The sequence below is a fragment of the Streptomyces sp. cf386 genome (genome assembly GCF_900103585.1).
GTDB lineage: Bacteria > Actinomycetota > Actinomycetes > Streptomycetales > Streptomycetaceae > Streptomyces.
The window spans coordinates 1-57,671 of the sequence record NZ_FNHV01000012.1 but is presented as its reverse complement, the minus strand read 5'-3'; the positions used below and the strand labels follow the sequence as shown (position 1 = coordinate 57,671).

Genomic DNA, 57,671 nt, shown 5'->3' with positions numbered 1-57,671 from the left:
TCGTACGCGTCCAGCTCTTCGTCGTCGAAGTCGTCGGGTTCGACGCCCTCCGGAGCGGGCTCGACGACTGACTGAAGGCGCTTGGGCGCGGTACGACCAGGGCGCTTAAGACTCTGCATGGATAACTCCCCCTCGGGCTGGGGCCGTGAAGGCACTGCGGCCTCGACCACAGCAAGCACTTCCCGCCGGATCTCGGCGTTAATCACGGGCACATCACGGAGCCTGTTCGGGGCCTGTGGCGTTCGTCACATGCCGCCCGCAGGTGCCCGAGGCGGCCGGTTTGTCCCTCAGGCGGCCCACAGTCGTCCCTCGGTCACATCACAAACAGGGCATGACCTGGGCTGCTCAGGTATCCGAGGAGATCAGCCGCACTGTAGGTTCTTGCGCCATGGAGGAGCTGGACCGACAGATCGTGCAGCTGCTCGTCAAGGACGGGCGGATGAGCTACACCGACCTGGGCAAGGCCACGGGCCTGTCCACGTCTGCCGTGCACCAGAGAGTGCGGCGACTGGAGCAGCGCGGCGTCATCCGTGGCTACGCCGCGGTGGTGGATTCCGAGGCCGTGGGGCTGCCGATGACCGCGTTCATCTCGGTGAAGCCGTTCGATCCCAGCGCCCCCGACGACATCGCGGAACGGCTGGCCGGGGTTCCCGAGATCGAGGCCTGTCACAGCGTCGCGGGCGACGAGAACTACATCCTCAAGGTTCGGGTGGCCACGCCGCACGAGCTGGAGGAGCTGCTGAGCCGGCTGCGGGCGCTGGCGGGCGTGTCGACTCGGACGACCGTGGTGTTGTCGACGCCGTATGAGGCGCGGCCGCCGCGCATTTGATCGTCGTGGGTCTGCGCCGTTGAGCCTGCCCCCTGTCCAGAGGTGACGGGGGCAGGCGCGAGACTGTTCTCCATGAGTGAGCGCAGTTCCGAGCCGAAGACCGTCCTCCTCCGCCGTGGAGAAGTCCACAGCCCCGCCGATCCCTTCGCCACCGCGATGGTCGTGGAGCGCGGACAGATTGCCTGGGTGGGGTCCGAGGGGGCCGCCGACGCCTTCGCGGACGGCGTGGACGAGGTCGTCGATCTGGACGGTGCCCTGGTCACGCCCGCGTTCACCGACGCCCACGTGCACACGACCGCCACGGGCCTCGCGCTGACCGGCCTCGACCTGTCCGGCGCGCCCTCCCTCGACGCGGCCCTCGCCCTCGTACGGGACTTCGCCGCCGCCCGCCCGCAGGACAAGGTGCTCCTCGGTCATGGCTGGGACGCCTCCCGCTGGCCCGGTGGCCGTCCCCCGACGCGCGCCGAGCTCGACGAGGCCACCGGTGGCCGACCGCTCTACCTGTCCCGCATCGACGTCCACTCGGCGGTCGTCACGACGGCCCTGCTGGACATGACACCCGGCGAGCAGGGCGCGGGCGACGCCCCGCTCGTCGCCGGTGCCCACCACGCCGTACGCGCCACCGCGCTGGAGGCGATCACGCCGGCCCAGCGCGTCGAGGCACAGCGCGCGGCCCTCGACCACGCCGCCTCCCTCGGCATCGGCACCGTCCATGAGTGCGGCGGGCCGGACATCTCCTCCGAGGACGACTTCACCGGGCTGCTGCGCTCGGCAGCCGGGGAACCCGGACCGCGGGTCGTCGGCTACTGGGCGGAGCAGGACGTCCAGAAAGCGCGCGAGCTGGGCGCGATCGGCGCGGCCGGCGACCTCTTCGTCGACGGCGCCCTCGGCTCGCACACGGCCTGCCTGCACCAGCCGTACGCCGACGCGGCCCACACCGGCACCGCCTACCTCGACGCCGCCGCCGTCGCCGCCCATGTCGCCGCCTGCACCGAGGCAGGCCTCCAGGCGGGCTTCCACGCGATCGGCGACGCCGCCGTGACCGCCGTCGTGGAGGGCGTGCGCACAGCCGCCGAGAAGCTCGGTCTCGCCCGTATCCGCGCCGCCCGCCATCGCGTCGAGCACGCCGAGATGCTCATGCCGGAGACCGTCGCGGCTTTCGCCGAGCTCGGCCTGACCGCTTCGGTCCAGCCCGCGTTCGACGCGCTGTGGGGCGGCGAGGAGGGCATGTACGCGCAACGCCTGGGCGCCGAACGGGCCCGCACCCTGAACCCCTTCGCGGCCCTGCTGCGCGCCGGCGTCCCGCTCGCCTTCGGCTCCGACAGCCCGGTCACGCCCCTCGACCCCTGGGGGACGGTCCGCGCCGCCGCGTTCCACCACACGCCCGAGCACCGCGTCTCCGTGCGTGCCGCGTTCACGGCGCATACGCGGGGCGGCTGGCGGGCGGTCGGGCGCGACGACGCGGGCGTCCTGGTGCCGGGTGCGCCCGCCGACTACGCGGTGTGGCGCACCGGCGAACTGGTGGTCCAGGCCCCTGACGACCGGGTCGCTCGCTGGTCCACCGACCCCCGCTCCGGCACCCCTGGCCTGCCCGATCTGTCGCCGGGCCGCGAGCTGCCGATCTGCCTGCGCACGGTCGTGGGCGGACGAACGGTCTTCGTACGGCCGGGCGAGTGATCTCCCGGGGTGGCGCGCATGCGATCGCTGCGCACCACCCCGGCGCGCGACCTGCGCATCCTCCGCGCTGACCAGCGATGTGGGCGAAGACCCGCAGGTCAAACGGCTGTTGACAGGCGGAGGCCCGGGGCCGGTAGGTTCGGCCGAGTCCACCACCGGACGCCCGATCGGGGCCCGCGGATCTTCCGGGAACCGCCGCGACGCCGCTGGGTCAGGGACGGTGTGCCGCACCGGGGCACCGCCACTGGGAGCCAGGCTCAGCGTCCGCGCGGCGACGACGGAACGTCGCGGCCGATCGGGGAGGTGTGACCCGGGTGGGGCCCGGGCGCTCAGTAGACAACGGCTTTCGGTCGACCCGCAGCCAGCGGGCCCCAGGTCGGCCCGAAGGGCGCCGGGCCCCCATCCGCAGAAGGCGCGAACACCAGCAGAGAGTGCGAAACCGACGTATCCGGTCCCCGAAAAGTCAGCCTTACCCCGCTCTTGTGGAATCGACACCACCATACGAACGTGCTGTCGCGTCGGCCCAGGCCGCGACCACTATGGTGGATGTCTGCGTACGGATGTGAAGGGGCAGCAGTGAACGACGGCGACGGGGACCTCGCGGCACCGGACCGAGGGAAGCGGTTCGGGCCGCTCGGCACGGCGTTGGTGATCATTCCGACCTACAACGAGGCGGAGAACATCAAGGGCATCGTCGGCCGGGTCCGCAAGGCGGTCCCCGCGGCGCATGTGCTCGTGGCCGACGACAACAGCCCCGACGGCACCGGCAAGCTCGCCGACGAACTGGCCGCCGAGGACGACCACGTCCAGGTCCTGCACCGCAAGGGCAAGGAGGGCCTCGGCGCCGCCTACCTCGCGGGCTTCCGCTGGGGCATGGAGAACGGCTACGGCGTCCTGATCGAGATGGACGCCGACGGCTCCCACCAGCCCGAGGAACTTCCCCGCCTGCTGACCGCCCTCAAGGGTGCCGACCTCGTCCTCGGCTCCCGCTGGGTGCCCGGCGGCCGGGTCGTGAACTGGCCGAAGTCCCGCGAGTTCATCTCCCGCGGCGGCAGCCTCTACTCCCGGCTCGCCCTGGACCTCCCGCTGCGCGACATCACCGGCGGCTACCGTGCCTTCCGCCGCGAGACCCTCGAAGGACTGGGCCTTGACGACGTCGCCTCCCAGGGCTACTGCTTCCAGGTCGACCTCGCCCGCCGCGCGGTCAAGGCCGGGTTCCATGTCGTCGAGGTGCCCATCACCTTCGTCGAGCGCGAACTCGGTGACTCGAAGATGAGCCGCGACATCCTGGTCGAGGCGCTGTGGCGGGTCACGTCGTGGGGAGCGCAGGAGCGGGTGGGCAAGCTGATGGGCCGCCGTGCCAAGCCTTCGTCGTCGCCCTCGTCGCCCTCGTCGCCCTCGTCGCCGTCACAGTCGTAGTCGACCCACGTTCAGCCGTCACAGGCGCCGCCCATGACCGCACAGGCGTCGTCGGCCGTCCCCTTATCCCGCTCTGAGCCGGACCCAGGCACACTGGACGCATGACGACTGGCGCACCGACCCCCACCTACCCCGCCTCGCCCCGACGCTCCCGGCTGCGTACGTTCCTGCCGCTGGGCATCGCCGCGTGGCTGGTGCTGGAGATCTGGCTGCTGACCGTGGTCGCGGACGCGGTGGGCGGGCTCGCGGTGTTCCTGCTGCTGCTCGCCGGCCTGGTGCTCGGCTCGGTGGTGATCAAGCGGGCGGGCCGTCGCGCCTTCCAGTCCCTGAACGAAGCGCTGCAACGCGGCGGCACCCCGACGAGCGGCGGCGGCAACGGCCTGATGATGCTGGGCGGCCTGCTGATCATGCTGCCGGGCCTGATCTCGGACGCAGTGGGTCTCGTTCTGCTGATCCCGCCGGTCCAGAAGGCACTCAGCCGTCATGCGGAGCGGACGTTCGAGCGCAAGCTGCGCGAGGCGACCCCGGGTTCACTCGGTGACGCCTTCCAGCAGGCTCGTATGCACCGCCCCGATGGCAAGGTCGTACAGGGGGAGGTCATCAGGGACGAGCCGGGGGACGCGCCGCAGGACCCGCGCCCGCCCCTGACGCGCTGACATCGCAAGTCGGCATCGCAAGTCGGCATCGCGCATCGCAAAAGGAGACCTGGCGCCGTTGAGCGCCGGGTCTCCTTTTTGCATGCCCAGCACATTTCAGACACAGCAATTTCTGGGCACAGCAAACCGCGGGCGCCGTACGTCACCTTCACGTACGGCGCCCGCGGTTACATGCTTTGCCTGGTCAAACTCGCCCAAGCCGTGTTGGGATCACGCCGACTTGCGGCTGTCCCGGGGGTGAACCGCGATGTTCATCGCCCCCGAGCGGAGAACGGCAAGTCGCTCCTCGAGGACCTCTTCGAGTTCCTCTCGGGTACGCCGCTCCATCAACATGTCCCAATGCGTACGCGCGGGCTTGGCCTTCTTCTCCTCAGGGCCGTCGCCGTCCACGAGGAGTGCCTGGGCCCCGCAGACCTTGCACTCCCACTCCGGCGGGATCTCCGCCTCGACCGAGAAGGGCATCTCGAACCGGTGCCCCTTCTCGCATGCGTACTCCACGGCCTGGCGCGGGGCCAGGTCGATGCCGCGGTCCGTCTCGTAGCTGGTCACCACGAGGCGCGTGCCGCGAAGAGCTCGCTCACTCATGAATCGTGCCTCCCGGGCTTGTCGCCCACAGGACAGGTGTCGCTGTCGTCGTCATCCGGTCAACGTCCGGTCGGCGGTAAAGATTCCCGTCCCGTGTCCCGTTCTGGGTGATGCGTCGCCGTCGTAGCCGCAGCCTTGCTGACCAATGTCGTACCCACCGGCGCCCGGTTTGTCACATCTGCTAGCAGATGTCACACAGCGTTTCGGCATCTTTGACGCGCAGTAACGGTACGCCTGGCAGGCCAAACGCGTACACTACCGCCCTTTCACCGGGAACGCTAAATCCTTGTCGGGACCGGATTGCCCGCGTCGCTGATCGCCCGCCGCACCGGAACCCTCGCGAGCAGGGCGAACCCGATGACGAAGAAGGCCACCAGGGAGATGATCGCGTCCCGATAGCTGCCGGTCAGTTGGTAGGTGAGCCCGAACAGAAGAGGGCCCAGCCAGCTCATACCGCGGTCGCTCATCTCATACGCCGAGAAATATTCGGCCTCCTTCCCCGGCGGGACGAGATGGGAGAACAGGGAGCGGGACAGCGCCTGGCTGCCGCCCAGGACCAGTCCGATGCCGGCCGCCAGCACGAAGAACCACACCGGCGCCCCGGCCGGCAGGAAGTACCCGGCCGCCAGCGTGACCGTCCACGCGATCAGAGAGCCGAGGATCGTCCGCTTCGCTCCGTAGGTCCGGGCCAGCCGTCCCATCGTCAGCGCGCCCACCACCGCGAGGACCTGGACCAGCAGTACCGCGCCGATGAGTGTGGACTGGCCGAGGCCCAGTTCCTCGGAGCCGTAGATCGACGCCTGGGAGATCACCGTCTGGATGCCGTCGTTGTAGACGAGGTAGGCGAGGAGGAACGCCAGCGTCAGCGGGTGGCGGCGCATGTCGCGGACCGTCGCCGCGAGCTGCCGGAAGCCCATCGCGCTCGGCTTCTTGGCCGCACGGTCGTCGGTCGTGGTCCGACGGTCGCGCAGTCGTCGTAGCGGGATGAGAGCGAAGCCACCCCACCACAGGCCGGCCGATGCCAGGCAGATACGGACGGCCATGCTCTCGGAGACCCCGAAGGAGTCGTGCGCCAGATACAGGACCAGGTTCAGGATCAGCATCAGCGAGCCCGAGGCATAGCCGAAGGCCCAGCCGCGGGAGGAGACCGCGTCGCGCTCCTCGGGTGGGGCGATCTGCGGGAGGTAGGAGTTGTAGAGCATCATCGCGACCGACTGGGCCGCGTTCGCCACGATCAGCAGGAGGCCGCCGAGCAGATAGCGGTCGCCGTCCAGGAAGAACATGGCCAGGGTGGCCGTGGCCCCCAGATAGGCGGCAGCGGCGAGGAGGGGCTTCTTGCGGCCCGTGCGGTCGGCGGCCGCGCCCACCAGGGGCATCACCACGACGGCGACGATCACCGACAGGGACACCGAGTACGCGAAGAAGGAGCCGGCGCGCACCGGGATGCCCAGGGGATGGACGAACCCCTCCGCGTCCGCCGCCTTCTCGGCGACCGACGTCAGATAGGGGCCGAGGAACACGGTGAGCACGCTCGTCGAGTAGACGGAGCACGCCCAGTCGTAGAAGTACCAGCCGCGCTGCTCGCGGCGGCGGTCCGCGGCCTCGTCGGCCGCATCCGTCCGCACGGTATCGGTGCCCACCCCGCGCCCTCGCTTCCCCGTGGTGATCCCCGCGCGAGGGGCGGAGTCCGGACGGGGGTCAGACCCAGACGCCCCGGTCCTCCATGACCTTGCGCAACGTGTCGATGTGATCGGTCATGATGCCATCCACTCCCAGGTCCAGGAGCCGGTGCATCGCATCGGGATCATTGATGGTCCACACGTGCACCTGCAGCCCGCGCGCGTGGGCGGCCCGTACGAAGCGGTGGTCCACCACCTGGATCCCGGACTGCGTCTCGGGTACCTGGGCGGCGACCGCCGAGCGGCGCAGCGCGGCCGGTACTCCCCAGGAGCGCAGCCGCAGGTTGAGGACGCCCCGGGTGCCGTACGACGTCGCCAGGCGGGGTCCGGCCAGGCGCTGGGCTCGGATGACGCGGGCCTCGGAGAAGGAGCCGACGCAGACGCGGTCCCAGGCGTCGGTGCGCTCGATCAGCTCCAGGAAGGGGTGGAGGGCAGGCTCCGCCTTGAGGTCGACGTTCCAGCGGACGTCGGGGAAGGTCTCCAGGAGCTCTTCGAAGAGGGGTACGGGCTCTTTGCCCGCCACGCGCGCGTGCCGTATGTCACCCCAGGGCAGATCCGCGATCCGGCCCGCTCCGTCCGTCACCCGGTCCAGGGTCGCGTCGTGGAAGGCGACGAGTTTGCCGTCGCGCGTGGTGTGGACGTCGGTCTCGATGTACCGGTAGCCCAGGTCGACCGCGCGCCGGAACTGGAACACGGTGTTCTCCAGGCCGTCTGCCGCCCCGCCCCGATGGGCGAAGGGGATCGGGCCGGGGTGGTCGAGGTACGGGTGGCGTATCCGCGTGGTGCTCACGGACGCAGTATCGCTCGCCGGGGTTGCCCGGTGGCAACGACCGTGCTGCCGTCCGATGCCGGGGGGACGGCGAACACCCGCAGGAAGAGCTGGGCGAGCGGGCCGATGGACAGTGCGTAGAGCAGGGTGCCGATGCCGACGGTGCCGCCCAGGGCGAAGCCGGTCACGACGACCGCGATCTCGACGGCCGTGCGCATCAGACGGATCGAGCGGCCGGTACGCCGGTGCAGTCCGGTCATCAGGCCGTCCCGGGGGCCCGGTCCGAAGCGGGCGGCGATGTAGAGGCCGGTGGCCACGCCGTTGAGCAGGATGCCGGCCAGGAGGAGCGGGATCCGTACGGCCAGGGAGTGCGCCTCGGGGAGCAGGGCGAGGGAGCCGTCCATGGCGATGCCGACCACGAAGACGTTGGAGACGGTGCCGAGGCCGGGGCGCTGGCGCAGCGGGATCCACAGGAGCAGTACCGCGGCTCCGACGATGATCGAGACGACGCCGATCGTCAGGCCGGTGCGTTCGGCGAGGCCCTGGTGCAGTACGTTCCAGGGCTCCAGGCCGAGGCCCGCTTCGACGAGCAACGCCGAGCTCGCGCCGTACAGCGCGAGCCCGATGTAGAGCTGTGCCAGCCGCCGTATGAGATGCCCCTCCTTGAGCCGCTGTAGGAGATGCCCCTGCGTGGACAAGACGTGCCCCCTGTGGTGGTAGTGGCCTGATGCATGACACCCTGTGGCTTGGGAAGCAAAGCCATCCATGGCCAATTCGGGGAAGGTGGACTGGAAATCATGGCGCAGTGGACTTCTGCGGTGGGTGCCACGCAGCTCGCTCGGCTCCTCACCTCACAGCAGGACCGCCCCGCCGGCCCCGGCACCAGGCGCCCGCCCGCGTACCGGGCCATGGCCGACGGTATCCGGCTGCTCGTGCTGGAGGGCCGCGTCCCGGTCGCCGCGCGGCTGCCCGCCGAGCGTGAGCTGGCCCTCGCGCTGTCCGTGAGTCGTACGACCGTGGCGGCGGCGTACGAGGCGCTGCGCGCCGAGGGGTTCCTGGAGTCCCGGCGCGGGGCCGGGAGCTGGACCGCCGTACCGGCCGGGAACCCGCTGCCCGCGCGCGGCCTCGAGCCGCTGCCGCCCGAGGCGCTCGGCTCGATGATCGACCTGGGCACCGCGGCGCTGCCCGCGCCCGAGCCGTGGCTGACCCGTGCGGTCCAGGGGGCCCTGGAGGAGCTGCCCCCCTACGCCCACACGCACGGTGACTATCCGGCCGGGCTGCCCGCGCTGCGCTCGATGATCGCCGAGCGGTACACGGCGCACGGGATTCCGACGATGCCCGAGCAGATCATGGTGACGACCGGGGCGATGGGCGCGATCGACGCGATCTGCCATCTGTTCGCGGGCCGCGGTGAGCGGATTGCCGTCGAGTCGCCGTCGTACGCCAACATCCTCCAGCTGATGCGGGAGGCGGGCGCCCGGCTCGTGCCCGTCGCCATGGCGGACGGGCTGGCCGGCTGGGACATGGACCGGTGGCGGCAGGTGCTGCGGGAGGCCGCGCCGCGGCTCGCCTATGTCGTCGCCGACTTCCACAACCCGACCGGGGCGCTGGCCGACGAGGACCAGCGGCGGCGGCTGGTGGACGCGGCGCGGTCGGCGGGGACGGTGCTCGTGGCCGACGAGACGATGAGCGAGCTGTGGCTCGACCCGGATGTCGAGATGCCGCGCCAGGTGTGCGCCTTCGACCCCGCGGGGTCGACCGTCATCACCGTCGGGTCGGCCAGCAAGGCCTTCTGGGCGGGGATGCGGATCGGCTGGGTGCGGGCGGCTCCGGATGTGATCCGCAGTCTGGTGTCCGCGCGCGCGTACGCCGATCTGGGGACGCCGGTTCTGGAGCAGCTGGCCGTGAACTGGCTGTTCGGTACCGGCGGTTGGGAGCAGGCGGTGGAGGTGCGGCGCACACAGGCCCGGGAGAACAGGGACGCGCTGGTCGCCGCCGTGCGGCGGGAACTGCCCGGGTGGGAGTTCGAGGTGCCGCGCGGCGGGCTCACGCTGTGGGTGCGGACGGGGGGCCTGTCGGGTTCGAGGATCGCGGAAGTGGGGGAGCGGGTCGGGGTCCGGGTGCCGTCCGGGCCTCGGTTCGGGGTGGACGGGGCCTTCGAGGGGTATGTGCGGTTGCCGTTCACTGTGGGGGGTGCGGTGGCCGAGGAGGCCGCGGTGAGGCTGGGGGCGGCGGCGCGGTTGGTGGAGAGCGGGGCGACCGGGGGCAGTGAAGGGCACCGTACGTTCGTCGCCTGACCGGCGCCGGCCGCCCGCGGGGTGCGCGGGTTACGAGGTCTCGACCACCACGGCCTCCGCGGGTACCGGCTCCGGCTCCTGTTCCGGCTTCGTCGTGTTCGTCGGCTTCGCCGGCGGTTCCACCTCCACCGGAGTCGTCCGCTCCGGCAGCAGATCCAGTACCGCCTGCCGGTGCGTGTCGCTCGTCGCGTCGTCGTACGGGTCCGGGGTCGCCGGGACCTGGAGGCGGTGGACGGGGCCCGTGCCGAGGCGGGCGTAGCCGCGGCCGGGTGGGACGTCGGTGACCGGGGTGGTGTGCGGGGGAGCGCCCAGGACCGTCTCCAGCTGCTCCGCCGTCGCGGGGCCGAGCACGACACGCGCGCGCGTGTGCTGTCGTACGGCGTCGCTGAGTGTGTCCATGGCGTCCCACTGGTCGGCCACGACCACCGTGACATTGGCCGCGCGGCCGTGCCGCAGGGGCACCTGGAGCAGGGACTGGGGATCCTTGCGGTTGTCCGCCGCCGCGAGGTGGGAGAACGCGGTCGGGCGGTCCAGGAGGATCCAGAGCGGGCGCTTGGTGTCGTCCGGCGGCGGATGGCCCGCCTGACGGGTCCGGTTGATGGCGATCAGGCGCCGCTCCGTTTCCGTCGCCGCCCACTCCAGGCTCGCCAGCGCCCCGGCCAGCCCGCACTCGACGGCCAGGACGCCGTCCCGCCCGATCAGGCAGGCGTACTCGCCGGTGCTGCCGCCCTCGACGATGACGATGTCGCCGTACTGGAGGGCCTGCAGGGCGATGGAGCGCAGCAGGGTGGAGGTGCCGGTGCCCGGCTGGCCCATGACCAGCAGGTGGGGCTCGGTGGAGCGGATGCCGGTGCGCCAGACGACCGGCGGTACGTCGCGCTGTTCCGCGCCGTGGGTGAGCGGGAGCGTGCGCTGGACCCGGGTGAGATCGGTGAAGCCCAGAACCGTTTCGCCGGGGGCCGTGACGAAGCGCTGGGCGGCGATGTCGGTGGGCAGGGGCGTGAGGGCGGTGACGGTGAGCTCGTTGCCCTCCTCGTCCCAGGTGAAGTGGTACTCACGGCCGCGGCCGGACTTCGCGGTCAGCAGGTGCTCGATCCGCGCGCGGGCCTGGGCCTCGCCGTCGGTGAAGTAGGCGGGGTAGCGGATCAGGAGACCGCTGACGCGTCCCGTGGCGTCGAACTCGTACTCGGGGAAGGCCTTCTCCCACTCGCCGCCGTGGGTGTAGAGCGGTGCCGGGTCCTCGGCGGCGGAGAAGTAGGGGACCAGTGCGTCGTACAGCGACCGCAGGCGCTCCGTCTGCGACTCGTCGGGGCCGTCGGGTGCCGAGGGCTCGCGGTCGCGGCCCTGCCAGGCCGCCGCCGCCATCAGCGTGATGACGGCGAGCAGCGGGCCGTACGGAACGAGTGCCACGACCAGGATCACCGAGGCCACAAGGAACAGCAGCATGCCGCGCTTGTCCTTGGGCGTGTCGGCCCACTTGCGCCGCCCGGCCGAGGCCAGCCGGCGCAGCCCGCGGGTGATCGTGATCAGCGGGTGGAGGACGTCAGAGGCGCTGTCGGTCGCTGTCCGGGCCAGCTCCCGGCTGCGGGCGAACTGCGCCCGGGCCAGCTCCCGGCTCCGGGTGATCTGCGCGCTGCCTGTGCTCAGAATGCGGGGGAGGGGGCGGCGGGCCACTGCTGTCTCCTACAGGTGCGTACGGGTGGATGGGGCGGCGTCAGAAATGGATGCCGCCCAGGAGGCTCGCCAGGCTCTCGCCGCCGGCCTTGATGCTCGGTGCGATGGCCGTGCTCGCCAGATAGAAGCCGAACAGGCACGAGATCAGGGCGTGCGACGGCTTCAGCCCGTCCTTGCGGAAGAAGATGAAGACGACGATGCCGAGCAGGACGACGCCTGAGATGGAGAGGATCATGAGAGTGCTCCTGGATTGGTGGGGACAGTCACCATGAGTACTTCCAGGATCACAGGATGTATCCATATGATAAAAGGTGCAACTGGGTGAAATTCGCCGTATTTCCCTCGGGTGGCGGAGTGTCCTGGGCCGGATGAGCTCGTGTGGTGCGCCCGACCGTGTCTGCGATGATCTTTGCCGCGGGCGCGTCGGGTCATGTGCCGCGCGAGCCAGTACCCTGGCGAATCACTCGTACGGCCGAGCATCGCTCGCCGGCCGTGCCCGTGCTCCGCGTAGTTCCGGCAGTTCCCGTAGTCCCAGAAGTTCCAGCAGTTCCCCGCAGTCCCCGTGTTCGCAGTGAGAGGCGGTCCGGCCGATGAGTGAAGCCCCCGACCCCGAGGTCGTGGAGCTGGCGACCAAGATCTTCGATCTGGCCCGGCAGGGGCAGACCGAGCCGCTCGTGGCCTACGTCGACGCGGGCGTTCCGGCCAACCTCACCAATGACCGCGGTGACTCGCTCGTGATGCTCGCCGCGTATCACGGCCACGCCGAGGCCGTGCGCGCGCTGCTCGCCCGGGGCGCCGCGGCGGAGCATGTCAACGACCGAGGGCAGACACCACTCGCAGGTGCCGTCTTCAAGGGTGAGACGGAAGTGATCAAGGCTCTGCTGGAGGGCGGCGCCGACCCGGCCGCGGGCACTCCGTCCGCGGTCGACACGGCCCGCATGTTCGGCAAGACGGAACTGCTCGAGTTGTTCGGCGCACACTGATCCGAATGTTCTGACCAGCGAAAACACAGATAACGGGGGAGGCGGTACAGGGCCGCCGAAATTTCGGTCGCGGCAGATGGAAGTGCCGAGTCATCATGACGTCGTGATTCACGGACGCGATGGCTGGGCAGGTGTTGCCGCACCGCGCGGGCCGTGATGCGGCCCGCATGGGCCACTGACGAGAGGCAGAGGAAAATGGTCTACAGCAAGCAGGAAACGGCGGGCGCCCCGACGTGTTGTCACGCGGCCAGGTGAAGCAAGAACCCCGGTTGCGTCGACGCTTGATGTGAGGCTGTTTCCCATGTTCGAACCGGTCATAGCGCCCAGCGGTACGCTGCTCGGCCTGCTCCAGCGGGGGCGGGGCGACGGCACACTGCACGCGCTCACCGCCCCGCGTGCCGAAGCGCTCGCGGCTCTGAACCACTGCGTGCTGCGAGACCCCCGCCACGACTGGCAGGTGGAGAACCGCTCGCTCTACTACGCCCGTCTCTACCTCGACCTGAACGGCGAGCTGGACGAGATCGAGGCCCACCTCTTCGACGTCGAGGACGCCCTCGACACCGAGGAGTCACGCACCGGGCTGGCCCTCGCCGTCCTCGGTCACCTCGCCTCCTACGGCAGGCAGGACGCCCTCGAACTGCTGCGCAGGTACGCCGCGTCAGGCTCCAACTGGGCCTGGGCGCTGGACGAACTGGCGCTCAGGGACGACGACGGCGGGCTGCGCGCCCTCGCCGCGCCCGTGCTGGCGCGTTTCCCGGCCGATCCCGAGGGCGAGGCCGAGCTGGCTGTCGCCGTACGCGATGCTTTTGAGCCACGGCCGTGGCGGCTGTGGGCCGAGGATCCGCGCGAATCGATCGCCACGCGTGTGCGTGCCGCTCAGGAGGCCGGCTGTTTCGACCGCTGGCAGCGGCAGATGCGACCTACCGGGCCCCGTCCGGGGTGGAGCGTGCAGGCCGTCTTCGAGTGGGCCCAGCAGGGCATCGAGCGCGGTGCCGCGCTGCATGTGCCCGCCGCTCGGTGCCTCAGTGCCGTCGCGGGCCCCGAGGACCGGCCGGAGATCGTGGCCGCCGCCGAGGACGGCACCGACGGTGCCCGTTGCACGGCCCTGCGCTACCTCGCCGACAGCAATGATCCGGACGCCCTCGACCTGATCGAGGCGGCCGTGGTCACCGGCTCGTCGGTCGTCGTGGAAGCCGCACTCGACGCTTTCGAACGTATGCGCAGTATTGCCGCCGTCGACCGCGCGCGAGGCTGGGCCCGACGGCCCGATCCGCTGGGCGCCGCCGCCGGGCGCATGCTGGCCTGCCGGGGCGGGGTCGGGGACAAGGACCTGGTCCTCGCGGCGCTACGGGAGGCCGTACGCGGCGAAGGCCCTGACGCGCCGACCCTGTGGACCCTTGTCGACGGCACCGGACGGCTCGGCATCGCCTGCGCGGCCCCCGTGCTGCGCCATATCTACCGCGAGACCGCCTCCTCCCATCTGCGCGGCCGCACCGCACGCGCCCTGGCCGCCACCGATCCCTCCTTCCCGTCCGGCTTCGCCGTCGAGTGCCTCTGGGACTGCGAGGAGACCACGCGCGAGATCGCCGCCCGGCACGCCGAGACCGGCGACACCCGCGTCGTCGAGCGATTGCGTCGGCTCGCCGCCGATCCTGCGGAGGAGGCCGAGGTCCAGACGGCCGTACGCAGCCGGATCGGGCCGGACACGACCACCGGCTGATCATCGGGCGGGTCGTCAAGGTCGGCTGATGATCGGGCTGGTCGTGACGGTCGGCTGATGATCGATCGAGCCGTGACGGTCGGCTGATCGCCGATCATCGAGCGGGGCATGTGTTCACGCTGTGAATGTCGGGGAGATCCGCCCGCCAGGTGAACGCGGGATGACCTGCGGGTCAGGCGCGCATGGACGTGATCTGACCCGCCCGGGTGCGCAGCGGAACGCTCATGGGACGTTCCCTGTTCGGAAAGATCCACGTTGACGCGGCCACGTCCAGCCCGGCGACAACACCGGTATGCGTGTCGTCATCGTGACCGAATCCTTTCCCCCCGATGTGAACGGCGTGGCCCACTGCGCGCTCCAGACCGCCCGACACCTGGTCGATCGCGGTCACGCTCCCCTCGTCGTCGCACCCGCCCCGGCGCCCGGAAACAAGCTCGCCGCCCTGGCGGCGCCGTGCCCGGTCGTCCATGTCCCCTCCCTTCCGCTCCCCGGCTACCCCCAGGTCCGCGTCGCCCTCCCCAGCCGACGCCTCGCCGCGGCGATCGTCCAGCACCGCCCGGACATCGTGCACCTGGCCAGCCCCTTCGTCCTCGGCGTCCGTGGCATGGCCGCCGCCGCCAAGTTCGGTGTCCCCGCCGTCGCCGTCTACCAGACCGACCTGGCCGGTTACGCCCGTACCTACATGGGCGCCGGCGAGGCCGCGGCCTGGCGCCGCATCCGCTCCGTCCACTCCGCCGCCGACCTCACTCTCGTCCCGTCCAGCGCATCCATGAACGATCTGGAGGCCCATGGGGTTCCCAGGCTCAAGCTGTGGGCACGCGGCGTGGACACCGCCCGCTTCCGCCCCGAGCTCCGGGACGAGGCGTTGCGCCGCGAGCTCGCCCCGAACGGCGAGGTGATCGTCGGATACGTCGGTCGGCTCGCCCCCGAGAAGCACATCGAGCTGCTGGCCGACACCTGCCGCCTGCCGGGCGTGAAGGTCGTGATCGTCGGCGACGGGCCGAGCCAGCCCGCGCTCGCCGAGGCGCTGCCCGGCGCGGTCTTCCTGGGCCGACGCGGCGGCGACGACCTCGCCCGGATCTTCGCCTCGTTCGACGTCTTCGCGCACACGGGTCCGTTCGAGACCTTCTGCCAGACGGTGCAGGAGGCCATGGCCAGCGGCGTGCCCGTAGTCGCACCCGCCGCCGGTGGCCCGCTCGACCTGGTCGACCACGGCCGCACCGGCCTGCTGGTGCCGCCGCGTGACGCCGCCGCCGTACGGGACGCGGTGCAGTCCCTGGTCGCCGACCCTGCGCTGCGGGCCGCGTACGGCGCTGCCGGGCATGCCACGGTCGAGGGCCGCACCTGGGCGGCCATCGGCGACCAGCTGATCGGGCACTACGCGGACGTGGTCGCCGCGCGCCGGGCGGTGGTGGCGGCATGAACGGCCTGCGTATCGTCCGGCTCGCGAACTTCGTCGCGCCGGCCTCCGGGGGGCTGCGCACCGCGCTGCGCGAGCTCGGCAAGGGCTTCAAGCTGGCGGGTCACGATCCCGTCCTCATCGTGCCGGGTGAGAAGTACAGCGACCGCGAGACCGAGCAGGGCCGGGTGATCACCTTGCCCGGTCCGATGCTGCCCGGCACCGGCGGCTACCGCGTGCTCCTCGACAAGCGGCGGGTCGCGGCCCTCCTGGAGGAACTCGCCCCCGACCGCCTGGAGGTCTCCGACCGCACCACGCTGCGGTGGACCGGCAGGTGGGCCCGCCGCGCCCGCGTGCCCGCCGTGATGGTCTCCCACGAGACCGCCGACGGTGTGCTGCGCACCTGGGGTCTGTCCGAGAACATGTCCCGGCGCGCGGCCGACGCCCTCAACGTCCGTACGGCGCACACGTACTCCAAGGTCGTGTGCACCACCGAGTTCGCCGAGCGGGAGTTCGTGCGGATCGGCGCCCGCAACGTCGTACGGGCCCCGCTGGGCGTCGACCTGATGAACCGGCGTCCCACCCTGCGCGATGCCGCGCTGCGCGCCACACACGCGCGTGCGGACGAGACGCTGCTGGTGATGTGCTCCCGGCTCTCCGTGGAGAAGCGGCCCGGCACCGCGCTGGACGCCCTGGAGTCGCTGCGCCGGCGTGGAGTGCGCGCCGTGCTCGTGGTGGCGGGCAACGGGCCGCTGCGCGCGGGGCTCGAGAAGCGGGCGCAGGAGCGGGACCTGCCGGTGACCTTCCTCGGGCATGTCGCCGACCGCAGCCTGCTCGGCGCGCTCCAGGCATCCGCCGACGTGGCCCTGGCCCCCGGGCCCGCCGAGACCTTCGGGCTCGCCGCGCTGGAGGCCATGGCCTGCGGTACACCCGTCGTGGCGAGCGCGTCCTCCGCGCTGCCTGAGGTGATCGGTTCCGCCGGGGCCACCGCCGCGGACAACGGGGACGCCTTCGCGGACGCCGTGGAGATGATCCTCGACCGGCCCGAGCGCGAGCGCCGAGAGGTGGCACGCGCGCGTGCGGAGTGCTTCGGCTGGGGCACGGCGGTGGACGGCTTCCTCACCGCGCACGACGCGGCGGTGCCGGTGCGTCCCTTCGTGCGTGCGGAGGGCGCGGCATGAGACCGCTCCGCTACGTCGCCCTCGGGGACTCGCTGACCGAGGGCGTGGGCGATCCCGTGACGAACGGGTGGCGCGGCTGGGCCGCGCTGCTCGCCGGCGGGCTGTCCGAACCGGCCGCCGAGTTCACCAACCTGGCGGTCAGCGGGGCGCAGACGCGGGACGTGCTGGAGACCCAGCTGCCCGCCGCGCTGACCCTGCGTCCGGACGTCGCGTCCGTCCTGGTGGGTGTCAACGACACCCTGCGCAGCACCTTCGACATAGAGAAGATCGCCGAACGCCTCGACAAGGTCTACGCGTCCTTCACCCGCCAGGGCACGGCCGTGCTGACAGCGTGCCTGCCCGACCCGGGCACGATGCTGGGACTGCCGGGGATCCTCGGCAACCCGCTGGCTCGGCGGCAGCGGGCCGTCAACACGGTGGTCCACACGCTCTCCGAGCGGTACGGGGCGGTGCATCTGCATGCGGTCGACGACGACTGGATCATGGACCGCGCGATGTGGAGCTCGGACCGGCTACATCCCGGGGAGCGCGGGCACCGGCAGATCGCCCTGCGCTTCCACGCGATGCTGGCGCACCGGGGTCTCGCGACGGCGACGGCGCCCTCGCCGGAGCCCGAGTTTCCGCCGCCCACCAAGTCGGCGAGCCTGCTGTGGCTGGCCACCGCGGGTACCGCCTGGATGATCCGGCGGTGCAACGACCTGCTGCCGCAGCTGGTGCGCCTCGCCGCCGTGGAGATGCGGCACCGGGCGAAGGGCACCAGCGATCGGCTGGACCTGCGGGCGGCGCAGTCGGTGTCGATGGCGCTGGCCTCGCTGTCCGTGCCGGGGCCGACGGGGTTGCCCGAGCGTCGGCCGGCGGCCGAGCAGACGGCGTTGCCCGGCCACCGGTTGGTGCCTGAGCAGCGGCCCCTGCCGGAGGGATTGCCTCTGTCCGAACGCCGCTTGGTGTCCGAGCAACTGTCCCTGCCGGACGGACTGTCGGTGCCCGTGCCCGTGCCCGGACAGCGCGCGGTCCCCAAGCAGCAGCCCGCACCGGAGGCGGCGTAGCGCACGCGTGCGTGGCGGGATGTGGCGGCCGTCAGCGACGGCGTACGGCCACGAAGCGGACCGGGGTGCCCGGTACCGCCTGGGCTGCGGCCGGGAGGTCGGCCGCGCGGACGACGGCGATCACCGGGTAGCCGCCCGTGGTCGGATGGTCGGCCAGGAACACCACCGGCCGGCCGTCGGGCGGCACCTGGACCGCGCCCAGGACCACGCCCTCGCTGGGGAGTTCGCGGGTGAGCGCCCGTTCCAGGGCGGGGCCCTCGGTGCGCAGCCCGATGCGGTTGCTCGCGGGGGAGACGCTGTACACGCGGGAGGTGAAGGCACGCACGGCACCGGGCGTGAACCAGTCGTCGCGCGGACCCGGCGTCACATGCAGGACGAGCTCGGCGGGGGGCGCCGGCTGCGGAGCGACGTCCACGCGCGCGTGGAGCGGCGTCGGTTGTCCCAGGGGCAGCACCGCGCCGTCCGTGAGGGGCGGTGGACCGAGTCCGGACAGCAGATCCGTGGAGCGGCTGCCCAGGACCGGTTCGACGGTGATTCCGCCGGAGACGCCCACATAACTCCGTACGCCCGAGAGGGCCGCGCCCACATCCAGGAGTGCGCCATCGGGCACCCGCACCGAAGCGCCCCAGGCGACCGGGCGTCCGTCCACCGTGACCCGGCAGGGCGCGCCGCCGACCGCCACGGTGACCGCCGAACGGGGCCGCACCGTGCAGCCGTTGAGCGTGGTCTCCAGTACGGCCGCCTCGGGGGCGTTGCCGACCAGCCGGTTGACGAGAGCCGCCGCCGGCCCGTCCAGGGCACCCGAACGCGGCACGCCCAGGTGGGCGTGTCCGGGACGGCCGAGGTCCTGCACGGTGGTGAGCGCCCCGGCGCGGACGACGGAGAGCGCGCGGTCGGTCATGAGCTCCCCACCGGAACGAAGCGCACGCGCGTGCCCGGTGACAGCAGCGCGGCCGGCACACGCGTGTGGTCCCACAGCACGGTGTCCGTGGTGCCGATCAGCTGCCAGCCACCCGGCGACGAGCGCGGGTACACGCCCGTGTACGGGCCCGCGAGCGCCACCGCACCCGCAGGGACGGCCGTGCGCGGAGTGGCCCGGCGAGGGACGTCGTAGCGCGGCGGTAGACCGGTGAGATAGCCGAAGCCGGGTGCGAAGCCGCAGAAGGCGACACTGAACTCGGTGTCCGCGTGGACACGGGCCACCTCGTGCGGGGAGACGCCCCACTGCGCGGCGACGTCGGCCAGGTCCGGGCCGTCGTAGCGCACCGGGAGTTCGACGACCACACCCGCGCGTGGGGGAGCGGGCGGCACTTCGGACGTGGCCAGTTCGGCGGCGACGCGGACCGGGTCGACGACGCCGTCCAGGAGGACCGTCCGGGCCGCGGGAACGATCTCGCGGACCGACAGCGAGCCCTCGGCTCGGCGTCGCAGCAGCTCCGCGTGCAGCGCCTGGGCCTCCTCGCCCGAGGACACCTCGACGAGCAGGGCGTCGTCGCCGACGGGCAGCGCCCTCATACGAAGGCCTCCACCCGGACCCCCGACTCCTCCAGCCGAGCCCGCACCCGGCGGGACAGCTCGACGGCGCCCGGCGTGTCACCGTGCAGGCACAGGGAACGCGCGCGTACGTCCACCGGAACTCCGGAGTGGGAGGTGACCACGCCCGTGCGGGCCAGGCCCACCGAACGCTCCACGACGGCATCCGGGTCGGTGACCACGGCGCCCTCCTGGCCACGCGGCACGAGCGTGCCCCGCTCGGTGTACGCGCGGTCCGCGAACGCCTCCGTGACGGCCGGCAGCCCGGACTTCGCGGCCAGCTCCAGCAACCGCGAGCCGGGCAGGCCGAGCACGGGCAGCGTGGCGTCCGCCAGGAGCACGCCCTCGACGACCGCGCCGGCCTGCTCCTCGTCGTGCACGACGCGGTTGTAGAGCGCGCCGTGCGGCTTGACATACGACACGCGCGTGCCCGCCGCCCGCGCGAAGACCTCCAGGGCGCCGATCTGGTAGGCCACTTCGGCCGCCAGCTCGGCGGGCGGCACGTCCATCGCTCGCCGCCCGAACCCGGCCAGGTCCCGGTAGGAGACCTGGGCGCCGATCCGCACCCCGCGCTCGGCCGCCTGCTCGCACACCCGCCGCATGGTGGCCGCGTCCCCGGCGTGGAAGCCGCACGCCACGTTGGCACTGGTGACGACCGACAGCAGCCGTTCGTCGTCGGTGAGCTGCCAGCGGCCGAAGCCCTCGCCGAGGTCGGCGTTGAGATCGATGGAGGTCATGGGCCCTTCAGGAGGCTCGGGTCGGGCGACTTGCTTTGTGTCCGGCGACGTCTGTGTTTTGTGTCAGGCGACGTCGGCGATGCGGTACTGCTCGTCGCGGGCGTCGGTCAGGAACATCTGGCCCGGTGCGTGAGTGATGGCGAACGGCGGACGCGAAGCCATCACCGCGGCCTGCGGGGTCACTCCGCAGGCCCAGAACAACGGGATGTCGTCCGGCTCGGCGTCCACCGGATCGCCGAAGTCGGGGCGGCCGAGGTCCGCGATGCCGAGTGCCGACGGATCGCCGCAGTGCACGGGGCTGCCGTGCACCGCCGGCAGGAGGCCGGTCTCCCGCAGCGCCGCCGCCAGATGCCGCGGCGGCACCGGGCGCATCGACACCACCATCGGGCCGTGCAGCCGCCCCGCCGGACGGCACTGACGGTTGGTCAGGTACATCGGGACGTTGCGGCCCTGCTCGACGTGGCGGATCGGCACGCCCGCCTCGGCCAGCGCCCACTCGAAGGTGAAGCTGCACCCGATCAGGAACGACACCAGATCGTCCCGCCAGTGCTCGCGTACGTCCCTCGGCTCGTCCACCAACTCGCCGTCCCGCCACACCCGGTAGCGCGGCAGATCGGTACGCAGGTCGGCGCCCTCGGCGAGTGGGGTCGTCCAGGAGCCGGCGTCCGTGACGTCGAGGACCGGGCAGGGCTTGGGGTTGCGCTGGCAGAACAGCAGCATCTCGTACGCCCAGTCGGCGGGCACCGAGATCAGGTTGACCTGGGTGTGCCCCGCCGCGACCCCGGCCGTGGGGCCCGTAAGGCCCTCCCGGAAGCGGGCGCGTGCCGATTTCGGGCTCCACGCGTGCGCGTGCTCGTCGACGAGGGTGAGCGGCAGGTCGTCTCTTGCGGCGGTGAGTCGCTGGTCATCGGCCACCACGGTGAGGGGGCGGTTCTCCGTACGGTTCACACCAGCTCCTTCCCGCGCGTCTCCGGCAGCCCGAGCAGGGCCAGTGCGGCGATGCCGTAGCCGATCGCGCCGAAGACCAGCGCACCGCCCACGCCCCAGCTGTCGGCCAGGAAGCCGACCGTGGTGGGGAAGATGGCGCCCACCGCGCGGCCGGTGTTGTACGTGAAGCCCTGTCCCGTGCCGCGTACGGCCGTCGGGTACAGCTCGCTCAGGTACGAACCGAAGCCGCTGAAGATCGCCGACATACAGAACCCGAGCGGGAAACCGAGCACCAGGAGCAGGGTGTTGGCGCCGCTGGGGATGTTCGCGTACGCCAGGATGCAGACCGCCGACAGCAGCGCGAACAGCCAGATGTTGCGCCGGCGGCCCAGCCGGTCGGTGAGGTAACCGCCGGTCAGATAGCCGATGAAGGCACCCGAGATCAGGAACGTCAGATAGCCGCCGGTGCCGACGACCGACAGGTTCCGCTCGGTCTTCAGATACGTGGGCACCCAGGTGGCGAGGGTGTAGTAGCCGCCCTGGACGCCGGTGGAGAGCAGTCCTGCGAAGATCGTCGTACGCAGCAGGCCGGGCTTGAAGATCGCCGTGAACGTGCCCTTCTGGGCGCTCTGTTCCCGCACGGCCACCGCCTCGGGCGCGTCGTGCACACGGCGCCGCATCCAGATGACGAGCAGCGCGGGCAGCGCGCCGGTCCAGAACATCACGCGCCAGGCCAGGTCCTCGTCGACGAGCGAGAAGACCAGCGTGTACATGATCGCGGCGAGCGCCCAGCCGACGGCCCACGAGCTCTGGATCGCGCCGAGCGTGCGGCCCCGGTGCTTGGCGCTCGCGTACTCGGCGACGAGGATCGCGCCGACCGCCCACTCGCCGCCGAAGCCGAGGCCCTGGAGGGCGCGGAAGACCAGCAGCGTCTCGTAGTTGGGCGCGAAGCCGCAGGCGACGGTGAAGACCGCGTAGGTGATCACCGTGATCATCAGCGCCTTGACCCGGCCGATCCGGTCGGCCAGTACGCCCGCGAGAGCGCCGCCGATCGCGGAGACCACGAGCGTGACGGTGGTGAAGAGGCCGGTCTGGCCGCTGTCCAGGCCGAAGTACGCGGCCAGGGCCACCATGCTCAGGGGCAGTGTGAAGTAGTCGTACGAATCCAGGGCATAGCCGCCGAAAGCGCCTGCGAAGGCGCGGCGGCCGCGCGGACCCAGGGCGCGCAGCCAGGCGAACGCGCCGTCGTCGGCGGCGCGTTCGTCAGTGGTGGGGTGGGTGTCCGGCAGGGCCTGCGGTGGAGGGGTCGTGCTCATGGGCACCTCGCAGTGAGGGGACGGAGGGTGCGGAACTGAGCTGAACGGGTGAGCAGCAAGGTAGAGGATCGTTGAACGATCCTTCAATACCCGTGTTGTTTCGTTCTCGTGTCTGCGGTTGAATTCCGGGCATGGCAGAGCAGCTGGGCGGACTGGCCGACGACCGTGCCCTCCTGGGGCGCACGAGCACGGCGGAGCGGGTCTCGGACATCCTCAGAAGCCGCATCGCCGAGGGCTTCTTCCCGCCCGGCACCCGGCTGTCCGAGGACAGCATCGGAGGGGCGCTCGGTGTGTCCCGCAACACACTGCGCGAGGCGTTCCGGCTGCTCACCCATGAACGGCTGCTCGTCCACGAACTGAACCGGGGCGTGTTCGTACGGGTCCTGGCGGTGGAGGACGTCGAAGACATCTACCGCACCCGACGGCTTGTCGAGTGCGCCGTCGTACGCGGTCTCGGCGAACCGCCGTACCCCCTGGAGGGGCCCGCCGAAGCCGTCTCCGATGGGCAGCGCGCGGTGCGCGAAGGTGACTGGAAAGGGCTGGGGACGGCCAATATCCACTTCCACCGGGAGCTGGTCTCCCTCGCCGGGAGCGCCCGTACCGACGAGCTGATGCGCAGCGTCTTCGCCGAGCTGCGGCTGGCCTTCCACATCGTGGACGATCCGCACCGGCTGCACGAGCCGTACCTCGCACGCAACCGGGAGATCCTCCGGGCCCTGGAGGCGGGCGACAAGGGTGAGGCCGAGATGCTGCTCGCGGTCTATCTCGACGACTCGCTGGAGCGGGTCGTGGAGGTCTACCGGCGACGGGTGAGCGCCCCGTAGGGCCATGCCCTGCGCTTCGGGCTCCCGGCGGTACGCGTTCGTTTGGGTCGTTGTCAGACCTAGGACCTAGTCTGTGCATCGTGACTTCACCCGCATCGACGGACCGTGTTCCGCCCCAGCTCAGCGCGGGGCCGCGCCCAGCTCCGGGCCCGGCCGCCGACGAGGGACTGGCGCGGCGGCTGCGCGCGCTCGCCTGCACCGCGCCGCTGCACGACCTCGATGCGCGCAAGGCCAACCTCGCGGGCGAGTACTCGGTCTACGGCATGGCGGAGGTGGCGCTCGCCGCCATCGATCTGGTCACCCTCAACATGGACTTCGACACCGGCGCCGACCATGACCAGATCGTCGCCCGGCTCATCCCGCGCATTGCCGCCCAGGCCGCGCAGCGTCCCGTCGCCGAGCACGAGCGGGTGGCCCGCTGGGTCCTGGAGAACCTGATCAACGTCGGCAGTGTGGACCGCGGCTTCCGGGCCGTATACGGCACATTCGCGCCGGACGGCAGCTATGTCCGCCGTGACTACGACTTCAAGCTGATCGAGGAGGTGCCGGGGCCGGGCGGCACGGTGTACCTCCGTACGACGGACGAGGCGGTCAACGTCCTCGTCGGCGCCCTCGACACCGACGTGACCAGCGCGCAGATCGCCGCCGAGGTCAAGCTGGAGGTCCTGATCAACCGCGGCCGCCTCGCCGACGCGCAGCTGGCCGCCGAGCAGGCCCGGTACCGGACCGTGCAGTACTCGGAGACGCTTCGCCGGGCCCTGGACGCGACCCGCCGCAATGTCCGGGCGGTCGACTGGATGAACGCCGTGCCGGACATGATCGCCGAGGCCCTCGACCACGTCGCCGACCGGTACCGCCACGAGAACGCGATCCTCACCAACATCCGCAAGGCCCGCGACGAGTCGGAGGACCCGGAGCACAAGCGCCGCGCCGCCGAGCTCGTCGACATCGTCAAGGACTGCATCCGACGCCACACCCAGCTGCAGTCCCGCCTGCTGGAGGCCGGCCCCCTGTTCCGCGCCGAGCAGGACCGACAGGCCTTCGCGGCGCCCATGACGACGTCGGGGACAGATCTGTACGGCCATCTCGTCGCCCCCCTCCTGCCGTTGCCCCTGGAGCAGGCCGTCCGGGTCACGGACGCCTTCTTCGCGCGCGGGACGGGCCTGCGTACGCCGGTGTCCGTGCGGGTCGGTGATCTCGTGGACATACTGCTGACGCCGCCCGTGGAGCGGGAGCACCTCGGTGCCGAGATGCCCGAGCCCGACCTCATCGCGACGCCGGACGACAGCCGGTTCAGCGAGGAGCAGTTGGCCGCGGCGACGGATCTGCTGGACCTGCCGGCCGATGCGCCGCGCCGGTTGTCGGGTCTGTTGGCGCAGGCGCGTCTCCAGGACCCGGAACTCCCGTATCTCGTGGCGTTGATGGCGGTTCACGCGGCGAGTCCACCGGTCGGAACCGCCTATCGGCAGGGCGAGGAGAAGCTGCTGTTCGCCGTGGACGACGGGACGGAGCTGGATGATCCCGAGTTCGGCGGGGCCGACCTGATCGTGGGCACGGCGCTGCTGGACGCGGCCGGGATGGCCGCCGACCGGACGGAAGCAGCATGAGGCCCACCGACAACCGTACGTACGAGCACCACCGCAGCAAGGAGCCGAAACCGTGACCGAGCACGTCGATCGGAGTGACCCGGAGGCCCCCGCCCTGTCGGCGACCGCCACCGTCACGCCCGCCGACGCCGCCGACGCGGCCCGGCTCGTCGCCTTCGGACTGCAGCCGAAGTTGCAGCCCGCGCGCGACCAGGAGTACGCGGATCTGCTGCGCCGCTACCGCGAGGACCCGCCGTTCGCGCGGCTCGCGGACGCGGTGGCCGCCGGGCTCGGACTGGTCGTGCTGGAGGTGTCCCCGCGCGCGGGGATGGCCGTGACGGCCGCAGAGGACTCGGTGTTCGCCGTGCGCATGGGGGACTACGCGCGTCGTACGTCGGCCGACGGCAGCGACCGGTTCCTGCACGGGCTGGCGCATCTCGCCGTCGCCGCCATGGCATTCCCGCGGCCCGAGGACCTCGCCGACGACGGATACATCGGGCGCGTCACGGTCAACGGCGTCGACGCCTTCGTACGGCAGGCATGCCGGCGGCTGGAGGAACGGGCGGCCGAGCAGGGGGAGAACACCGACCCCGCGACGGACGCGCCGGGGCTGGAGGCCGCGTGGCGGATCTGGGTCAGACGCAGCGCCACCGGCGCCACCAAGGACGCGCGTCGGCTCGCGGGCTCCACGACCGGCATCATCGGCAAGGCGGTGGCCTTCCTCACCGACTCCGGCTTCCTTCAGCGGACGGGCGACGACAACGGCGGTACGTACCGCACGACGGCCCGCTACCAGCTGCAGGTGCGTGACATGGCGGGCACCGCCGCCATGGCCGAGCTGCTGGAGCTGGGCGTAGTCCCGGTCACCGACGGCACGCCGACCCTGCTGCCCGCCGAGGAAACCGACGACCTGGAACTGGTGGCCGACGCCGGGCTGCCGTTCCACTCCGCCTGAAACGCCCCGCCCCGAACTTCCCCGATCTGACGAAGACTTACGAGAGTCCGCCATGTACGAGCTGTCCCGGGTCCGCCTCTACTCCATCGGACCGGCCGGTGCGCGCTATGCCGACACCGTGCTGGATCTGCGCGGTGTGGGCGAGCCCGTGCCCGACCCCGCGCCGACGCAGGCGGAGTTCTTCGAGGAGGAGCCCGTCGGTCCGCCGCGCCGACCGGCGCCCGCCGGGGTGCTCTTCCTGGAGAACGGCGGCGGGAAGTCGGTTCTGCTCAAGCTGATCTTCTCCGTGATGCTGCCGGGCCACCGCAACACCCTTGGCGGCGCCAGCTCCGGCGTGCTGCGGAAGTTCCTGCTCGCAGACGACTGCGGGCATGTCGCGCTGGAGTGGCAGCACACGCTCACCGGCGAGTGCGTCGTGGTCGGCAAGGTCAGCGAGTGGCGCGGGCGTCAGGTCTCCAACGACCCGCGGAAGTTCGCCGAGGCCTGGTACTCCTTCCGGCCGGGGCCCGGCCTGAGCCTGGACAACCTGCCCGTCGCCGAGTCCACCGCCGTACGGCCCACCGTCGAGGGCCAGTCGGGCGCGCAGGGGCGCCGTCGCACCATGAAGGGCTTCCGGGACGCCGTCACCGAGGCGGGCAAGGCGTATCCGCATCTGGAGGTCCACTGGGAGGAGATCCACGACCGCTGGATCGAGCACCTCGGCGACCTCGGCCTCGACCCCGAACTCTTCCGCTACCAGCGGGAGATGAACGCCGACGAGGGTGAGGCGGCCGGCCTCTTCGCGGTCAAGAAGGACTCCGACTTCACCGACCTGCTGCTGCGGGCCGTGACGGACACGCGCGACACCGACGGCCTCGCCGATCTGGTCAGCGGGTTCGGGAACAAGCTGGGCCGGCGCGCCGAGCTGATCGCCGAACGGGACTTCACCGCCGGGTCCGTCGATCTGCTCGGGCGGATCGTGGAGGCCGCCGAGGCTCGCTCACGCGCGCGTGACATCCACTCCGGCGCCGAGCGGCGGACGCGGACTCTGGCCCGGCGACTGTCCGCACGGGGTGTCCAGGAGCGTGTGCGCGCCGCCGATCTCGCCCAGCGGGTCACCGCCGCCGCGTACGCCGTCACCCACGCCGAGGCGGCGCGGGAGCGCAGCGCGCTGATCGCGGCCGAACTGGCCTACCGGCACGCCTCGTTGGCGCTCGCGGCGGCCGAGAAATCCGCGGCAGCCCAGAAGCGCGAGCTGGCCGACGCACGCACCCTGCACTCCGCCTGGCAGGCCGCCGAGGTCGTACTGCGGCACCGCGCAGCAGCCGACCGCGTCGCGCGCGTGGCCGCCGCGATCCAGGAGGCCGAACGGGACGCTGCCCCCGCGCTGGCCGCCCGGGCCAAGGCCGCCGTCGATCTCGTACGAGCCCTGCACGCGGCCGTGGAGAGCGCCGAGACGCTCGCCAACGAGGGGGAGGAGCGGTCCGCGGCGCTCCAGGAGGTCGGCGAGTCCGCCTACCGGGACTCCACCGCCGCCGCCACCGAGGCGCAGCGGGCCCGCAGCGAGGTCGGGCATCTGCGGCAGCGGCTGTCCGAGGTCGAGCAGGAGACCGCCGAGGCCGTCCGCGCCGGCTGGCTCGACAACACCGCCCCCGACGCCGACCCGGCCCGCGCGGCCCTCGCCGCGAGCGACGCCGAGAAGACGGCCGTCGCCGCCTGGGACACCGCCCGCGAAGCCTCCCGGCACGCCTCGGAGCACGCGCGCGAGGCGGCCTCGGCCGAGTCCCGCGCGGAGCTGACGGCCGCCCGCGCGGCGGACGCCGCAACCGCCGCCGAGCGCACTTACGACGCCGAGCGCCGCCTCGCCGAGGGGCTGGCGGCGGAGGAGCGGCTCGCGGAACTGCTCAGCCTGCCCGGCGATTCCGGCGCGAAGCGCGGGTCCGTGCCGGCGCCGCGCGCGGGTGATGACGGCAGGTCGAGTACGGGTGATGGCGGCAAGGGGAGTGCGTCCGCGCGTGACGGCGCGCAGATCGCCCCGAGCGTCCCCGTCGAAGGCGCCCTCACCCCGGAGGAGCTCGATCGCTTCGCCGACGAGCTGCGCGAGCTGCTCGACGACGCCGTGTCCGCCGCCGAGCGGCAGCTCTTCGAGCTGCGTACGGCAGCCGCAGACGACTCCCGGATCCTCGGCGCGCTCGGTGACGGTGGGCTGCTGCCGCCCGGCCCGGACGTGCTCGCCACTGTGGAGTTCCTCGGCGAGCAGGGCATCCCGGCGCTGCCGGGCTGGCGCTACCTCGCCCAGGCCGTCGACCCCGCCGACCACGCGCGCGTGCTCGCCGCCCGGCCCGAACTGGTCGACGGTGTGATCATCACCGACCCGGACACGCACGCGCGTGCCCGCGAGGTGCTCAGCGACGCGGCACTGCTGCCCCGGTCGGCCGTGGCGGTGGGTACGGCAGCCGCCCTGCTCGCCCCGACCCCGGCCGCCGACGCGCATGGCGGCCCCAATCCTGCTGTATTCCTCGTACCGCCGAACCCGGCCATGCACGACGAGCACGCCGCCGACGAGGAGCGGCACGCCCTGCGCGCGCGGGCGACCGGGCGGGACGAGGAGATCCGCACGCTCGCCGCGCGGCTCGGCAAGGACCGTGAGCTGGCGGCGCGGCTCGCCTCGTGGCGGACGGGCTGCCCGGCCGGACGGCTGGTCGAGCTGGGACAGGCGGCCCTGGACACGCGCGCGTTCGCCGAGGAGTCCGAGGCAGAGCTGGCCGAGGCACGGACCGTGCGGGCCGAGGCCGACGAAGCCGCCGCCGAGGCCGCTCAGGTCCGCGACGAGCGTCAGGAGGGCGCGCAGAAGGCCCGTCGGGCCGCCGACGCCCTCGCCGGGCTGGCCTTCCGGCTGCGTGAGCGGGCCGGTTGGCAGGTCAAGGTGCGCGAACTCGCCGACGAGGCCACCGAGTCCGAGGCCCGCGCCCAGACCTGCCTGGAGCGCGCCCGCGCCGCCGACGAGGACCGTCGTGCCGCCCAGCGCGCGGCCGACGACGCGCGCCGCACCGCCCGCGCCCTGCGCGCCGAGCGCTCGGAGATCGCGGGCGCCCCCGACGACGTACCGGACACCGATGCTGATGCCCCAAAGGCGTCCTTGCCCGCGCTTCGAGAGGCGTACCGGGCCGCCTCCCAGGTGTACGAGAAGGTCGGCGTCGGCGCCGACCTGCGCGCCGAGCAGGCCCGTGCGGAGAGCGACGAGAGCGCGGCGCGCGCGGAGCTGGACCGGCTGAGCAACAAGGTCCGTACCCGGGCCGAGCAGCTGCTGGAGTCGCCCGACGGCTCCGACGGGCCGTCCCGGCAGGCGGCGGCCGCGCGTGCCGAGGAGCTGGTCCAGCTTCTGGAGACCCGTATGTCCAGCGCGAGCGAGCAGCTTGGCCGGCTGCGTGGTGAGGCAGAGCGGCACGCGCCCGAGGACGGTGAGGCGCACACCGAGCTGTCCGAGGAGCTCCAGCCGCGCGACGCCGAGCACGCGCAGGCGTTGCTGCGCACGGCGACCGCCGAACTCGCCTCCCGCACCGAGGCGTTGACGCAGGCACGGGAGGCCCACGCGGAGCTCCTCGAAGCGCACCGTGCCGCCGAGGACGCGGCCGGCGGCTTCGACGAGATCGCCGCGATGCTGCGCGACCTGCTGCGGGAGCACGCCCCGGACGAGGAGCAGGAGACGCCGGAGCCGTACCCGGGCACCCTGGAGGAGGCCCGGCACTCCGCGGCCGAGGCCCGCCGGTCGCTGCGCGGCTGCGCCGCCGACCTGTCCGCCGCCGAGGCCGCTGTGCGCGAGGCGAGCGACGTGCTCGTCCGGCACGCCAACTCCACGCGGTACGAGCAGGTCCGCACCCCCGCTCGCCAGCAGATCCGCGAGCTGCCGGCCTCGGCGCTGCCCGAGCACGCCCAGAAGTGGGCGGACGCCTTCGCGCCCCGACTCCGCGTCCTCACCGACGAGTTGGCGCAACTGGAGCGCAACCGCGACTCGATCGTGGACCGGCTCCGCGGGCTGGTCGAGTCGGCGCTGGCCACCCTGCGATCCGCCCAGCGGCTCTCCCGGCTGCCCGAGGGGCTCGGCGAGTGGTCCGGGCAGGAGTTCCTCCGCATCCGCTTCGAGGAACCCGACCAGGCCACGCTCACCGAACGGCTGGGCGAGGTCATCGACGAGGCGACGCGGGCAGCGGTGAAGAAGAACTCGGACCTGAGGCGGGACGGTATGTCCCTGCTGCTGCGCGGTGTCGCCGCGGCTCTTCAGCCGAAGGGCGTCGCCGTCGAGATCCTCAAGCCGGATGCCGTACTGCGCGCGGAGCGCGTGCCCGTCGGGCAGATGGGTGATGTGTTCTCCGGCGGTCAGCTGCTCACGGCGGCCATCGCCCTGTACTGCACGATGGCCGCCCTGCGGTCGAACGACCGGGGCCGGGACAAGCACCGGCACGCCGGCACGCTGTTCCTGGACAACCCGATCGGACGCGCCAACGCGACCTATCTGCTGGAGCTCCAGCGCGCCGTGTCGGATGCGCTGGGTGTCCAGCTCCTCTACACCACCGGCCTGTTCGACACCACCGCGCTGGCGGAGTTTCCGCTGGTCATCCGATTGCGCAACGACGCCGACCTCCGCGCCGGGCTGAAGTACATCAGCGTCGAGGAACACCTCCGGCCGGGACTGCCGCAGCAGACCCCGGCCGGGGAAGCGGTGCACAGCGAGATCACGGCGACCCGGATGTTCAAACGGCCCGCACCGACGACAGGCTGATCAGGCGTCCGCTTTCGCATCCGAGGCGCCCAGGCGGTGCTCGGCGAGGACGCCCGTCCTGTGCCGCTGGACGAACCAGTAGTACGCGAAGCCGCCGCCGCCGATGACCGCGACGAACAGCACCGCGCCCCAGCGCAGATACCAGTGGTAGGGGGCCGTCGCGTTGTAGACCGCGGCGCGCGGCCAGATCAGGTTGACCGTCATGCCCACGCCCCACACCACGGCGACGACGTTCACCAGCAGCCCCCACCGCCCCAGGGAGAACTTGCCGTCACCCGCGGGCCGCCACTTCCCACGCAGTCGGGCCACCAGCATCGGGGCGGTGACACCGAGGTACGCGAGATAGATCATGATGATGCCGATGCTGGTGACCACGGTGAAGATCTGCGGCTGGCGGATGTTGACCACCAGGATCGCCAGCGCCAGGATCCCGATGATCACGGTCGGCAGCACCGGCGTCTGGAAACGTGGACTGACCCGTGCCAGTCGCCCGGACGCCGGCAGATTGTTGTCCCGGGCCATCGCGAACGCCAACCGGATCGCCGCCGTTTGGACTGCCAGGGCGCACACGGTGACGGCGATCAGCACGCACCACAGCATCGCCTTGCCGGCCGTCGGACCGAGCACGTCGAGCACGACGTACTGCAGGCCGTCCGTGGACAGCTTGTCGCCCTCGAGGCTGGAGACGCTCATCAGAGCCAGCAGCAGAATCAGGCCGCCCAGGACGAAGGAGGCCACGACCGCGCGGATGATGGCGCGCGGCGCGTTGCGGGACGGGTCCAGGCACTCCTCACCGAGCGAGGATGCCGTGTCGAAGCCGTACATGACGTACGCGGACGCCAGCGAGGCCACGAGGAACGCGCCGAGGTAACCGGTGCCGTAGTCCGCGCCGGTTCCGTTCGTGTCCAGGACCACCTGTGGGCCACGTGTGATGTGGACGGCGAACAGGACGATCAGTACGACGGTGGCGATCAACTCGATGAACACACCCGCCGAGTTGATCCTCGCCATCAGCTTCACGCCGAAGGCGTTCACCAGTGTGGTGAACAGGATCAGCACCGCGGCCAGGAGGACCGCATTGGTCGCCACGTCGTACTTGCCGGTGCCGTCCCCCACGAACTGGAACGCCGACGAGATCTGGGGGAGCGTCAGCTGGTAGGCCAGCGCCACGGCCGAGATGGACACGATGGACGCGATCAGCATCATCCAGCCGGCCAGCCAGCCCAGATGCGGGTTGCCGATCTTCTTCGACCAGTTGTAGACCGACCCCGCCACGGGGTAGCGGGCGGCGAGCTCCGCGAAGCAGAGCGCGACCATGAACTGGCCGACGAAGACCATCGGCCACGACCACCAGTAGGCGGGGCCGCCGCTGGCGTAGCCGAAGTAGAACAGCTGGAACGTGCCGGTCAGGATCGAGATGTAGCTGATCCCGGCGGCGAAGGTGTGGAAGTTGCCGAGCGTGCGCCTGAGTTCGGGGCGGTAGCCGAACTCGGCGAGTTCGTCGTCGTCGTGACTTTGGGGACTGGTTGACTGCTCCGTGGGTGACATGAGCGGACTCCTGGTGGGCGGGGAGAGGGCGGCTCCTGCGGCTGCCGGGATCACTGAGGCGGGTTGATCGAACCAACCTTGCTGTGAGCGGCATGTGTCACGCCAGATGTACTACGTCTCCCGCTTTTCCCCGCGACGCCGTCCCGCCGTGCTCAGGAATGCGACAGTTGGCCGGCCCCACCCCGGCGGCGTATTCGCGCCTGCGCCCGCTTGGCTTCCCGCGCCTGGCGCCGCGCCAGGCGCCGCTCGCGTCGCAGGACGCGCGCTGTGCTGCTCGGTGTCGAGACCACCCCATGCCGCTGGTTCCACACCTGCCGGGTCACCCAGACGTCGAGAGCGCCCCAGGTGGCCACCACCGTGCTGACCACGCTGTTGATCACCATGGGGAAGGCCAGCCACGACTCCGCCAGAGTGCACAGGAACGCCACCATGGCCTGGATCAGTGTCACCGCGATGATCAGCACCGCCCGCACCGCCGCCGTGCGCACCGGATCGGGCATCCGGCGCCGCCGGGTGGCCTCCTCCACCCACAACGGCCGGTACGCCGATGGCTCTCGGCCCGCTCTGTCGTCGACGGCCGCGGCCCTTCTCCCGCCCTTCGGTGCCGCGCCGGCGGAGCTGGCTGAAACGTCACGGTCGTGCGCCTTCACCGCACTCACGTTCGCCCGAACCTCTGGGTCGCCCGTCGCCCCGCGTCCGCCCCCGGGAATGTCGCGATCCCGCGCTTCGAGGCCGCGCCGTGCTGTCGTAGGCGTCGTCGCGCCGTCCTCGGGCGTCTCCTGCCGCTCCGCCGTGCCCATCACGTGTCACTCCCCACCGCCGGCAGACCGCTCGCCCGCGTCCCGAAGACTCGGCACCCCAGTGGCTGCCCGGCTTGCGCTGTTTTACGCCGCCCGGGGACGGGATGCGGCTCCTGTGGCCCATTTCGCCTCCGTTTCCCGTACAGAAGGACGATCGACGCGTCCCGAAGATTCCCGGGAAGGGTAATTTTCCGGCCAACTGGCCTGAGGGGGCGGCCGGATCGCTTCTCGGGGCCCTCAAGGGTTTGCGGGAGGCAATCTCCCGCAATGGCCGGACAACTCCCCATGTCTCGTCACTGGCGCGGAAGTTCAGATTCCGGATGTCCCTTCGAGTTACTTGTGCGTCGGTAGTAGGCTCGCGCCAATTGTTGACGCACAGGTGTGCCCCCTGACCGCTTGGGGGTTTGAGCTGGGGGAGGCCATGCACTTTCGCGGGAAGTCGATCCGCCGGAAGATGGTGGCGCTGCTTCTCGTGCCGCTGGTGTCCCTGACCGCGATCTGGGGTTTCGCCACGGTACTCACGGGGCGAGGTGTGGCCCAGCTGTTCACGGTGTCGTCCCTCGTCGAGAAGATCGGTTACTCCACCGAGGACGCCGTCCGCGTCCTGCAGCAGGAACGCCGCCAGGCGCTGGTGTATCTCGCCGATCGCCGGGCCTCGGACGCCCTGTCGGCACTGCGGGCGACCAGGAACGCCACCGACGCCGCCGTCGCCGAGATCCGCAAGAACGCCAAGGACCCCGATGTCCGCGACGGGTTGGACGAGGGCGACAGCGAGCGGCTCACCGCCGTCCTGGACGCCTTCGACAGCATCAACCCCCTGCGTCGCAGTGTCGAGGACGGAACGGTGACCCGCGTCGCGGCCCTCAACCAGTACAACCTTCTCGTGGACCCCTGCTACGCCCTGCTCGGCTCCCTCGACGGGATCGACAGCGTGGCGATGGACAAGCAGGCCCGAGCCCTGCTCAACGTGACCCGCGCCCGCGAACTGCTCTCCCGCGAGGACGCGTTGCTCAGCTCCGCCCTGGTGGTCGGGAAGCTTTCGCGCGAAGAGATACGCGATGTCTCCGATCTCGTCGCCCAGCGCTCCCTCATGTACGACATCAGCCTGACGGACCTGCCTTCCTCCGAGCGGGAACGCTTCGAGCGCTTCTGGAGGAACGCCTCCACCGCTCCACTGCGCGTCGCCGAACAGGCCGTCATCTCCTCCCAGGCGGGCAGGCCCAGCACGGTCGACGCCAAGAGCTGGGACACCGTCGCCGGCAGCGTTCTCGACGAGCTCAGCAAACTCAACGACGAGGCGGGCGCGCGCTATCAGGACCGCGTCAGTCCTGTCGCCGTGGGCGTCATCCTGAAGGCGGCCATCGCCGGTGTCCTCGGTCTGCTCGCCCTGCTGCTCTCCCTCTTCCTGTCCGTGCGCATCGGCCGTGGCCTCATCCGCGATCTGCGGCAGCTGCGCCTGGAGGCCCACGAGGCATCCGGCGTGCGACTGCCCAGCGTGATGCGCCGCCTCTCCGCCGGCGAACAGGTCGACGTGGAGACCGAGGTCCCGCGGCTGCAGTACGACAAGAACGAGATCGGTGAGGTCGGCCAAGCCCTCAACACCCTGCAGCGCGCCGCCGTCGAGGCGGCCGTCAAGCAGGCCGAACTGCGCGCCGGTGTCTCCGAGGTCTTCGTCAACCTCGCCCGCCGCAGCCAGGTCCTCCTCCACAAGCAGCTCACCCTCCTCGACACCATGGAACGCCGGACCGAGGACACCGACGAACTCGCCGACCTGTTCCGCCTCGACCACCTGACCACCCGAATGCGCCGGCACGCCGAGGGCCTGGTGATCCTCTCGGGTGCCGCCCCCTCCAGGCAGTGGCGCAAACCCGTCCAGCTCATGGACGTCGTGCGGGCCGCCGTCGCCGAGGTCGAGGACTACGAGCGCATCGAGGTCCGCCGCCTGCCCCGCGTCGCCGTCACGGGCCCGGCCGTCGCGGACCTCACGCACCTCGTGGCCGAACTTCTGGAGAACGCCACGGTGTTCTCCCCGCCGCACACCGCCGTCCAGGTCCTGGGCGAGCGGGTCGCCAACGGTTTCACCCTTGAGATCCACGACCGCGGCCTCGGCATGGCGGCCGATGCCCTGCTGGATGCCAACCTCCGACTCGCCGAGACGCCCGAGTTCGAACTGTCCGACACCGACCGGCTCGGTTTGTTCGTGGTCAGCCGGCTCGCCCAGCGGCAGAACGTCCGTGTCTCGCTGCAGCCCTCTCCCTACGGCGGCACCACCGCCGTCGTCTTCATCCCCGACGCGCTGCTCACCGACGACATCCCGGACACCAACGGCATCGGGTTCCGCCTGGACCGACCCACGCCCTCGAAGGAGGCCGAGCTGGAGGAGGCGCGCCGCGCCGCCCTCGCCCATGTACCGGTCCGTGTGCCCGGCCTGCCTGCCTCGCTGCTGGACGGCCCGGTCGAGCTGGAGGCATCCGTCGACCTCGACGCCCTCAGTGACTTCCCGGACCCGCTCGACGAAGAGGACGCCGAACGCGGCGGTCTCTTCCGCCCGCGTCGCACCCTCGCCCATGGGGAGGACGAGGCGAAAGGCCCGCTCGGCGCCCACCCGGTCTCCGGCATCCACAGCGGACCGGACCGGGCAGACCCGAACGACGAGGTGAGCGCCCCCGTCCCGCTTCCCCGCCGCAGGACACCCAAGCTGGTCAGCTCACACGGACGCCCGGTCACCGAGCAGCGTTCCCGCCGGGAGGAAGCGGACCCGGAGCCCTCCACAGGCCCGAGCCGTCCGGAGCCCAACGGCCTCGCTCCGCTGCCGACCCGCCGTCGCGGTACGGGCGCCCGCGGCGAGCTGCCCGGCACACCGGACCGGAACGCCGGCCGGGCCGACACATCGCCCTCCGCCGGGCACGACCGTGGTGAGCGGCCGGAGCCCGTGGCCCTCCCGAGACGCACACGACGGCCCGCGATCGCCGCGAGCAGCTCCGACGACAGCGCCTCGGGCACGGCCGCCGTCCCGCCGGAGACCGGCCCCGGCTCGGCGCCGCTGCCCCGGCGCGTACGACAGGCCAACCTGGCTCCGCAGCTCAAGCAGGGCCCCGCACGCCGCGCCGAGGAGGGGACGGAGCTCGTCGAGCGGGACGCGGACGAGGTACGCAGCCGAATGGCCTCACTCCAGCGCGGCTGGCAGCGCGGCCGCCAGGAGAACGCCGCGGGCGATGACGCCCACAGCGGCACAGCACCACAGGGAACGACTAAGGGGGACGGTCGATGACCGCACCAAAGGCGACCGGCCACATCGCGACCAACCAGTCCGGCGAGCTCAACTGGCTCCTCGACGACCTGGTGGACCGCGTCGCCAGCATCCGCAAGGCCCTCGTCCTCTCCGGCGACGGCCTGCCGACCGGGGTGTCCAAGGACCTGACCCGCGAGGACAGCGAGCACCTGGCCGCCGTCGCGTCCGGCTTCCACAGCCTCGCCAAGGGCGTGGGCCGTCACTTCGAGGCGGGCAACGTCCGGCAGACGGTCGTCGAGCTCGACGACGCCTTCCTGTTCGTGACGGCCGCCGGTGACGGCAGCTGCCTCGCGGTGCTCTCCGACGCCGACTCGGACGTCGGCCTGGTCGCGTACGAGATGACGCTGCTCGTCAAGCGGGTCGGTGTGCATCTGGGGAGCGCTCCGCGCACCGATCTGCCCTCGGGCGGGTAGTGGGATGGCATGAGCGCTGAGGGTCAGGGAAGAAGCCACTGGTTCGACGACGACGCCGGGCCGGTCGTCCGCCCGTACGCGATGACACGTGGCCGCACCACCAGTGCGGCCCAGCACCGTCTCGACCTGATCGCGGTGGTCGTCGCGGAGCCGCAGGCGGACGATCCGGAAGCGGACTCGACGCTGTCCCCGGAACACGTGGACATCGTCGAGCTGTGCCGTGACGTCCCGCAGTCCGTGGCCGAACTCTCCGCCGAACTCGACCTGCCCATCGGAGTCGTACGGGTCCTCATAGGGGATCTCGTGGACGGGGAATTCGTCCATGTGAACCGGCCCGTTCCGCCTGCCGAGCTGGTGGACGAGAGTATTCTGCGCGACGTGATCAACGGCCTGCGGGCGCTGTGAGCGGCGTGGAAGCGGGGTAGTGACGTGACAGGCTGGCAGTTCTGGGTCGACCGAGGCGGCACCTTCACGGACATCGTCGCGCGACGCCCGGACGGCCGCCTGCTGACCCACAAACTCCTGTCGGAGAACCCGGCTCGCTACCCCGACGCGGCCGTCGCCGGCGTACGCGAGCTGCTGGAGAGCTCCCAGGACCCCATCGAGGCGGTCCGCATGGGCACGACGGTTGCTACCAACGCCCTCCTCGAACGCAAGGGCGAGCGGACCCTGCTGGTCATCACCCGCGGGTTCCGCGATGCCCTGCGCATCGCCTACCAGAACCGGCCCCGCATCTTCGCCCGCCGCATCGAACTTCCCGAGCTGCTGTACGAACGGGTCGTCGAGGTCGACGAACGCATCACGGCGGACGGCACCGTCCTGCACGCGCCCGACCTGGACGCCCTCGTCGGCCCCCTCCAGGAGGCGTACGACAACGGAGTCCGCGCTGTCGCCGTGGTCTGCATGCACAGCCATCTGCATCCCGCCCACGAACAGGCCGTCGGCAGGCTCGCCGCCCGCATCGGCTTCCCGCAGATCTCGCTGTCCAGCGAGGTCAGCCCTCTGATGAAAGTCGTCCCGCGCGGGGACACCGCCGTCGTCGACGCCTACCTCTCGCCCGTACTGCGCCGCTACGTCCAGCATGTCGCCGACGAGCTCGAAGGCGTACGGCTGATGTTCATGCAGTCCAATGGCGGCCTGGCCGAAGCCGGGCAGTTCCGCGGCAAGGACGCCATCCTCTCCGGCCCCGCCGGCGGCATCGTCGGCATGGCCCGCATGTCGCAGCTCGCCGGCTTCGACCGCGTCATCGGCTTCGACATGGGCGGTACCTCCACCGACGTCTCGCACTTCGCTGGAGAGTACGAACGCGTCTTCCACACCCAGATCGCCGGCGTCCGGCTGCGTGCCCCCATGCTGGACATCCACACCGTCGCGGCCGGCGGTGGTTCCGTCCTGCACTTCGACGGCTCCCGCTACCGCGTAGGGCCGGACTCGGCGGGCGCGGACCCCGGGCCCGCCTGCTACCGGGGCGGCGGCCCGCTCGCGGTCACCGACGCCAACGTCATGCTCGGCCGAATCCAATCCGCCCACTTTCCCAGGGTGTTCGGCCCCGACGGTGGCCAACCCCTCGACGACACCCTCGTCCGGGACCGCTTCGCCGTGCTCGCGCGCGAGATCCGCGAGCAGAGCGGCGACGACCGTACCCCCGAGCAGGTCGCCGAGGGCTTCCTGCAGATCGCGGTCGCCAATATCGCCAACGCCGTGAAGCGGATCTCCGTCCAGAAGGGCCACGACGTCACCCGCTACGCCCTCACCACCTTCGGTGGCGCAGGTGGCCAGCACGCGTGCATGGTCGCCGACTCGCTCGGCATCCGCACCGTGCTCGTGCCGCCCATGGCCGGAGTCCTCTCCGCGCTCGGTATCGGCCTTGCCGACACCACGGCCATGCGCGAACAGTCCGTCGAGGCACCCCTGGAGGCGGCCTCGATGCCCGGCGTCCTCAAGACGGCGGAGGGTCTGGAGGCCGCTGCCCGCACCGAACTCCTCGACGAGGACGTCCCAGAGGACCGCATCGAGGTCACCCGCCGTGCCCAACTCCGCTACGACGGCACCGACACCACCCTCACCGTCGAGCTCACCGAGCCCGACACGATGAGGCGAACCTTCGAAGAACGTCATCGCGCCACGTACTCCTTCACCCTCGACCGCCCGATCGTCGTCGAAGCCCTCTCCGTCGAAGCCACCGGCATCACCGACCCCCCCGATCTCTCCGCTCTCGCCCCGTACGAGGCCACCCCTGAAGGCGCCCCGGCAGCCCCGGAGACCGTCCCCCTCCACACGGGCGGCACCTGGCGCGACGTACCCCTCCATCGCCGCGAGGATCTGCCTCCCGGCGAAACCGTCACCGGCCCGGCGATCATCACCGAGTCCAGCGCGACGACCGTCGTCGACCACGGCTGGCAAGCCGCGACGACCGACGACGGGCATCTGGTCATGGAACGCGTGGCGATTACGCAGAGTTCCGAGATCGACACGAAAGCCGACCCGGTTCTTCTGGAGGTCTTCAACAACCTGTTCATGTCCATCGCCGAACAGATGGGCGCCCGCCTGGAGTCCACGGCGCAGTCCGTCAACATCAAGGAACGGCTCGACTTCTCCTGCGCGCTCTTCGACCCGGACGGAAACCTGGTGGCCAACGCCCCGCACATCCCCGTCCACCTGGGTTCGATGGGCACGAGCGTCAAGGAGGTCATCCGGCGTCGCCGCTCCCGGATGCGCCCCGGCGACACGTACGCCGTCAACGACCCGTACCACGGCGGCACCCATCTCCCCGACGTCACCGTGATCACCCCGGTCTTCGAAGCGGGAAGCACCGCGAACACGGAGGGTGATCCGGAGATCCTCTTCTACGTCGCCTCACGCGGCCACCATGCCGAGATCGGTGGCATCGCTCCCGGCTCCATGCCCGCGGACAGCCGCACCATCGACGAGGAGGGAATCCTCTTCGACAACTGGCTGCTCGCCGAGGAGGGCCGCTTCCGCGAGGAGGAGACCCTCCGCCTGCTCACCGAGGCGCCCTACCCGTCTCGTAACCCGAAGACCAACCTCGCCGACCTGCGCGCCCAGATCGCCGCCAACCAGAAAGGCGTCGACGAGGTCGCCCGCATGATCGAGAACTTCGGCCTCGCCGTCGTCCAGGCCTACATGAAGCACGTCCAGGACAACGCCGAGGAAGCGGTGCGCCGCGTCATCGACGCCCTGGACGACGGCGCGTACGCCTACGAGACCGACTCCGGCGCCGTGATCCGGGTACGCGTGCGCGTGGACCGCGAGAACCGCTCCGCCACCGTCGACTTCACCGGAACGTCCCCGCAGCTGTCCACGAACTTCAACGCCCCCTTCTCGGTCGTCAACGCGGCGGTCCTGTACGTCTTCCGCACCCTTGTCGCGGACGACATCCCGCTCAACGACGGCTGTCTGCGGCCCCTGGAGATCGTCGTGCCGTCCGGTTCCATGCTGGCGCCCGAACCACCGGCAGCGGTCGTCGCGGGCAACGTGGAGACCTCTCAGGCGATCACCGGTGCCCTCTACGCCGCGCTGGGCGTCCAGGCCGAGGGCTCCGGCACCATGAACAACGTCACCTTTGGCAACGAACGCCACCAGTACTACGAGACCGTGGCCTCCGGATCCGGCGCGGGCGACGGGTTCCCCGGCGCGCCCGTCGTCCAGACCCACATGACCAACTCGCGGCTCACCGATCCCGAAGTGCTGGAGTGGCGACTGCCCGTGCAGCTCGACGAGTTCGCCGTACGGCGCGGAAGCGGTGGAGCCGGCCAGTGGCGTGGCGGGGACGGGGCCGTGCGCCGCATCCGGTTCCAGGAGCCCATGACCGTCTCCACGCTGTCCCAGCACCGCAGAGTGCCGCCGTACGGCATGGCGGGCGGCGAACCCGGTGCGCTGGGAGCCAACCGCGTCGAACGCGCGGACGGCACGGTCACCGAACTAGCCGGAAGCGACTCGGCGGACGTCGGCCCCGGCGACGTACTCGTCATCGAAACCCCCGGCGGCGGAGGCTACGGCCCACCGTCGCGCGACCCCCATCAAGCAGGAGAAGAGATCGATGATCTTCGGGCGTTCTGAGCGCGGGAAGCCTCCGGTCGAGCCCGTCACGCTCAAGATCCTGGTGGCCGGCGGCTTCGGCGTGGGCAAGACCACCCTCGTCGGCGCGGTCAGCGAGATCAGGCCGCTGCGCACCGAGGAACTGCTCACCGAGGCCGGACGCCCCGTCGACGACACGAGCGGTGTCGAGGGCAAGCGCACCACCACCGTGGCCATGGACTTCGGCCGCATCACCCTGCGCGAGGACCTGGTGCTGTACCTCTTCGGCACACCCGGCCAGGAGCGTTTCTGGTTCATGTGGGACGAGCTCTCGGAAGGCGCGCTCGGTGCCGTCGTCCTCGCGGACACCCGTCGGCTCGAGGACTGCTTCGCGGCCGTCGACTACTTCGAACGGCGCTCCATACCCTTCCTCGTCGGCGTGAACTGCTTCGAGGGAGCCGCCCGCTACCCGGCGGAGGACATCCGGCGGGCCCTCGACCTCGACGACGGCGTACCGCTGCTGCTGTGCGACGCCCGCGACCGGGAGTCCGTCAAGGAGATCCTCATCGGCGTAGTCCAGCACGCGATGGCCTACCAGGCGGACCGCCGGCAGACCGTGACCACCTGACCTCGGCGCACAGGCACGGCCCGTACCCCCGCCGACCGGGGTACGGGCCGCGGCTCATGGCACGCGCGCGTGGCTCACGCGGGTCGCACGCACGCGTGGACTGTTCTTCGGCTCCAGCCGCCCGTATTGCTTCGGCTTGGCCGTCCGTTTCAGCTCTCGCCGTCCTCCTGCCAGCCGAAGCTCTTCTCCACCGCCTTGCGCCAGTTGTGGTACTCGCGGTCACGTACCTGGGCGGTCATGGAGGGTGTCCACTCGACATCTTTCGCCCAGTGGGCCTTGAGCTCGTCCAGGTCGTTCCACACCCCGGTGGCCAGGCCCGCCGCGTACGCGGCGCCCAGGCACGTCGTCTCGGAGACCTTCGGCCGGATCACCGGCACATCGAGCACGTCGGCCTGGTGCTGCATGAGCAGGTTGTTCTTCGTCATGCCGCCGTCGACCTTCAGAGTCGTGATGTGGACCCCGGAGTCCTGGAACATGGCGTCCACGACCTCGCGCGTCTGCCAGCTCGTCGCCTCCAGCACCGCGCGCGCGAGGTGCGCCTTGGTGACGTACCGCGTCAGCCCGGTGATGACACCGCGCGCGTCGGAACGCCAGTACGGCGCGAACAGGCCGGAGAAGGCGGGCACGATGTACGCGCCGCCGTTGTCCTCGACGCTCTCCGCCAGGGGCTCGATCTCGTCGGCGGTACGGATGATGCCGAGCTGGTCGCGGAACCACTGGACCAGCGCGCCCGTTATGGCTATCGACCCCTCCAGGCAGTACACGGGCGCCTCGCTGCCGATCTTGTAGCCCATGGTCGTCAGCAGCCCGCTCTTCGACGGCACCGGCCGGTTGCCGGTGTTGAGCAGCAGGAAGCTGCCCGTGCCGTACGTGTTCTTCGCCGTGCCCACGTCGTAGCAGGCCTGCCCGAACACCGCCGCCTGTTGGTCGCCCAGGGCCGAGGCGACCGGCACACCGGCCAGCTGTCCGACAGCGGTCCCGTACACCTCGGCGGAGGACTTGATCTCCGGAAGGACGGCCTCCGGGACGTTCATCGCGGACAGGATCGAGGAGTCCCACTGAAGGGTCTCCAGGTTCATCAGCATGGTGCGGCCGGCATTGGTCACGTCGGTGACGTGGTGTCCGCCGTCCGTGCCGCCGGTGAGGTTCCAGATCAGCCAGGAGTCGATGGTGCCGAAGGCGATCTCGCCGTTTTCGGCGCGAGCCCTGAGGCCAGGCACGTTGTCCAGCAGCCAGGCCGCCTTCGGGCCGGAGAAGTAGCTGGCCAGCGGCAGCCCGGTCTGCTCGCGGAAACGATCCTGCCCGTCCGAGCCACCGAGCTGGTTGCACAGCGCCGCCGTACGCGTGTCCTGCCACACGATCGCGTTGTGCACCGGCTTGCCCGTCGCGCGGTCCCACAGGACCGTCGTCTCGCGCTGGTTGGTGATGCCGAGCGCGCTGAGCTGGTCGGTGCGCAGCCCCGCCTTGGCGATCGCGCCGGCGACCACCGCCTGCACCTTCGACCAGATCTCGGTGGCGTCGTGCTCCACCCACCCGGGTTTGGGGAAGATCTGGCGGTGCTCGCGCTGGTCGACGGCCACGATCGCGCCGTCCTGGTTGAAGATGATGCAGCGGCTCGAGGTCGTGCCCTGGTCGATAGCGGCGACGAACTTGTCCGTCATGACGTCCCCTTCGTCGGTTCCTTCAGAAGGCTGCGTTGAAGATGAGCCCGGACAGCACCGCGCCGATCAGTGGTCCCACCACCGGAATCCACGAGTAGCTCCAGTCCGAGGTGCCCTTGTTGGGGATCGGGAGCAGGGCGTGGACGATGCGGGGGCCCAGGTCACGGGCCGGGTTGATGGCGTATCCGGTCGGACCACCGAGCGACATACCGATGCCGACCACCAGGAACGAGACGATCAGAATCGCCGTGCCGTTCTCGCCGAGCCCCTTGGTCAGGCCGAAGGCGAGGATCGGCAGCACCAGCGCCATCGTCGCGATGATCTCGGTGATGAGGTTCGCGACGGGATTGCGGATCGTGGGCGCGGTGGAGAAGATCCCGAGGGTCGGCTGTGCCTTGTCCTCCTCGGCATTGGCCTGGAACTGTGCGTAGTAGACAAGCCAGCACAGCACGGCACCGAGGATCGCACCGACCATCTGGCCGGCGATGTAGATGTGGACCTTGTCCCACACCCCGGTGTCTATGGCGATCCCGACCGTTACAGCAGGGTTGAGTTGCCCGCCTGACAGCGGTGCGGCGGTGTACGCGCCGGCCATGACGCCGAAGCCCCAGCCGAAGGCGATGACGACCCAGCCCGCATCCTTCGCCTTGGAGTAGTTGAGTACGACCGCGGCGACCACTCCGGCCCCGAAGAGGATCAGAATCGCGGTACCGATGACCTCACCGAGGAATATGTCTCCGTTTGTCATTGCGGCTCCTAGGCCCTGGCCGGGACGATCGGCCCCGGTTCTTCGTGCGGGGTGCGTTTCCCATGGCGACATCAGCCGAAGGCAGGGAGGTCCCGCGCCCCGCCCGGCATCCGTGACGAGCGTGCCGTCGCAGCCGAATCACCTGTGGGGGAGGGGGCCTGGGTGCAGGCGGAACGCGCGGCGCACTGCGTGGATACGCCGAGAATGTGCAGCGATGTCGGCTGACACCGGGAAGTGTTCACCGGCGTCCAGGGGGCGTCAAGGTCGCCGACGCCAACGGTTGAGGGCGTGCCGACGGGTCACGGACCCACACCGCCCGTGCGCCGTCACGCCCACTCTGGGGTGGGACGGACACCGAGGCTCTGCTGAGGCCGGCAGGCAGGCCCGTTCCTGCTGGACCCGGCAGTGCCAAAGGTCATGGATGCGCTGAGGGCTGCGGTCACCTTTCGGCCACCGCCGACCTCGTGGGGAAAGCGTCTCACCCCCTGCCGGGCTCCGCCACCGCGCACTCTGCCGGAGCGGTGGCCGCCTCCACTCCGCGAAGGATCTCGTGCCCGGGCAGCCCCGCGCGGCCCAGCACCCAGCTCGCCCCGCTGAGGGACTTCGCCGCCTTCTTCAGTGGCGCCAGACAGGATGCCGCCTGCCGGTGGTCCGTCACGCTCCCGGGCTCGCACAACACCGTGGCCAGGGACAACGTGACCGGACGTCCACCCGCCGACCAGGGTGCGTCCAGCACGGAGACGGCCAGCGGACTCAGCCCCTCCGGATCCGCCAGCACCAGGAAGTCGTCTCCGCCGATGTGGCCCACGCGAGTGCTGTCCGACGCCGCGTGCTGAAGCAGCCGCCCCACCGACCGGATCAGCTCGTCACCCGCCGCGAACCCGGCCCCGTCGTTGACCTGCTTGAAATGGTCCACATCCAGCCAAGTCAGTGCGAACGTCCGTCCGTCCGCGATCCGCCGGTCCACCTCACCGGTGATCGCGTCCGACCCGGGCAGCCGGGTCAGCGGATTGAGCCCCGCGGCCTCCTCGACCCGGGTCTCGGCGAGTGCCCGCACGAGGTCGGCGAGCCGGACGACGCCCACGCACCGGCCGTACCGGTCGACCACAGCCACATCGTCCGACGTACGGTCTCGGCCACCGACGGCGACCACGTCCAGCACTTCCCACGCGGTGGCGTCGACACCCACCGTGCGTGGCGGATCTCCGAGCTTGGCCGCGGGCCGGTCGGAGTACAGGGCGTGGCCGTAGCGGCCCGACATCGACAGCAGGAACCGGGAACGATGCACCGACCGCACCGGGACACCGTTCGTGTCCACCAGCAGCACCCCGGACACCTCCGGCGACCCGGTCAGCAGCGCCCGGACCTGGCCCGCCGACGCGGTGGCGGGCAGCAGCGCGGCCGGCCGCACGAACTCCCGCACCGACGGCCCGGAGCGTGGCGTCACCGCCAGTCCGGTGGAGCGCGGCGGAACGTATACCTCCGCCGCGGGCAGCCGAGCCGGCGGGGCGAACAGCTCGCCCTGAGCCAGCTGCGCACCCGCCGCCCTGGCGGACCCGCACTGCAGCTCCGTCTCCACACCCTCGACACACAGGAGCGCCGCCATCTGGTCGCACAGCGTCCGCATCGCCCGTACCGCCGCCGGGCGCGCCAGCATGGACGCGTCGAGCTTCACCAGATCGGGCGCCATGTCGGTGAGCAACCGAAGCGGTACGTCCCCGTCGCCGACACCGTCCGCACTGATCCGGAAACCCTGGTCCCGCAGCGAGCCGATCGCCTCCAGCAGCGCCTGCTGAGGCACATGCGTGTACGGCGGACCGACGTCGATCGTCACCTCCCACGGCAGCCGCCCCGCCGCACGCACGGCGTCGTGCAGAGGAGTGAGCCCACCGAGGTCGGCGAGGGTACCGGCGAACACGTTCACGTAGAGAGGCAGCAACGCCTCCTTGCGAGCTGCCGCACGAAACGCCAACACGGCAAGCCTGCCGTCGAGTTCGGGATCACGACGAGCCTCGGCCAGGACGTCGCCGGTCTCCGGGCGGGCAAGTATCTCCAGCCCCGCGACCCCGCTGGTCGTCAGATTGACCACTGGTTGGAAAGCGAAGCGGAGAGTATCCGTCCAGGAGTCCACGGGAGCATGATGGCGCCGCTGGAGCACGCCCGAGCCCAGTTCATAAGACGTTCACGCAGGATTCCGGGTCGGTCACACACCGTAGACATACCTGGCTGGCCTCGGTCCTACGACGATGGCGCCACGCTTGCGGGACCGCCGCCGTGTGCCCGTCGCGCCCCCGCACCTCACCGCACCGCGATCACCGCCGACCCGTGCCCGAACAGCCCCTGATTCGCCGAGATCCCTACGCGTGCCCCGGTGACCTGCCGATCACCCGCGTCGCCTCTCAACTGCCAGGTGAGTTCGCATACTTGGGCGATCGCCTGAGCCGGAACCGCCTCCCCGAAGGAGGCCAGCCCACCGCTCACATTCACGGGTATGCGGCCGCCCAGCGTCGTCGTACCCTCCCGCAGCAGCTTCGTGGCCTCCCCCTCGCCGCAGAGCCTGAGATCCTCGTACCACTGCAACTCCAGGGCGGTGGACAGGTCGTAGACCTCGGCGAAGGACAGCTCCTCCGGGCCGACGCCCGCTTCCTCGTAGGCCGCGTGCGCGATTGACTCACGGAACGTCTCGGCCGCCGGTCGCACCGCCACAGCGGAGTCCGTCGCGATGTCGGGCAGATCCAGGACGGTGTTGGGGTAACGCGGCGTCACGGTGGACACCGCCCGGATCCGCACCGGATCCCTGGCCCCGTGCCGCCGCGCGAACTCCATGCCGGCCAGCACGAGAGCCGCTCCTCCGTCGGAGGTCGCGCAGATGTCGAGCAGCCGCAGGGGATCGGCGACCACGGCGGACGTGGCGACCTCCTCTGCGGTCACCGGCTTGCGGTAGCGCGCGTAGGGGTTCAGTGCGCCGACTGCGGCGTTCTTCACCTTGACCTGGGCGAAGTCCTCCGGTGTGTCCCCGTGCACGGCCATCCGCCGACGCGCGTACAGCCCGAAGTACGTCGGATTGGTCGCACCGAGGACACGGAAACGCAGCCAGTCCGGATCGTCGGGCCGGTCGCCGCCCGCAGGCCGGAAGAACCCCTTGGGAGCCGCATCCGCACCGACCACCAGCACGACGTCCGACAGACCCGAAAGTATCTGAGCCCGCGCGGTGTTGATGGCCTGTGCCCCGGAAGCGCACGCGGCGTACACGCTCGTGACCCGGGCGCCCTGCCAGCCGAGCGCTTTGGCGAACGTCGCCCCGGCCACATACCCCGGATAGCCGCCCCGCACGGTGTCCGCGCCGACAATCGCCCCGATGTCCCGCCACTTCAGTCCCGCATCAGCGAGTGCTGCGCGGGCCGCCACCGCGCCGTACTCGACGAAACTGCGCCCCCACTTGCCCCAGGGATGCATGCCCGCGCCGAGCACCGCAACCTCTTCCGTCATGCCGTCACCCCCGTCGGTCGCCACTGCCAAGTCGTCCAGATCGTCTCCGCGTCCTCATGAAGGACCCCTGGAACGACCTCCACCTCCATGCCCACCGCCAGATCGGCGACGGTGACACCGGGAGCCGCCTGTCCCAGCACCACGAGGCGCTCGGCCACCAGCTCCACAGCGATCAACGTGTACGGCTCCCACGGAAGTTCCGGATCGGTCACATAGGGTGACGGAGGCCGGTACCGGCTGTCCGTGTACGACCAGACACGCCCGTGTCGGGACAGCGGGACCTCCTCCAGTTCGCCGCCCGAGCAGTCCGGGTTGCGGCAGTGAGTGTCGTCGCGGGGAAAGAAGACCGAGGCACAGACAGAGCACCGGGTGCCGAGAAGCCGGAAGTCGTCCCCGCCACCGGAGAACCATCCGGCGACCACTGGTGTGCGTGTGCGTGGCACAGCCCCTCCTCGCAACAGACCTGACGGGACGTCAGAAGTGTGCCACGGGCAACCGGAAAGCGGCAGGGCGGCCCGAAGGGCGAACTGCATCCGATCGCTTCCCCGACAGAGCGAATTCCTGATAGATGCAGGAGACATGACACGACTCTCGACCGCGGCACGGGGACTGGTCACCACGCTCGCCACCTTGCTGGCCGTGACCGTCGCCCCCGCCACCGCTCAGGCGAAGACCGAGCCCAAGGCGCCGAAGGACTTCGTGGCGCTGAGAACCGTGGATCCCACCATCGTTCAGGAGATGCGGTACTTCACCCCGCACAACTTCGTGGGCGAGCGCATCGACGGCTACCGGCAGCCCCTCTGCATCCTCACCCGCCCCGCTGCGGAAGCGCTCCACAAGGCCCAGAAGCAGCTGCTGCGCCAGGGCTACACGCTCAAGGTGTACGACTGCTACCGGCCGCAACGCGCCGTCGACCACTTCGTGCGCTGGGCCAAGGACCTCGACGACCAGGCCATGAAGGCCGAGTTCTACCCGAACGTCGACAAGACCCGCCTGTTCGAGGACGGTTACATCGCGGAGAAATCCGGCCACAGCCGAGGCTCGACCATGGACCTGACGATCGTCCGGCTGCCGGCGAAGCCCACCAGGCCGTACGTGCCGGGAGAGCCCCTCGTACCCTGCTACGCACCCCAGGGCGAGCGCTTCCCCGACAACTCAGTCGACATGGGCACCGGATTCGACTGCTTCGACACCCTCTCGCACACCCTTGACCCGCGCATCCAGGGCGAACAGCGCGCCAACAGGCTGCTGCTCAAGGGCACCCTCGAAGCCCTCGGATTCGTGAACCTCGCCGAGGAGTGGTGGCACTACACCTACAAGCCGGAGCCCTATCCGGACACCTTCTTCGACTTCCCCGTGTCCTGGAAATCCCTCACCAGGCCCTGATGACCGGCCCCCGGAAGACGCCCTTCCACTGATCGGATACAGTCCGCCGCGTGTCCGAAACTCAAGCCTCCATCCCCAACTCCGCAGCGGATTCCCACTGTTCGAGCTGCGGCGCGCCCTACGGAGAGGGCGTCTCCGGCTGGCCCCGCACCTGCCCGGCGTGCGACACCGTGGCCTACCGCAATCCGCTGCCGGTAGCGATCGCGCTCCAGCCCGTGTACGACACGAAGGGCACAGCCCTGGTCGTCATCACCCGAACCATCGCCCCCGCGCGCGGAGGCATCGCCCTGCCCGGCGGCTACCTCGACGACCGCGAGGACTGGCGGCAGGCCGTCGTCCGCGAACTCAAGGAAGAAACCGGCATCGACGCGGCCGGCCGCGACGTACGTCTCGTCGACGCGATGAGCTCCCCGGACGGGCACCTGCTGCTGTTCGGCCTCCTTCCGGAACGGTCCGTCGACCGCCTGCCGGCGTCGGCCGCCACGGACGAGACCGAGGGTTGGCACCTTCTGCGCAGGCCGGAGGAGCTCGCCTTCCCGCTGCACACGCTGGCCGTACGGGCGTTCTTCGAGGGCCGCTACCTCTGAGTTCACCGCTCCTCGAGCCCTCGTATGCGCACCGGACGAGGCGACGCGATCATGCCGTCCTCATGCTCCAGCTCCACGACCAGCTTCCCGCCCTCCCAGCGGGTGAGGTAGCGCTCGATCTCCGGTTCGTCCCAGCCGTCACCCGCGTCCGGCACCACCAGCCCGCCCCCGGTACGCCCCCGGGCAGGCGCCCACACCTCCAACTCCAACCCGCCGTCGTCCCCGCGTACCGGGACGACGGCACCCGCGCGCGCGAGCACCGGGATCCGGGACAGGGGCGCGTCGACGAGAATCTGCCCCGGTCCTTCGTACGCCCGCCCCGTCGCCGTGTCGTACCAGCGCCCTCGCGGCAGCTGCACCGCACGCCGGTCAGCGCCCGGATCCAGCATGGGCGCCACCAGCAGACAGTCGCCCAGCAGAAACGCATCCTCGCAGTCGCGCAGCGCCCGCTCCTCGGGCCCCGACCACCACAGCGGACGTACATACGGGGCCCCTGTGCGCCGGGCCAGATGCGCCAGCGTCACGAAGTACGGCAGCAGCCTCCGCCGCTCGACGAGCGCCACGCGCGCGTGCTCCAGCACTTCGGGACCGAACTCCCAAGGCTCCCTGCGTCCCGCCCGCAGACTCGCGTGCGTACGGAACAGCGGCAGATACGCGGCCAACTGGAACCACCGCAGATACAGCTCCGGCGAAGGACTCCCGTCGAACCCGCCCACGTCCGGCCCCGAGTAAGGCACCCCGCACAGTCCCAGGCCCATGACGAGTGACAGCGACGCCCGCAGACCAGGCCAGCCCGTGGCCACATCGCCCGACCAGGTCCCCCCGTAGCGCTGCAGGCCGACCCATCCGGACCGCGAGAAGACGAAGGGCCGCTCCTCGGGAGCCAGGTTGCGCAGCCCCTCGTAGCCCGCCCTGGCCATGCACAGGCCGTAGACGTTGTGCGCCTCCTGGTGGTCCCCGTCGCGCCCGTCCAGGGAGTGCCGGGCCGAACGCGGCAGAGTCGACTCCCCGAAGGCGGCGAACGACGTCGGCTCGTTCATGTCATGCCAGAACCCCGAAAAACCCTGTGCCAGCCGCTCCTCGTACAGCCCACCCCACCATTGCCGCACGCGCGCGTGCGTGAAGTCCGGAAAGACCGCCTCTCCCGGCCACACCACGCCCCGCACTTGCCGCCCTGAGGCGCCCCTGACAAACGCGTCCTCGGCCGTCCCGCTGTCGTACACGGCATTGCCCGGCGCGGCCTTGACCGCAGGGTCGATGATCGAGACCAGCCGGATCCCGTCCCGTCGCAAGTCCTCGGCGAGCTGCGGCAGTTTGGGGAAGCCGTCTTGGTCGACCGTGAACACCTGGTGCTCGTCATAGTGGTCGATGTCCAGATGGACCGCGTCCAGCGGCAGATCCCGCTCCTGGTAGCCCGAAACGATCCGCCGCACCTCCTGCTCGCTGCCGAAGCCCCACCGCGCGTGATGGTGGCCCAGCGCCCAAGCGGGCGGCAGCGCGGCCGCACCGGTGAGGGAGGCCCAGACGAGCAGCACGCGCGCGGGAGTGCCCACCATCACCCAGCAGCGCAGCGGACCCCCATCCATCCGCAGGTCGCTGGTCCCCGCCCGGTCATGCCCGGAGCCCGCGCCCTCCTCACCCTCCCTCAGCGTCACAGTGCCGTCCCACGAGGTGTCGTGGAACACCAGATGTGTGGCCGCGTCGGCCACCACCAACTGCACCGGCATGGTGATGTACAGCGGGTCGTCGCCAGGACCGAACGCACGGCCCGGGTCGGTGTTCCACAGCCGGTACGTCCCGTCCTTCAGCCGGGGCCCCGACGCTCGGCCTCCCAGCCCGAAGAACCGCGCGTCCGCGGCCACCTCCGACCGCTGCATCCAGCGCGCCGACCCACCGTCGACCGGCTCCCACCAACGCGGCGGCAGGTCACGGCGCAGTGTCACACCACCAGGTGTCTGCACTTCCACGGCGCCGTGCCGCGAGATGACGACCGTCACCCGCTCGGCCACGACACGCCAGCCACCGTCCTTGTCGGGCTCCAGCACAGCCCGCGGATCCGGCTCCGGACAGCGGCCCGCAAGCGCGTACGACGGCTCCGGTGCAGCCCCGTCCCACCCCCAGAAGACAGCCCCGTTCACGGTGACGACGACGCGCAGCTCTGACCGGCTGAACCGGATGACGCCACCGCCAGGACCGGGCTGAACCTCCTGCACGGGCCCGGGCACCCGAGCGCGCTCTGCGCCCCGGGGCGGCAGCCCCTCGGCGTCGGCGCGCTTCCTGCGCCACGCAGCTCGTACGGTACGCAACCCCTGGGCCGCTCCCACCGAACCGACCGCCTTCATCGAACGCACCAGGTCACGACCGTCCATGCTGCTCAGCCTGCCATCGACCGCCCCACACATGCGTGCCGTTCAACTGCCGTTCACCCGTGCCGGGACCACATCTTCACGACACGGACTATGTGGGGCGCACCCTGGTGCAGAAGTCGATCACATGGCATCGTCCGTGTCATCCGCGTCGCGCGCACACCCCAGCCGTGCGCGGAAGACGCACACGACGCGCACAGTCCGGGAGCCGCCCCATGTCGACCGTGAATCCCCAGCCGCTCTGGCAGCCAGATCCTCAGCGCATCGCACGGGCTCAGGTCACCAAGTTCCAGGCCTGGGCGGCGGAAAACCACGGCGCCCCCGCCGGGGGTGGCTACGCGGCCCTGCACCGCTGGTCGGTCGACGAACTGGACACCTTCTGGAAAGCCGTCACCGAGTGGTTCGACGTACGCTTCTCCACCCCCTCCCCGCGCGTGCTGGCCGATCGCTCGATGCCCGGCGCCCAATGGTTCCCCGGCGCCACCGTGAACTACGCCGAGCACGCCCTGCGCGCCGCCGCGACCCGCGCCGACGAGCCCGCACTCCTCTACGTCGACGAATCCCACGAGCCCCGCCCCGTGACCTGGTCCGAGCTGCGCCGCCAGGTCGGCTCCCTCGCCGCCGAGCTGCGCGCCCTGGGTGTACGCCCAGGAGACCGTGTCAGCGGCTACCTCCCGAACATCCCGCAGGCCGTCGTCGCCCTCCTCGCCACGGCCGCCGTCGGCGGCGTCTGGACCTCCTGCGCCCCCGACTTCGGCGCCCGCAGCGTCCTGGACCGCTTCCAGCAGGTCGAGCCGGTCGTGCTGTTCACCGTCGACGGCTACCGCTACGGAGGCAAGGAGCACAACCGCCGCGACATCATCGCCGAGCTCCGGCGCGAGCTGCCCACTCTGCGTGCCGTGGTGCACATCCCGCTCCTCGGCACCGAGGCCCCCGAGGGCGCGCTGGAGTGGTCCGCCCTCACAGCCGCAGACCAGGAACCGGTCTTCGAGCCCGTCCCCTTCGACCACCCCCTCTGGGTGCTCTACTCCTCCGGCACGACCGGCCTCCCCAAGGCCATCGTCCAGTCTCAGGGCGGCATCCTCGTCGAGCACCTCAAACAGCTCGGCCTGCACTGCGACCTGGGCCCCGAGGACCGTTTCTTCTGGTACACCTCGACAGGCTGGATGATGTGGAACTTCCTTGTCTCCGGCCTCCTCACCGGTACCACGATCGTCCTTTACGACGGCAGCCCGGGCTATCCCGACACGGGCGCCCAGTGGCGCATCGCCGAACGCACGGAAGCCACCCTCTACGGCACCTCGGCCGCGTACGTCATGGCCTGTCGCAAAGCCGGCGTACGCCCCGGCCGTGACTTCGACCTCTCCAAGGTGCAGTGCGTCGCGACTACAGGATCACCGCTTCCCCCCGATGGATTCCGCTGGCTGCACGACGAAGTCCGCGACGACCTCTGGATCGCCTCCGTCAGCGGCGGCACGGACGTGTGCTCCTGCTTCGCCGGAGCCGTGCCCACGCTGCCTGTGTACATCGGCGAACTCCAGGCCCCCGGCCTGGGCACCGACCTGCAGTCCTGGGACCCCAGCGGCAACCCCCTCACCGACGAGGTGGGCGAGCTCGTGGTCACCAACCCCATGCCGTCCATGCCGATCTACTTCTGGAACGACCCCGACGGCAGCCGGTACCACGACAGCTACTTCGACACCTATCCGGGCGTTTGGCGCCACGGCGACTGGATCACCGTCACCTCACGCGGCTCCGTCGTCATCCACGGCCGCTCCGACTCGACACTCAACCGCCAAGGCGTCCGCATGGGATCGGCCGACATCTACGAAGCCGTGGAGCGCCTCCCCGAGATCAAGGAATCCCTCGTCATCGGCATCGAACAGCCCGACGGCGGCTACTGGATGCCCTTGTTCGTGCACTTGGTACCCGGAGCCGTGCTCGACGAGACCCTCCTGAACCGCATCAAGCAGACCATCCGCGAACAGCTGTCTCCACGTCACGTCCCCGACGAGATCATCGAGGTCCCCGGCGTTCCCCACACCCTGACCGGCAAGCGCATCGAGGTCCCGGTCAAACGTCTCCTCCAGGGCACACCTCTTGAGAAGGCGGTCAATCCGGGCTCCATCGACAACCTCGACCTCCTGCATTTCTACGAGGAACTCGCCCGTAAGCGCGCCTGACCGAGACACCCCGGCCTCGGACGTGAACCACGGCGACGTCCGAGGCCGACCACACCGCGTCACCATCCTCCGACCTGCACGAATGCCCCTGCTTGCGTCCGCGCTCCGCTCACCCCGACGCCGTTGTCAGTGCCCCCGGTTACTGTGAGTGAGCATTGATCGACTGCACACAGGGGGAAAGATGGCGCACACCGACCACCAGACGATGCGACGCGTTCTGCGCCGCGAAATCGCCGGCACGATCGGCCTGCTGACCGACGAGCACGACCTCCGTGCCATGCGGCGCTACCGCAGCTTCACCTTCGACGACCACAAGATCTATCTGGAACAGGTGGAAGCCCTCCTCAGGACACGGGCCTCCCAAGGCAGCCACACGACGATCGCCCTCTTCGATCCGCAGGAGTACGCCGAGTTCTGCGCGGCAATGGGCCTGGACCCCGACAACGCGTCGAGCCGCACACGCTTCACCGCCGAACTCGCGACCACCGGCCCCACCGTCTGCTACGAAGGCCAGCCGCTGACAGACCTCGTCCCGGTGCTCGTCGACGAAGCCGTCCGACAAGCCACCTGGGAGTACGCGGCCACACTCCTGGCACGCCTCGGCACCTGCGCCACCTGTGGCGAGGACTTCGGCCGTGCGGCCTTTACCCGCGCCTCCGACCTTCTCGTCCGCATCCTGGACACGGCCCAGCCGGGCAGCCGACACCTCGTCTGCAGTGTCACGGGAACACCGGAAACACTCGTCTCCGTCCTGCACGCCGATGAGGACGCACAGGGCGCCACCCACCTCGACGAAGCCGAACTACTGGAGTTCACCACGGTTCTCGCCCTCGGCCTCGCTACCCGGAGCCCTGGCGGACTCGTCATGCGGACCAGCGCCCCCGGCACCTCCGACCGCATCTACGGATGGCGCCTGCGGGGAGACGGCCTGGAGCCCCTCACCGCGGGTGAAGTCTTCGACGCCTATTGCACCGACGTCGATTCAGGAGACCTCATCGCCCCGGAATCAGGTGTCGACTACTGCGTACCACCGGATCTTGGTGACGAGGAGGCGGCACCGGGCCACGACCACTGAACGCAACTGGGGCGCTCCACCCACGGGTGGAGCGCCCCACACGAACCGGCACGCGCCGTCTCGCTCCGGCTACTCGCCGGACAGCACCGCCTGAGCCGCATTGCGCGCCTCTTCGGCACTGTCCGCCGCACGCGCCGCCGCAGCAGCACGCTCGCACTGCGCCAGCGTGTACTTCGCCAGCGTCGCCCGGACGTAGGGAATCGACGCCGACCCCATGGAGAGGGAGGTGACACCCAGACCGGTCAGCACACACGCCAGCAGCGGGTCGGACGCCGCCTCGCCGCAGACACCGCAGCTCTTGCCCTCGGCCTTCGCCGCCTCGGCGGACAGCGCGACCAGGTCGAGCAGCGCGGGCTGCCATGGATCCTGCAGACGGGACACCGCACCCACCTGACGGTCCGCGGCGAAGGTGTACTGCGCGAGGTCGTTCGTCCCCAGTGACAGGAACTCGACTTCCTGGAGAATCGAGCGCGCCCGCAGCGCGGCCGACGGAATCTCGACCATCGCACCGAACTTCGCCTGTAGCCCAGCCGCACGACAGGCGTCCGCGAACGCCTTCGCGTCGGTCCGGTCTGCCACCATCGGGGCCATGACCTCGAGGTAGACGGGCAGCCCCTCCGCAGCCTTCGCGAGTGCCGTCAGCTGGGTGCGCAGCACCTCGGGGTGGTCCAGCAGCGTCCGCAGACCGCGCACACCCAGGGCTGGGTTCGGCTCATCGGCCGGCGTCAGGAAGTCAAGCGGCTTGTCCGCGCCCGCGTCCAGGACACGTACGACGACCCGGCCCTCGGGGAAGGCCTCAAGAACCTGCCGGTAGGCCTCGACCTGCTTCTCCTCCGACGGCGCCTGCTTGCTGTCGTCCAGGAAGAGGAACTCGGTGCGGAACAGACCGACACCCTCAGCACCCGCCTCGACAGCGGCCGGAACGTCGGACGGTCCGCCGACGTTGGCCAGCAGCGGCACCTTGTGACCGTCGGCGGTGGCACCCGGACCCGTCGACGCAGCGAGAGCGGCCTTGCGCGCGGCGGCGGCAGCCTCCAGCTCGGCCTTCTTCTCGTCGCTCGGGTTCACGAAGATGTCACCGGTACTCCCGTCCACAGCGATGACCGTGCCCTCGGCCAGCTCACCGGCGCCCGGTAGCGCAACCACGGCCGGCACGCCGAGCGCCCTCGCCAGAATCGCGCTGTGGCTGGTCGGCCCGCCCTCCTCGGTGACAAAGCCGAGAACCAGGGCCGGGTCCAGCAGCGCGGTGTCGGCCGGGGCGAGGTCGCGAGCCACAAGGACATAGGGCTCGTCACTGTCCGGGACACCCGGCATGGGGACCCCGAGCAAACGAGCGACGATACGATTCCGCACGTCATCGAGGTCGGCCACACGACCGGCCAGATACTCACCGGCACCCGCCAGCAGTTCGCGGTACGCGGCGAAGGCGTCGTACACGGCGCGCTCGGCCGTGCTGCCGACGGCAATCCGCCGGTCCACGTCCGCCATCAGCTCAGGGTCCTGGGCCATCATGGCCTGCGCCTCGAGCACCGCCTGGGCTTCGCCCCCCGCCAGATTGCCGCGCGCCATCAGGTCGGCTGCAACAGCCTCCACGGCCTTACGGGCGCGCCCCTGTTCACGCTCCGCTTCCTCGGCCGGAATCTGCTTGGCAGGCGGCTCGAGGACCGCCGTTCCCATGTGCCGAACCTCGCCGATGGCCACACCGTGGCTCACGCCGACGCCTCGCAGCGTTGTCTCCATCTCACCCGTCTCCGATAGTGCGGCGGGTCCCGCCGCCGCGGTGGTTATCGTCCCTAGATGCCGTCATATGGCGGCATCGACGTCACTTCCAGACGAAGAGACTGTCGCCAGCCTTCACATCGCCTTCGTCCCGCAGCTCGGAGAGGGCCTCAGCCGTGGCCTCGAGGGCCACGATCGGGCACACCGGCGACTTACCGGCTTCCTCGACCGCTGCCGGGTTCCAGCGCACGATGCCCTGGCCGCGCGTCACGGTGTCGCCCTTGTTCACGAGCAGTTCGAAGCCCTCGCCGTTGAGCTGCACCGTGTCGATACCGAGGTGAGTGAGCACACCGTGGCCCTGATCGTCGACGACGACGAAGGCGTGCGGATGGAGAGAGACGATGACCCCGTCCACGGGCGACACGGCCTCGGAGGGTTCACGCACGGGGTCGATGGCAGTGCCCGGGCCGACCATGGCCCCGGAGAAGACAGGATCCGGTACGGATGCCAGGCCGACGGCGCGTCCTGCCAGTGGGGACGTCACGGTGGTCATGGGAAGCCTCCCAGGGGTGGAGAACGATATGGGCCGTCGCTGTCTGTGCCGGACGGCACACTGTTCAGCAGCGTATGTCACATGAAGTGCCGGTTCCGCTTCGGAGTGCCGGAGTGGTCTAGACCATACCTCAAATCGATTTGCACCCGCTCCGCAGCCGCGTGTACAGTCGTACTCCTGCCTGGGGCTGAGTGACACAACATGGTGTCCTGGCTCAGCAGCACCCAACTTGTCAGATCCTATCTCGGGGTCACCTTCTGCATGCCTGCAGGTCGGTGGTCGGAGGGCCGGAAAAACACTGATAGAGTCGGAAACGCAAGAACGAAGGGAAGCGCCCGGAGGAAAGCCCGAGAGGGTGAGTACAAAGGAAGCGTCCGTTCCTTGAGAACTCAACAGCGTGCCAAAAATCAACGCCAGATTAGTTGATACCCCGTCTCCGGCCGGATCACCGGTTGGGACGAGGTTCCTTTGAAGAAAACACAGCGAGGACGCTGTGAACGGCCGGGCTTATTCCGCCTGGCTGTTCCGCTCTCGTGATGTGTCGTCCCGATTACGGGAAAACATTCACGGAGAGTTTGATCCTGGCTCAGGACGAACGCTGGCGGCGTGCTTAACACATGCAAGTCGAACGATG

At 70.7% G+C, this 57,671-nt stretch carries 44 protein-coding genes, 1 rRNA gene and 1 pseudogene (1 of these 46 running past the window's edge); 24 read left to right on the top strand and 22 right to left on the bottom strand.

Annotated features, from left to right (window positions below; all coding sequences use genetic code 11):
• Positions 1-119 carry the 5' end (the start) of a hypothetical protein gene (locus BLU79_RS28745; RefSeq protein ID WP_093908844.1) on the bottom strand. 319 nt of this gene lie to the left of the window's left edge, so only the first 119 of its 438 coding nucleotides appear in the window; the start codon lies at positions 117-119; its stop codon lies beyond the left edge, outside the window.
• Positions 120-388: 269 nt separating this feature from the next.
• On the opposite strand from BLU79_RS28745, the gene BLU79_RS28740 reads away from it, so the two are divergent.
• From BLU79_RS28740 to fxsA, 4 genes are all read left to right on the top strand, one after another.
• Positions 389-829: an Lrp/AsnC family transcriptional regulator gene (locus BLU79_RS28740; protein WP_093908843.1), complete on the top strand. Its 441-nt coding sequence runs from the start codon at positions 389-391 to the stop codon at positions 827-829.
• Positions 830-901: 72 nt separating this feature from the next.
• Positions 902-2,506: an amidohydrolase gene (locus tag BLU79_RS28735; RefSeq protein WP_093908842.1), complete on the top strand. Its 1,605-nt coding sequence runs from the start codon at positions 902-904 to the stop codon at positions 2,504-2,506.
• A gap of 576 nt (positions 2,507-3,082) precedes the next feature.
• On the top strand, positions 3,083-3,925 hold the full coding sequence (locus tag BLU79_RS28730; protein ID WP_093908841.1) for a polyprenol monophosphomannose synthase: 843 nt from the start codon (positions 3,083-3,085) through the stop codon (positions 3,923-3,925).
• A gap of 101 nt (positions 3,926-4,026) precedes the next feature.
• Positions 4,027-4,581, top strand: a complete 555-nt coding sequence (gene fxsA, locus BLU79_RS28725) for an FxsA family membrane protein (RefSeq protein ID WP_093908840.1) — start codon at positions 4,027-4,029, stop codon at positions 4,579-4,581.
• 210 nt (positions 4,582-4,791) lie between these two features.
• Here fxsA and BLU79_RS28720 read toward each other — a convergent pair whose 3' ends face one another.
• From BLU79_RS28720 to BLU79_RS28705, 4 genes are all read right to left on the bottom strand, one after another.
• The gene (locus BLU79_RS28720; protein WP_003977404.1) at positions 4,792-5,166 is read right to left on the bottom strand and encodes an RNA polymerase-binding protein RbpA; all 375 of its coding nucleotides are present in this window, start codon (positions 5,164-5,166) and stop codon (positions 4,792-4,794) included.
• 278 nt (positions 5,167-5,444) lie between these two features.
• Positions 5,445-6,806, bottom strand: a complete 1,362-nt coding sequence (locus BLU79_RS28715) for an MFS transporter (RefSeq protein ID WP_107489315.1) — start codon at positions 6,804-6,806, stop codon at positions 5,445-5,447.
• Positions 6,807-6,864: 58 nt separating this feature from the next.
• Positions 6,865-7,635 carry a glycerophosphodiester phosphodiesterase family protein gene (locus BLU79_RS28710; RefSeq protein ID WP_093908839.1) on the bottom strand — a complete coding sequence of 257 codons (771 nt, stop codon included), beginning with the start codon at positions 7,633-7,635 and terminating at the stop codon, positions 6,865-6,867.
• Complete coding sequence (locus BLU79_RS28705; protein ID WP_371131960.1) at positions 7,632-8,381, bottom strand: membrane protein YczE; 750 nt, start codon at positions 8,379-8,381, stop codon at positions 7,632-7,634. The genes BLU79_RS28710 and BLU79_RS28705 overlap by 4 nt, the downstream gene beginning before the upstream one ends.
• Before the next feature lie 30 nt (positions 8,382-8,411).
• Here BLU79_RS28705 and BLU79_RS28700 point away from each other — a divergent pair, with 30 nt between their 5' ends.
• Positions 8,412-9,911, top strand: a complete 1,500-nt coding sequence (locus BLU79_RS28700; protein WP_093908838.1) for an SCO1417 family PLP biosynthesis transcription factor — start codon at positions 8,412-8,414, stop codon at positions 9,909-9,911.
• Positions 9,912-9,941: 30 nt separating this feature from the next.
• On the opposite strand, the gene BLU79_RS28695 is transcribed toward BLU79_RS28700, so the two are convergent.
• Together BLU79_RS28695 and BLU79_RS28690 are read right to left on the bottom strand one after the other, a co-directional pair.
• Entirely contained in the window at positions 9,942-11,585 is a 1,644-nt protein-coding gene (locus BLU79_RS28695; RefSeq protein ID WP_093908837.1) for a P-loop NTPase family protein, read from the bottom strand.
• A gap of 40 nt (positions 11,586-11,625) precedes the next feature.
• Positions 11,626-11,820, bottom strand: coding sequence for a hypothetical protein (locus tag BLU79_RS28690; RefSeq protein WP_093908836.1), 195 nt, complete (start codon positions 11,818-11,820; stop codon positions 11,626-11,628).
• Positions 11,821-12,175: 355 nt separating this feature from the next.
• Between BLU79_RS28690 and BLU79_RS28685 the strand changes: the two genes are divergently transcribed.
• The 5 genes and pseudogenes from BLU79_RS28685 to BLU79_RS28665 form a co-directional block, all read left to right on the top strand.
• Entirely contained in the window at positions 12,176-12,568 is a 393-nt protein-coding gene (locus BLU79_RS28685) for an ankyrin repeat domain-containing protein (protein ID WP_093908835.1), read from the top strand.
• 301 nt (positions 12,569-12,869) lie between these two features.
• Positions 12,870-14,288 (top strand): HEAT repeat domain-containing protein, encoded by a 1,419-nt coding sequence (locus BLU79_RS28680; protein ID WP_093908834.1) that lies wholly within the window; start codon positions 12,870-12,872, stop codon positions 14,286-14,288.
• A 292-nt stretch (positions 14,289-14,580) separates the two neighbouring features.
• Complete coding sequence (locus BLU79_RS28675) at positions 14,581-15,711, top strand: glycosyltransferase family 4 protein (RefSeq protein WP_093908833.1); 1,131 nt, start codon at positions 14,581-14,583, stop codon at positions 15,709-15,711.
• Positions 15,708-16,868 (top strand): glycosyltransferase, encoded by a 1,161-nt coding sequence (locus BLU79_RS28670; protein WP_093908832.1) that lies wholly within the window; start codon positions 15,708-15,710, stop codon positions 16,866-16,868. The genes BLU79_RS28675 and BLU79_RS28670 overlap by 4 nt, the downstream gene beginning before the upstream one ends.
• Positions 16,865-17,689: pseudogene (locus BLU79_RS28665) on the top strand (SGNH/GDSL hydrolase family protein); the annotation flags it as partial. The gene BLU79_RS28670 and the pseudogene BLU79_RS28665, both read left to right, overlap by 4 nt.
• Before the next feature lie 256 nt (positions 17,690-17,945).
• Here BLU79_RS28665 and BLU79_RS28660 read toward each other — a convergent pair.
• From BLU79_RS28660 to BLU79_RS28640, 5 genes are all read right to left on the bottom strand, one after another.
• A complete protein-coding gene (locus BLU79_RS28660; protein WP_093908830.1) occupies positions 17,946-18,815 on the bottom strand; it encodes a 5-oxoprolinase subunit C family protein in 870 nt (289 codons plus the stop codon).
• Positions 18,812-19,429, bottom strand: a complete 618-nt coding sequence (locus BLU79_RS28655; RefSeq protein ID WP_093908829.1) for a 5-oxoprolinase subunit B family protein — start codon at positions 19,427-19,429, stop codon at positions 18,812-18,814. Before BLU79_RS28655 ends, BLU79_RS28660 begins: the two co-directional genes overlap by 4 nt.
• Positions 19,426-20,184 (bottom strand): LamB/YcsF family protein, encoded by a 759-nt coding sequence (locus tag BLU79_RS28650; protein WP_093908828.1) that lies wholly within the window; start codon positions 20,182-20,184, stop codon positions 19,426-19,428. The genes BLU79_RS28655 and BLU79_RS28650 overlap by 4 nt, the downstream gene beginning before the upstream one ends.
• A 63-nt stretch (positions 20,185-20,247) precedes the next feature.
• The gene (locus BLU79_RS28645; protein ID WP_093909082.1) at positions 20,248-21,099 is read right to left on the bottom strand and encodes a putative hydro-lyase; all 852 of its coding nucleotides are present in this window, start codon (positions 21,097-21,099) and stop codon (positions 20,248-20,250) included.
• 29 nt (positions 21,100-21,128) lie between these two features.
• On the bottom strand, positions 21,129-22,427 hold the full coding sequence (locus tag BLU79_RS28640) for an MFS transporter (protein ID WP_093908827.1): 1,299 nt from the start codon (positions 22,425-22,427) through the stop codon (positions 21,129-21,131).
• 131 nt (positions 22,428-22,558) lie between these two features.
• On the opposite strand from BLU79_RS28640, the gene BLU79_RS28635 reads away from it, so the two are divergent.
• The 4 genes from BLU79_RS28635 (at position 22,559) to BLU79_RS28620 (ending at position 30,551) form a co-directional block, all read left to right on the top strand.
• Positions 22,559-23,251 (top strand): GntR family transcriptional regulator, encoded by a 693-nt coding sequence (locus BLU79_RS28635; protein WP_093908826.1) that lies wholly within the window; start codon positions 22,559-22,561, stop codon positions 23,249-23,251.
• Between the two features lie 80 nt (positions 23,252-23,331).
• Positions 23,332-24,858, top strand: coding sequence for a hypothetical protein (locus BLU79_RS28630; RefSeq protein WP_093908825.1), 1,527 nt, complete (start codon positions 23,332-23,334; stop codon positions 24,856-24,858).
• A 52-nt stretch (positions 24,859-24,910) separates the two neighbouring features.
• Complete coding sequence (locus BLU79_RS28625; protein WP_093908824.1) at positions 24,911-25,792, top strand: hypothetical protein; 882 nt, start codon at positions 24,911-24,913, stop codon at positions 25,790-25,792.
• A gap of 52 nt (positions 25,793-25,844) precedes the next feature.
• Positions 25,845-30,551 carry a hypothetical protein gene (locus tag BLU79_RS28620; protein WP_093908823.1) on the top strand — a complete coding sequence of 1,569 codons (4,707 nt, stop codon included), beginning with the start codon at positions 25,845-25,847 and terminating at the stop codon, positions 30,549-30,551.
• Here BLU79_RS28620 and BLU79_RS28615 read toward each other — a convergent pair whose 3' ends face one another.
• Together BLU79_RS28615 and BLU79_RS28610 are read right to left on the bottom strand one after the other, a co-directional pair.
• Positions 30,552-32,099, bottom strand: coding sequence for an APC family permease (locus tag BLU79_RS28615; RefSeq protein WP_093908822.1), 1,548 nt, complete (start codon positions 32,097-32,099; stop codon positions 30,552-30,554).
• A 152-nt stretch (positions 32,100-32,251) separates the two neighbouring features.
• Positions 32,252-32,899, bottom strand: a complete 648-nt coding sequence (locus BLU79_RS28610) for a hypothetical protein (protein WP_093909081.1) — start codon at positions 32,897-32,899, stop codon at positions 32,252-32,254.
• Positions 32,900-33,320: 421 nt separating this feature from the next.
• Between BLU79_RS28610 and BLU79_RS28605 the strand changes: the two genes are divergently transcribed.
• From BLU79_RS28605 to BLU79_RS28585, 5 genes are read left to right on the top strand one after another with little or no spacing between them, the layout of a single operon-like run.
• Positions 33,321-36,170, top strand: a complete 2,850-nt coding sequence (locus BLU79_RS28605; RefSeq protein ID WP_093908821.1) for a sensor histidine kinase — start codon at positions 33,321-33,323, stop codon at positions 36,168-36,170.
• Positions 36,167-36,604: a roadblock/LC7 domain-containing protein gene (locus BLU79_RS28600; protein WP_093908820.1), complete on the top strand. Its 438-nt coding sequence runs from the start codon at positions 36,167-36,169 to the stop codon at positions 36,602-36,604. Before BLU79_RS28605 ends, BLU79_RS28600 begins: the two co-directional genes overlap by 4 nt.
• Positions 36,605-36,613: 9 nt before the next feature.
• The gene (locus BLU79_RS28595; RefSeq protein ID WP_093908819.1) at positions 36,614-37,009 is read left to right on the top strand and encodes a DUF742 domain-containing protein; all 396 of its coding nucleotides are present in this window, start codon (positions 36,614-36,616) and stop codon (positions 37,007-37,009) included.
• A gap of 24 nt (positions 37,010-37,033) precedes the next feature.
• On the top strand, positions 37,034-40,684 hold the full coding sequence (locus BLU79_RS28590) for a hydantoinase B/oxoprolinase family protein (RefSeq protein WP_093908818.1): 3,651 nt from the start codon (positions 37,034-37,036) through the stop codon (positions 40,682-40,684).
• Complete coding sequence (locus BLU79_RS28585; RefSeq protein ID WP_093908817.1) at positions 40,665-41,270, top strand: GTP-binding protein; 606 nt, start codon at positions 40,665-40,667, stop codon at positions 41,268-41,270. Before BLU79_RS28590 ends, BLU79_RS28585 begins: the two co-directional genes overlap by 20 nt.
• A gap of 149 nt (positions 41,271-41,419) precedes the next feature.
• Here BLU79_RS28585 and glpK read toward each other — a convergent pair whose 3' ends face one another.
• From glpK to BLU79_RS28560, 5 genes are all read right to left on the bottom strand, one after another.
• A complete protein-coding gene (gene glpK / locus BLU79_RS28580) occupies positions 41,420-42,931 on the bottom strand; it encodes a glycerol kinase GlpK (protein ID WP_093908816.1) in 1,512 nt (503 codons plus the stop codon).
• 22 nt (positions 42,932-42,953) lie between these two features.
• Positions 42,954-43,679, bottom strand: coding sequence for an MIP/aquaporin family protein (locus BLU79_RS28575; RefSeq protein ID WP_093908815.1), 726 nt, complete (start codon positions 43,677-43,679; stop codon positions 42,954-42,956).
• 478 nt (positions 43,680-44,157) lie between these two features.
• The gene (locus BLU79_RS28570; protein WP_093909080.1) at positions 44,158-45,810 is read right to left on the bottom strand and encodes an EAL domain-containing protein; all 1,653 of its coding nucleotides are present in this window, start codon (positions 45,808-45,810) and stop codon (positions 44,158-44,160) included.
• A gap of 167 nt (positions 45,811-45,977) precedes the next feature.
• The gene (locus BLU79_RS28565; RefSeq protein ID WP_177001220.1) at positions 45,978-47,168 is read right to left on the bottom strand and encodes a lipid-transfer protein; all 1,191 of its coding nucleotides are present in this window, start codon (positions 47,166-47,168) and stop codon (positions 45,978-45,980) included.
• Complete coding sequence (locus BLU79_RS28560) at positions 47,165-47,590, bottom strand: Zn-ribbon domain-containing OB-fold protein (protein ID WP_093909079.1); 426 nt, start codon at positions 47,588-47,590, stop codon at positions 47,165-47,167. Before BLU79_RS28560 ends, BLU79_RS28565 begins: the two co-directional genes overlap by 4 nt.
• A 157-nt stretch (positions 47,591-47,747) precedes the next feature.
• On the opposite strand from BLU79_RS28560, the gene BLU79_RS28555 reads away from it, so the two are divergent.
• Together BLU79_RS28555 and BLU79_RS28550 are read left to right on the top strand one after the other, a co-directional pair.
• Positions 47,748-48,554, top strand: a complete 807-nt coding sequence (locus tag BLU79_RS28555; RefSeq protein WP_093908813.1) for a M15 family metallopeptidase — start codon at positions 47,748-47,750, stop codon at positions 48,552-48,554.
• Between the two features lie 50 nt (positions 48,555-48,604).
• Positions 48,605-49,141: an NUDIX domain-containing protein gene (locus tag BLU79_RS28550; RefSeq protein WP_093908812.1), complete on the top strand. Its 537-nt coding sequence runs from the start codon at positions 48,605-48,607 to the stop codon at positions 49,139-49,141.
• Between the two features lie 2 nt (positions 49,142-49,143).
• Here BLU79_RS28550 and BLU79_RS28545 read toward each other — a convergent pair whose 3' ends face one another.
• Positions 49,144-51,510, bottom strand: a complete 2,367-nt coding sequence (locus BLU79_RS28545) for a glycoside hydrolase family 31 protein (protein ID WP_093908811.1) — start codon at positions 51,508-51,510, stop codon at positions 49,144-49,146.
• 212 nt (positions 51,511-51,722) lie between these two features.
• Between BLU79_RS28545 and BLU79_RS28540 the strand changes: the two genes are divergently transcribed.
• The gene (locus BLU79_RS28540) at positions 51,723-53,690 is read left to right on the top strand and encodes an acetoacetate--CoA ligase (RefSeq protein ID WP_093908810.1); all 1,968 of its coding nucleotides are present in this window, start codon (positions 51,723-51,725) and stop codon (positions 53,688-53,690) included.
• Between the two features lie 181 nt (positions 53,691-53,871).
• On the top strand, positions 53,872-54,765 hold the full coding sequence (locus BLU79_RS28535; protein ID WP_093908809.1) for a hypothetical protein: 894 nt from the start codon (positions 53,872-53,874) through the stop codon (positions 54,763-54,765).
• Positions 54,766-54,834: 69 nt separating this feature from the next.
• Here BLU79_RS28535 and ptsP read toward each other — a convergent pair whose 3' ends face one another.
• On the bottom strand, positions 54,835-56,505 hold the full coding sequence (gene ptsP / locus BLU79_RS28530) for a phosphoenolpyruvate--protein phosphotransferase (RefSeq protein WP_093908808.1): 1,671 nt from the start codon (positions 56,503-56,505) through the stop codon (positions 54,835-54,837).
• A gap of 82 nt (positions 56,506-56,587) precedes the next feature.
• Complete coding sequence (locus BLU79_RS28525) at positions 56,588-57,037, bottom strand: PTS sugar transporter subunit IIA (RefSeq protein ID WP_093908807.1); 450 nt, start codon at positions 57,035-57,037, stop codon at positions 56,588-56,590.
• A 563-nt stretch (positions 57,038-57,600) separates the two neighbouring features.
• Between BLU79_RS28525 and BLU79_RS28520 the strand changes: the two genes are divergently transcribed.
• Positions 57,601-57,671 (top strand): 16S ribosomal RNA (locus BLU79_RS28520); the annotation flags it as partial.

Coding starts and splice junctions, on each gene's coding strand:
- BLU79_RS28670 (WP_093908832.1), top strand. CDS start 15,708: ATGAACGGCCTGCGTATCGTCCGGCTCGCGAACTTCGTCGCGCCGGCC.
- BLU79_RS28740 (WP_093908843.1), top strand. CDS start 389: ATGGAGGAGCTGGACCGACAGATCGTGCAGCTGCTCGTCAAGGACGGG.
- BLU79_RS28685 (WP_093908835.1), top strand. CDS start 12,176: ATGAGTGAAGCCCCCGACCCCGAGGTCGTGGAGCTGGCGACCAAGATC.
- BLU79_RS28640 (WP_093908827.1), bottom strand. CDS start 22,427: ATGAGCACGACCCCTCCACCGCAGGCCCTGCCGGACACCCACCCCACC.
- BLU79_RS28735 (WP_093908842.1), top strand. CDS start 902: ATGAGTGAGCGCAGTTCCGAGCCGAAGACCGTCCTCCTCCGCCGTGGA.
- glpK (WP_093908816.1), bottom strand. CDS start 42,931: ATGACGGACAAGTTCGTCGCCGCTATCGACCAGGGCACGACCTCGAGC.
- fxsA (WP_093908840.1), top strand. CDS start 4,027: ATGACGACTGGCGCACCGACCCCCACCTACCCCGCCTCGCCCCGACGC.
- BLU79_RS28650 (WP_093908828.1), bottom strand. CDS start 20,184: ATGACCTCCATCGATCTCAACGCCGACCTCGGCGAGGGCTTCGGCCGC.
- BLU79_RS28575 (WP_093908815.1), bottom strand. CDS start 43,679: ATGACAAACGGAGACATATTCCTCGGTGAGGTCATCGGTACCGCGATT.
- BLU79_RS28615 (WP_093908822.1), bottom strand. CDS start 32,099: ATGTCACCCACGGAGCAGTCAACCAGTCCCCAAAGTCACGACGACGAC.
- BLU79_RS28595 (WP_093908819.1), top strand. CDS start 36,614: ATGAGCGCTGAGGGTCAGGGAAGAAGCCACTGGTTCGACGACGACGCC.
- BLU79_RS28605 (WP_093908821.1), top strand. CDS start 33,321: ATGCACTTTCGCGGGAAGTCGATCCGCCGGAAGATGGTGGCGCTGCTT.
- BLU79_RS28600 (WP_093908820.1), top strand. CDS start 36,167: ATGACCGCACCAAAGGCGACCGGCCACATCGCGACCAACCAGTCCGGC.
- BLU79_RS28535 (WP_093908809.1), top strand. CDS start 53,872: ATGGCGCACACCGACCACCAGACGATGCGACGCGTTCTGCGCCGCGAA.
- BLU79_RS28705 (WP_371131960.1), bottom strand. CDS start 8,381: ATGGATGGCTTTGCTTCCCAAGCCACAGGGTGTCATGCATCAGGCCAC.
- BLU79_RS28620 (WP_093908823.1), top strand. CDS start 25,845: ATGTACGAGCTGTCCCGGGTCCGCCTCTACTCCATCGGACCGGCCGGT.
- BLU79_RS28675 (WP_093908833.1), top strand. CDS start 14,581: ATGCGTGTCGTCATCGTGACCGAATCCTTTCCCCCCGATGTGAACGGC.
- BLU79_RS28585 (WP_093908817.1), top strand. CDS start 40,665: ATGATCTTCGGGCGTTCTGAGCGCGGGAAGCCTCCGGTCGAGCCCGTC.
- BLU79_RS28700 (WP_093908838.1), top strand. CDS start 8,412: ATGGCGCAGTGGACTTCTGCGGTGGGTGCCACGCAGCTCGCTCGGCTC.
- BLU79_RS28635 (WP_093908826.1), top strand. CDS start 22,559: ATGGCAGAGCAGCTGGGCGGACTGGCCGACGACCGTGCCCTCCTGGGG.
- BLU79_RS28545 (WP_093908811.1), bottom strand. CDS start 51,510: ATGGACGGTCGTGACCTGGTGCGTTCGATGAAGGCGGTCGGTTCGGTG.
- BLU79_RS28565 (WP_177001220.1), bottom strand. CDS start 47,168: ATGACGGAAGAGGTTGCGGTGCTCGGCGCGGGCATGCATCCCTGGGGC.
- BLU79_RS28540 (WP_093908810.1), top strand. CDS start 51,723: ATGTCGACCGTGAATCCCCAGCCGCTCTGGCAGCCAGATCCTCAGCGC.
- BLU79_RS28660 (WP_093908830.1), bottom strand. CDS start 18,815: ATGACCGACCGCGCGCTCTCCGTCGTCCGCGCCGGGGCGCTCACCACC.
- BLU79_RS28680 (WP_093908834.1), top strand. CDS start 12,870: ATGTTCGAACCGGTCATAGCGCCCAGCGGTACGCTGCTCGGCCTGCTC.
- BLU79_RS28690 (WP_093908836.1), bottom strand. CDS start 11,820: ATGATCCTCTCCATCTCAGGCGTCGTCCTGCTCGGCATCGTCGTCTTC.
- ptsP (WP_093908808.1), bottom strand. CDS start 56,505: ATGGAGACAACGCTGCGAGGCGTCGGCGTGAGCCACGGTGTGGCCATC.
- BLU79_RS28525 (WP_093908807.1), bottom strand. CDS start 57,037: ATGACCACCGTGACGTCCCCACTGGCAGGACGCGCCGTCGGCCTGGCA.
- BLU79_RS28610 (WP_093909081.1), bottom strand. CDS start 32,899: ATGGGCACGGCGGAGCGGCAGGAGACGCCCGAGGACGGCGCGACGACG.
- BLU79_RS28555 (WP_093908813.1), top strand. CDS start 47,748: ATGACACGACTCTCGACCGCGGCACGGGGACTGGTCACCACGCTCGCC.
- BLU79_RS28720 (WP_003977404.1), bottom strand. CDS start 5,166: ATGAGTGAGCGAGCTCTTCGCGGCACGCGCCTCGTGGTGACCAGCTAC.
- BLU79_RS28655 (WP_093908829.1), bottom strand. CDS start 19,429: ATGAGGGCGCTGCCCGTCGGCGACGACGCCCTGCTCGTCGAGGTGTCC.